The organism is Candidatus Berkiella aquae, from assembly GCF_001431295.2.
GTDB lineage: Bacteria > Pseudomonadota > Gammaproteobacteria > Berkiellales > Berkiellaceae > Berkiella > Berkiella aquae.
This window is the reverse complement of record NZ_LKAJ02000001.1, coordinates 2824525-2882195: the sequence shown is the minus strand read 5'-3', so window position 1 is coordinate 2882195 and position 57671 is coordinate 2824525. Positions and strand designations below refer to the sequence as shown.

Genomic DNA, 57671 nt, shown 5'->3' with positions numbered 1-57671 from the left:
CGTTTTAGCCTCAACATTTTTTAGCGGATTCCCGATAGCAGCTCAAGCGGTACTAACAGCCATCAATGCTGATACAACAACAGCCGCAACTCCAGATACTGGGGGTGGTGCGGGTGGTTTAGGCGGATATGATATTATCGCCGCAAATAAGACACTATCTGTTACAAACGGTTACATTATCGGACGAACACCTGATGCTGCAGGTGGTACCTCTGTGGACAACAATAGTACAGGGGCAGCATTTGCTGGTACGGTATTAGAATTTCTGGGAAGTTCTATCGTTCAAGGAGAAATAGGCTCCACGAATTCACTCAATATCATTAAATTAAATGGCGCAGGAATTGTCCAATTTAATGGGAACGTAACAGCTGCAACAACTAACATTGCAAACAATGGTACAGCGACGTATAGCGATAATGTCATTGTGACAGGTGACATTGATAATACAAGCGGTGTGGTGAATCAAGGAACGGTTAATTTTTTAGGCAGTGGCCAAGTAACTGGTAATATTGGTAATACAAATTCCCTATTGCTGCTTAACTTAAATACAGCTCTGGGTGCTAATGAAACTATTGAATTAAATGGTGCGGTTGTTAATGCGGCAACTATTAACGTGAATGATGATGGTGCAACGCCAACTACATTAACGTTGAATAATGCAGCAATGGTCTTGACGAGTAATATTACGACAACGGCTAATGATCTGACGGTATTAAATGTATTAAATGCTTCACTCATCACTGGTCAAATTGGTGCGGCAGGTAATGAATTTGATTTAATGCAAGTGGGGCAAAATAATGACTTGACAGTTGACGGCGATATTTTTGCCAACAATGTGCAATTTCAAGGCAATAATTCTTTAATACTGCTCGATGGTAGCGATGTTACCGATATCATTGATAGTACAGCTGCAAATCAAGGGATTCTCGAATTACAAGGCAGCCATACGATTACCGGCGATATTGGTGCTGTCAATTCACTCAATACCATTAATGTGACTGGTGCTGGTGGGATTATTAATCTGCAAGGTACAACGATTAATAGCAGCTCAATCAATTATGATGGGCTTGCTAATAGTGCCACAACCATTAATTTAGCCGATGGGGTGGCTGTCACCGGCAACATTACTAATACAACGGGTACTGCCAATGTGGGTACTTTGAATTTTGTTGGAACTGGCACAGTAAATGGAACAATTGGTCAAGCTAACCCGGTTAATTCACTTTATCAAATTAATTTACAAGGTGCGGCAGGTAAAATCGTTACTTTCCAAGATGATGTTCAGGTTGGCACCGGTAATATTAATTTCTTGCAGGATTCACAATTAAATATTGCGGATAATGCCGATGTTACGGGTAACATCGATACGGATGCAGCCAATCAAGGTACTGTAAATTATCTTGGTAATAGCATAGTCAATGGCACATTAGGTGTTAGCAATGACCTTAAATTGGTGCAGTTAAGTGGTGCGTTATCGAATGTTAATTTTAATCAAAATGTAAATACCAATGAATTGCGCTTTGCTAACAATAATACAGCCTCGATTGCTAGTGGAGTTAGCATATCAGGGCCAATTACGACAACGATGAATGATCAAGGTACTTTAAACTTATTAGGTAATTTTACCATTGATCAACCGATTGGTCAGCCAGGGTTTGCACTGAATTCCGTTATTGCCAGCGGTCCTGCGGGCGCAACGGTGACGTTAGTAGAGGATATTTTTGCAACTAATACCTTAGTGAATGGCGGTGGCACATTATTTGCGCTGGAACCGCATACTATTAACGGTAATTTGAGTCTTTCACTTAATAGCACCTTATCAGTCGCATCTGCTGGGGCACCCTTAACGGTGACGGGCGATTTAACGATTAATCCAGGCTCTACCCTACAAATTGATTTAAATAAATTTGATATTCCTACTTATATTCAGGTGAACGATCAAGCTTTTATCGATGCAAATACTACATTAGTTTTAACGAATACACCGCAAGCTTTTGTGGCGGGTGTTTCTGATATTAAATTAGTTGATGCAACCAATTTAGGTAATATCCAAGTGCCTCAGAATGTGGTGGGTGATAGCTTATTACTACAATTTGAAGTGGAAGCACAGAATGCACCTAATAATGATTTATTACTGCATATTGAAGCCTTACCTGTTTCACTCTTTGCCGATCGTCCTAATACTATACCGATTGCAGGTGCATTAGATGCGATGGCAGGCCAAGATTTCCTCGGTTCATTACAGAACTTGCTCGATCAATTGCCCTATTTCACCACCAAAGAACAATTAAACGATGCACTAGCTGCATTAGCACCGATTGTGGATGGCAGTTATACCCAGGAAGTTTTTGCGGCGCAGTTATTAGGTTATGGTGCAGTCTCCGACCGGATCCGTTATTTAAGACAACGTAAAAATGTACCGGTTGTTGGCAAAGGTTTTGAGTCGGGGCTCTCATCCGGTGACGATTGGGATGATAATGGCCATGGTCGTTGGTTTAAACTCTATGGTCAATATTCTGATCAAGGAACACGTGATTCAGTTGCAGGGTATAACAGTGAAACCTGGGGCGTTGCGATTGGTAGTGACGTCAGCTTAAATGATTTGAACTTAATTGGGGTTTCAGCGAATTTATCGCATACCTATGTGGGTCATGATGTTTCTAATTCCAAATCTTCTATTTATAGCTTACAAGCGGCGATTTACGGAGAGCAAGATTTCTGTGATTGGTGGTATTTTAATTGGGTAACATCGGTTGCTTATAATAAATACACCACAGAACGAAACTTTGTATTTGGCTTATTACCTTTAAGTCCGCAAGCCGATTTTGTTGGCTGGCAGTTTGGTACTAAAGGGGAGTTAGGTTACGAGTACCTCTATCGTAATTGGCATATTATCCCTAATACTTCGCTTTACTTCTCGCATCTAGCGTTGAATGGTTATAACGAATCGGGTGCTGGCACGGCTTCCCAAAATGTTGATTCACATAGTTATAACATGTTGAAAGCGGGAGCCGGGGTTAGGGCAGCGTACCGTTGTCCAATGGAAATGCCTTATCGAATACGCCCCATTATTTTCCAACCTGAAGTACGTATGAATGCTTTCTATGATTTTATTAATGACAACATGGAAACAACATCGAACTTTACGGGTGGTGGTCCAAGCTTTACCACGCTAGGCGCAGTTCCTGCAGCATCTAGCTTTAATTTGGGTGCAAGTTTATCAGTGTTCAGTGACTACAATGACTACATTGTAACCATCAGCTATGACTATGAAACCAAGCGAGATTACAACGCTAACGCTGGCTTTGTCCGCCTGCGCTACGAATGGTAACTAAACGGCTAGGACACCCAAATTTGTTCTAGCCCTAGGACATCCCTATTTCCTACATAGGACACCCAAATTTTACGAGTCACTGTCTTAATCGTATTTTTGGATGTCCTTTTATCGCTTTATGTAGCTAGATGAGCGTCTTATGAAACCCATAAAAGTGAAACGAGCTTATGATCCAGTCGCCAGGACAGATGGTTTCAGAGTCTTAGTTGATAGACTTTGGCCTCGTGGTCTTAAAAAAGAAGAAGCTGAAATTCAATTATGGCTAAAGGAAATCGCACCCAGCACTGAGCTACGAAAGTGGTATGATCATGACCCTAAAAAATGGACCGAATTTCAAAAACGATATGTCAAAGAGCTCTCTACAAAAGAAGCATTAATCGATATTATTTTAAAAGAAGCAATGAAAAAGACAGTAACATTACTGTTTAGCTCAAAAGAATTAGAAAGAAATAATGCAGTTGCATTGCAAAAAATCTTGTTAAAAAGAAAATAAGATGCAAGATTCATTTACCATTCGTGCAAAGGCCCCATTTAGATTGGACTATACCGTGTGGGCCCTTCGAAGAAGAAAAACTAATATTATTGATAATTGGGATGGTCAGTTTTATAAACGAGTGATGCTTGTTGGTAAACGTCCCATATTGGTCTGTATAGTACAAAAGAATATTAAAGCTCCCACCCTTACTATCACAACGCATCATGCAGTATCAGATGTAGAAATGAGTCTACTCAAAAAAGAAATCAAAAGATTATTTTCATTGTCCTGTGATTTGAAAAAGTTCTATCAAGTTGCTGCAGGACATCCAAAACTTCATTATTTAGCCAAATCATTTATAGGACTTAAACCACCTCGTTTTCTAACAATCTTTGAGGCATGTTGTAATGCGGTTGCTTGTCAGCAACTTTCCTTAAATGTAGGGATAGAATTGTTGAATCGATTGGCCATACATTATGGAAGAAAAGTAAGATATGAACAGAAAACGTATTATGCTTTTCCTACTGCAACAAGAATTGCAAAATGTGCTCCTAAGGCATTACAAGCATTAGGGTTTAGTTTGCGAAAAGCGAATACACTGATTCAAATTGCAAAAACTTTACAAAATAAAGATGACGAATTACAAGTGCAGATGTCTTTAATGACAAATGATGAGATTGCTGAATATTTAAAAAAGATAAAAGGCATTGGACGTTGGTCTGCGGAATATATTTTATTGCGTGGCTTAGGAAGGATCAATATTTTCCCTGGCGATGATATTGGTGCTCAAAAAAATCTCAAAAGATATTTTAATCTAACAAAAGAGCTTGACTATGATGTTGTGATGAAGGTGCTTCAACCTTGGTCACCTTATGCTGGATTTGTTTATTTTCACTTATTACTTGATAATCTAAATAGATCATTTGATAAAACATCAAACATATTAGCTAATAATCGTACTATCATAAGGCAAAACCATTAGTTGTAATAAATTATTCAAGCTACTTTTAATAATAGTTATCTGTATACAGAAATAGATGTACTGTGCTATTCACTAATTAAATTATAGGATTTTATGAAAAACTTGATTATTGTTTTATGGGATCAACTTACCCATTCGCTTCCTATGCTTGCAGAAGCAACATCAACAGATATCATTTTTATGTGCGAATGCAGAGAACAATTGCATTACATACCTCATCACCCCAAAAAAATAGCATTTATATTATCTTCCATGCGTCATTTTGCGGAAGAATTGATGCAAAAGGGTTTAAAAGTACATTATGTGGATTATACAAATAGAGTTAACAATGGTGAATTACTTCAAGAATTACAAAAGGCCATAAACAAATTGAAGCCAACATTAGTGACTTACACAGAACCAAGTGAATGGCATATTCAAGAAAAGATAAATGCATTTTTCGTTAAGAATAATATCAAATTTAAAGTATTCGAAGACGCCCGATTCTTATGCTCTAAAACTGAATTTGCACAGTGGGCAAATAATAAAAAGCAATTACGTATGGAGTATTTCTATCGGACTATGCGTTTGAAGTATAACATATTGTTGAATGAAGATAAATCTCCTATCGGCGGCAAATGGAACTATGATGTCGAAAACCGAAAAGCTGCACCAAATTCTCTAACATCCCCTAACAGAATTAGTCATAAAAAGGATGATATAACTTTAAAAGTTATTGAGCTCGTTAAGCTATATTTTAACAAAAATTTTGGTGATCTAGAGCCCTTTTACTTTGCTACAAATCGACAACAAGCCCTGAAAGAAGCCCAACATTTCATAGAAATATTGCTATATGATTTTGGAACTTATCAAGATGCTATGATTTCAAACGAAGCTTATCTGTATCATTCACTTTTATCTTCTTATATAAACTTAGGGTTACTGTCACCATTAGAACTATGTGGCTTAGCTGAAGAAGCGTATCAAAAAGGGCTCGTGCCTCTTAATTCAGCAGAAGGATTTATTCGACAAATTTTGGGTTGGCGGGAATATGTTAGAGGTATCTACTGGTTGATGATGCCAAAATACATTTCAAACAATTATTTTGATGCAAAACATCCTTTGCCGTGGTCCTATTGGGGAGGAGAGACAAAGATGAATTGTATAAAAGAAGTCGTTAAGCAAACTCGTGAACATGCATATTCACATCACATACAAAGATTAATGATTACGGGAAATTTTGCGTTATTGACAGGACTTAACCCCCTAGAAGTTCATCGATGGTACTTATCAGTTTATGCAGATGCATTTGAGTGGGTTGAGTTACCGAATACACTTGGTATGGCACTTTTTGGCGATGGTGGATTACTTGCGAGCAAGCCATATTGTGCTAGTGGCAAATACATAAAACGGATGAGTAACTTTTGCAAGTCGTGTGATTATAATCCAGAAGAGCAATTTGGCGAAAATGCATGCCCGTTTAACGCGTTATATTGGAATTTTTTAATAATGAATGAGGAAAAATTAAAAAAAAATCAACGCATGAAAGTAATTTATCAAGCATTAAGCCGATTTTCAGATGAAAAGAAAAATCAACTAGTTAATCACGCACAGCATATTCTTCTTAAATTAGAAGAAGGGAAGATGTGATCAAACTATCTTGTCAAATTATTTGTTTAACATATAAAACGATATATTTAGTATCAATGCAAAACTGACCCATAAAGCATAAGGTATAAGCAATAGTACTGCTGAACATATGCGCCTTGCTTGGTATAAAAAAGTAAAAATCGTAATCCACAATAAGATGAGGACATATAGTGCAAGATCAATTCGATGCATTAAAAAAAACATGGGCGACCAACATACATTTAAAATGAACTGTAAACCGAACAGATAGAGCAATCTTATATGTTTTTTTCGCTGTTCCCATAAAATTCCTAGCGCTATTCCCATCATGATGTACAAAACAATCCAAGTAGGGGCGAAAATCCAACTTGGAGGATTAAATGTAGGTTTTATCAGCGTTCTATACCATAATGAATCCGCGCTTCCACTCAAGAATCCAGATATCAATCCAGTTGATAAACAACATGTTATGCCAACCAAGCAGTAAAGCCATCTGTTCTTTTTAATTACTTTATCTACCATCGGGAGCTCAACCTTTAATATTTATCTAGCCGTTATTTACTAACGAAATAAGATTACTTGGGACAACTAAAAATTATTGTGCTTCATAGTGTTGCTACCCATGAGGCACAATAATTAGCAACATTATATTCTAAAAATGCAATCGTTCCGCCTAGTAAACAAGGGAGTAAAATCAATGAAGCGGTTGGAAGTAATCCAGCAATAGGGATAGTGCCTTCTATTGGAAATAATAGGTTGAATACTCCCATTGAAGCACCAATGCTAGCACCAACAAAAGTGGTGATCCCCATTCCTAGGGAATGATAGCCTGCCCATAAATAAGCTAAATCAAGAAATTCTACACTACCACCTGCCACCATCGGTATTTCATCGATTGATAGAACTCTCATATCGTTGCTTTCCTTAAAAATGAGGGAAATAAAGGACATCCAAATTGTTCAAAAAGCTAAAAGCTATTTAATGATGCTTATGATATTAATAGTATAATTACCATAAAAAGCAATTATTGAGATTAAGTATAATAATAAACTTGAGAAATAATGATTAGATGTGACTGTGATGAATTATGCAACGGTAAAATAGTATTTTTTTGAGTAAAGGATCCCTTTCGGACCATAGTGTCTATTTTCACAATTGAATTTGAGTAACTTAGCACTATGCCCAATGGCATAAGAAAAGCGATTTTGTAAATGTTCAACCATGTTAACCCACTCTTTAGGATTCAAATTTAAACGAGATAATATCGGTAATACTTTTTGAGGGATCACACCTCTTTTCCCTTCACGTATTACACGTCCTGTTGAATCAACTAAATCTAGATAATCCTTTAATGCAAAACCAATCTTTGGCATTTGATGTTGGTGAGGTGTTTTTAATGGCATTAAGTGCTTTGGTTGTTGTGTTTTATTAATAGCATTCTTTTGCTTTAATTGTTTAGCCAACATCTGTAAACGTTCTTGAATGGAAGTAAAATCAGAAGTTTCTAATGCTTCAGCTGTTTTAGCACGAATAGGATTTAAATCGACATAAGCCATGGCACTTAAAACTGCTCCTTCATCTAATAATGCTTGGGATTTAAAGCGTCCTTCCCAAAAGCGACCTTTGGTTTCATCTTCTTTATTTGATGCTCTTGCAATTTTTTCATTTAGACAACGCATAAACCAACTAATATCCATTAAACGATGCCGCCATAAAGAGACTTTATAAGCTGCTTCCTTCTTTGAATAGCTGCTTAATGATTTTGCATCTTGAGGAAAAATCTGGCCCCAGCGTGACTGCACTTCTTCTTCGCTCCATTGCGAAGCCAATGTGTCATTAACAAATAAGACGAGATGATAATGATTACTCATGACGGCATAAGCACAGATATGAATAGCAAAAATATCAGCTAAATATTTAATTCGTGAGACTATCCAATCTTTACGATAGGAATAATCTTTTCCTGTCTCCTTATTATGACCGCATAAGTAAGCACGGCGCACGCAGCGGGTCATGCAATGATAATAAGGCGTAGCGCTTAAATCGATTTGATGGGAGCGAGCAGTTGTCATACATCAACATCCTGTACTGCAATATGTGTAATATAAACCTATTGCAGTACAGATATCAACTATTTTTGGATGTCCCGCGAGAAGGGATTAGGTTGTTAATTTAGGTGATTTTGCTTTATCTACAATCTTATGCACATGGGCTAATCCCACAACAATTCCTTTGCAAGCTTCTTCTTTAATTTTGGCACCAACATCACCTGCCTTTCGCAGCGTTTCTTTTGCGTGTATTAGGTAAGGATGATACAAAACGGCTAATGGATCATGAGCTATCTCTTTCGCATCGCAAAGGGATGTATTAAATATCGTTTCATACTGCTTACCGGCTAATTTTTCACCAGTGCTGCCAAAATTAAGGCAGCTATGCGCTAACCCAATTGGGCGTAATCCTTGAGTAATGGCTGTTGCGGTTCCGACAACGGCGCCAAAAGGTCCTCCCATAAACATCCCGGCTGCTACGCCGGAAATGCACCCTGAAAGGAGGGAGCGTCCTAGGTCTGCATTGGTATCTTTAACTCTCATATAAATGATGTCACCCTGACAAGCAGACAAAATTCTTGCATCGCCTGTTCGAGGAACAATATCAAGAATATTAACGCCAAAACGGCCAATAACGTCCTTGCCATGATTAACTAAAATATCAGCAATTAAGTTACTACAGCCTTCAATGCTTTTACTAACGCCTGTAGAACCCCAAGTATTGATCTTAAAACTTTGCACAGCAGAAAAATGTTGATAATCTGCAAGTGAGAGTTTTAATGGGTCTATTTTAAATTCTTTAAACAAATGTTGATCGACTATATCTTGCGCAGCTGTAATAAGTTCTTGTGTTTCGATATCAACTTGTTCTTTTTCTAAATCTGCTTTTAAATGTAACGCAGACAGTAACATTGATAGATTGAAGCAATGCTGGCTAAGTGCCCCACCTAGGCTATACCCAGAAATAATCAGTTCGACGGGCTTTTGTTTTGGGCCTGAGACGGTACCAATATGAGCATTAATTTGTTTCATTATTTTGGCATAATGACGATGAAACGATTCTTCACCCGCGTTACTCTCTAAATCAAGATGTAACGTTGCGAGTACACTGGGATCAGAACCTCGAAAGTTCACATAGACTCGTCTTCGTTTAGAATCGGAATGAGGGATCAAGATATTTCCATCAATGCCTTGATGATCAGAGCTAAGTTTAATTAATTGATAATGACGGACAGTGTTATCTTCTTCGAGTAATGAAACAACAGTCTGTTGTTGAGTGATATTCCGATAAGCAAAATCATGTGAAAGTCGTTCACCAAAAGCGAATTCGAGTCGTAATTGGGCATCGATAAGAGATTCTTCTCGATTGTCTTCTAAAGGCCCAGCGATAGGTAAGGGCTGCCCTTGAGCAAGCAAATTCAATTGTTGACCAGCGTGAGCCAATTTGCCAATTAAACTATTATCTGCTTCTTGTGGATCAACCAGCTGTGCCACATCACGAACAACACCTCGAGCAACAACTTTACTGGTAAATTTGGTTACACTGTTTACGAGTCCACCTAGCATTAATTATCCCCCAATACTTCCCAGACAAAAATAAAATTATGTTAGTTTACTTATAACGTGGATTTAAGATTCATTTTACTGATTTAGTCTGAATGAAACAATAAAAGCAAAGAAACCTTAAGCTTTTTGGATGTCCTAAAGGTAATTTTGGGTGTCCTGCGCCTTTATTTTGGGTGTCCTTAATTTTAAGAGGGGCGTCTGGCTGGATTAGGTGAGGTTACATTGTTTGCTTCAGTCGAGGTATCTGATGGTTTTTGTTGAGGTTTAAACGCATTTAAGGATGCAGGTTTGCGACGGTCTATTTCAATATTTTGTGAAGATACCTCACTTGAATGCTGGTTAGCAAAAAAGGGTTGAATAGGCGTTTCGGAGAAATCAGCAGTTTTGCGATGTAGCGCAAGCTGATTCACTTCTTTTAAATATTGATTCACAGCTTGTTGCGTCTTGATTGAAAACACCGGGATCTTATCAGGATGTGTTTGCAATAAGCCCTGTAAGGTTGCTAAGGCTGAGACAGGATTAGGATCGTCTATTTCAACTAAATTTCTATCAAGATGATTCACTTTGCTCATGATTGGGGTTGATTGCACTTGATTGTTAAGAAGAACGGCACGTTCTTGTGTTGTTTTCTGTAATGGTTCAATAATGCTTTTGAGTAAACCATATTGTAGTGCTGCAGGAACCGCAAGCACTAGAGCGAAAAGTGCAGCCGGAATAACAGACATTTTTTGATAAATCGATGGGCTTTTCCAGGCATTCGCAATAACGTCGACGCATTGGTGAAAAGCTGTTTGGGGATTCAATAACATCATACAATTTTCCTTTTAACCACTTTACTAAGCCATAGCCCAAGATAACAGGGCTGGCAAATGTTTATAGAGAGGGACGATAAAAGAATGACCTATGACGAAGTTATTTTTTACCAAATCGACCCAGTGCAATCACCGCAATACCGGCAATGACGGATATAACACCAGCTATGGGAGGAATTTGCACACGTTCCTTGGTTTGCGCTGTCACTTTAAGTTCACCAAATTTAATCACATCTTCGGTCTTGGTATAGCTAAAACCTTGATAAGACAAAGCGACAATACCAAATATGATCAATAATATTCCAATAACGTTGGAGGCAATTTTCACTGCGTTTCGCCTTGCAATGAGAGGTCTATTCATTTAATTATATATCGCGCAATGATGATTCTCCAAAAACTGTATAAGCAAACAATGCAACCCATTGTCATGCACGCTTTTATGGGTACTAATCTGTAGTTTGAAACCTTCTATCTTTTTTTAGCTGAGATTTCAACGAATAATAATTATGCTGTAGTATGCATTTTGTAAGGTAATTTTCATGCTTAATCCTTCTTTTGAAATTAAAACCGGATCAACAGAAACAGCAGCTGCAGGCGCAGCAGAACCAATCACCAAAATAGCTTACGATATTGGTTCTGGTGGTATTAAGACGACGGTTATTTCAAAAATTTTACAAAAAGATGGTAACGTAGAAGAAGTTGTATTAGATAAGCGTTTGCCCATACAATTTGCCCGCAATCTTCGGTTAAATAAAGGCCAGTTTTCACCTGACATTGTAAAATTGGCTATCGATTCTCTAAAAGCATTCATAAGCGAAATTTGTAATAGCTCGAGTGATCAGAAAATAGAACATTATGCAGTTGCCACAGCTGCATTTCGTCAAGCTGAAAATGGTAAAGAAGTCGTTCAAGAAATATCAGAAGCCGTCGGTTTTCCCATTGATATTATTAGTTATAAGCAAGAAGGTTTATTAGCATACTATTCTGCAAAAACTAAATTGTCAGAAGATAAGATTATTTTTGATTTAGGTGGTGGCAGTATGCAGTTTGTGTATAAGTCACCAGACGATGCACTGCAAATAGCAGGGATTGATCTGGGGGTTGAAACCTTTACCGGCGAGTTACAAAAATCATTAAATAATTCTACTGTATCATTAAATCCATTTTCAGAAGAAAAATATCAATTGGCACAAAATGTTGCAATGAAGTTAATAGACCAATCTATTGCTGACATGGGAAGTTTAAAATCACTCATTAAAGAGAATCTTCCTGTTATGTGTGTCGGGGCTGTACATAACGTTGCTATTTACCCCATTATTGAAAAAATTGTAGGAGCGGGTGTTAGCTACAGCGCAGATAATCTTGAAAAGACAATCATGGCATTATTAGATAAATCGGATGAAGAGTTACTCGCTGTTGAAGAAAACATCAATTTTGCACAAATTTTACTGCCTACGCTTATTCTGAGTTTGGCGATGATGCAGAGATTAGGCATTTCCCAAATGCAACCATTAAATGTGAGTAACACATTAGGATTGCTCCAAGATATACCGGTGCCATTTTTGTCACCGGCTAGAGACCTAAAGAAATACTGCTAATGAACTAATTCTTTAGGTTTTTCAGTTTTCTTGGTTTCATCCTGTTTTCGTTGTTTTGCTTTCATATATTCTAAAAACATCGTTAATTCTTTTCGAAGATCTTCTACGCTAAGTTTGGGCGCATTTTTTGTAATATCTTCACCCGTTTCTTCTCGCATTAAAAGATAAGGATCTGCCTCTTTGATAGGAGGAGCTGTCACAACCATTGTTACGGTAATATCGTTAGGATTAGAAATCAAACGATGTGCTAATTGATAACGTTCCACATAGATGGTGCCATCGGCAATGTTGTATAAGATGGGTGGATTAAGCATTTCTAAACCAATTTTCTTCAAGTGATATTCACCGGTTACATTGGGTTCGGTGATATAACGCTGATAAGCAGATAAGATAATTTGAACTTCATCTTTCGTCAAATTAAATTTTTTCATTAAATCTTTTAAAGTATAATACTCCTCCTGTTTTAAAGAGCATAAGTATTGCTTATTATGAAACATGGATTTTTTATATAATGCCATTTCTATCATGTTTAAACTTTCAAAAACTTTCTTTTGTTCGTCTTTCGGTAATTTTTCAACTTGAGTGATAAAGTTATCATGTATTTGCTTTTCTTTTTCACTCGCGTTACGGGTAGTGAAAATTTGATTTTCAAATTTGCCAGCAAACATGCGTGAAGAAAAATCCCATTTGTGAACATGTTTATCTTCTACCGCTAATTTTTTTGCAACACTATCCTTTTGCGGCCACCATAGATGCAAACGTACTTTATAATTATTGGATTTATCACCTTGAACTAAAACAATTTTAGTAAAATCAGTTACATGGCGATAAGAATCTTTGGCAATTTCTTTAAGGGCGTCTTCGTCTTTTAAAGTAGATTCAACGATAGCAATAATGGCATCGGGTGTGAACTGATTCATTAAGTTGAAATATTCATCTGACTTGGGACGTTTACCATTAGCATAAAAGTCATCCACCAGTTTCTTTAATTCTTGACGGTTTTTAGGATAACCGCTACGCAGAGGCTGACTTTTAAATACAGCCATGTCAAAATTATTCAGTGTTTTGGGTGCTTGGTATTTAAGAGCAGAATCGCTGCCTAAGATATGTTCTGTTGAAAAACACTCTCTATTGACATCTAATAAAAAAAAGGTATCTGCGCCTTCATCAGCAGTTGCGATCACAGGCGCTGTTGTTACTAGTAAGGCGATTAAAATGCTATTGAATAATTTCATAAACGTTCACCTTAAATCTACAGATATATACTAATTTAGCCGTTCCATCTTTTTGACCACTATAAAATTAACTATAACCTGCACCAACGCTAAGCCCAAGACCAGCTCCCGGTATAAATGTCCTGCTAATCTTTTCCTGTATTTTGTTATTTAATTGTTCTTGGTCTTTCTGATGCTGGTTAATGGTTTGTGCGTGTTGGCTGCGTGGTGAAACAAGGCCCATCAGAGCACCGCAACTTGCTCCTGTCGCCATGATTTCATTTGCTCTTTTGCCTAAGGCATGCATTTGTAATTTGCAGTCTTTAGCTTGCTCTGCAAATTTTTTATCATCCGTTCTGTCAAGTTCAGCTTCTTTTTCTACGGTTTGTTGGATCTGTTCTAATTTTTCAAGTGCTTCAATTTCAGCTGATTTATCAGAATCTGTTTTAGGAGAAGATTTTTTCGAAAATAAACCGTGAGCCCAGTTCTTTGCTTTATCAAAAGTTTTATCGATAGAATCAATAACACCGTGCAATGCAACCGATAAATTTTCACGTTTTCCTTCTAGCTTTGTCAGCCTGGTTTCATTTCTTTGAATTCTAACTTCTAGTTTTTTTTCTTCTTCTTTTAATTGTTTGATGCGAGCCGCTTTGATGGAAGCAGTGATTATATTTTTAGATCCTAAACCATCCATGAATTTGTCGTACTTTTCTTGGCGCTGGGCAGCTATTTCTGCTTGTTGTGATTTTAATTCTGCTATTTTATCTTGCAAACGTGTTTCTTCACCTGAGATTTTATCGATCTTCTTCATCAGCTTTCTTTTTTCTTCTTGGTTTTCTTCTTGATCCTCATCGTTGGAATGTGATTCAAGTTCTTCTTTTTCAACTTGTAAAGCTTGCAAATTTTGATAACAGATAAATTCTTCCATTTGTGATTGAGCATCTTCTTCGCATAATTTAAATTCTTCAGCTAAATAGGCTTTTTCTTCTGCAGAAGGATTGTCAGTATTGATTATTTCTTTTTTTTCTAGATCTGAAATTTCAGCACGTATTTGCGAAAGCGCCACCTTGTCTTTTTTTATAGCTTCGCTTACATGTTCGATTTTTTGTTCGCATTTCTCTATTTGATTGATGAGTTGATTTTTCTCCGCCAATAAGCGTTTTATCGTTTGCTTATCATCTGGTGTGAAAATTTTATGTCCTTCAATTTGAAAATCACTGAGCGCATTATCAATATTGGAAATGTGTTTTTCATGACATTGTTCACGCATTTTTTGAATTTCATCGTATTGATGGGCAATGCGTTCTACTTGATCAAAAATGCTATTTAGTTGCTTCATCGATTCATCATGTATTTGGTTTAGCATGACAAGTAGTGCGGCTTCCATTTCCATTCTTTGCGCAATTGCAGCATTGCCATTGCGTTGCATCGCTTCGCGCTTTTCCTGAGCCAATAGCTCAGGTAATCTTCTTCGAAACTCTTTCATTTTTTCTTCAAAAAGAAATATTTCTAGGGCTTCTTTTTCAAGCAGTCTGGCAATTTCACGATTGATTTTGATAGCAAGCGCTAAGTCAAGCCAATTTTTTTGCTCGTTAAATGCAGCCAGAGCTGTTTTATCATTTGCAGGATTTATCGACTTGAATTCGTAAATAATATTATCAATTTTAAGTTCTTGGCAGGCTTTGGCTAAAAGGGCTTCTTTGTTTTTAGTGGTGGTGGCATTGGGGTTATTCAGCTTTTCTTGAGGTGTAGGTTCACTGTCGCGATAATCTTTGCGCAGCAAAAGTCTATCCAATGTTTCTTGGGTACGGTGAAATCCTTGTAAATCGAAAATGCTAAATTGAGTTTTTTGCAACATAAGTAAATCTTTTCATATCGATTTACCTTTTTTGACAGAACCCATAGGACAAAGTTCCAGTAATAGGTGAGGCTGCAAGCGTTACAAAACAGGATAATTAAGCGCAGTGCCCACCATTGTTGAGATACCACATTGCTCCATCATAATAAGCATCAGCATTGTTGGTATCGGTTGTTGGAGTAGGGGTTGAATTTTTCAAGGCATCCCATGCTTTATATGTCGCACCAGCTAAGAAAATAGCGACAGAGGTCAATAATAGTTCATTGTAAATGCCACCATTGACTTGAACGATTTCCGCAACATTAAGAGTTTGCATAAAACACCAATGAGTTACTTTGATTTATTGAGTGGCGATATTATGTCGTCAGTGTGGTTAATAGTCAATGAAATAGATTGCCCTCTTACGCTATGGTGAAGAGGGCACAACAGAGATTAGAAAAATGTGTATTTCGCGCCTATCATTGCCGAGGTTGCAGCGGGAAAGAAGTAAGCGTTGCTACGTTTAAATTCATGACTCAATGCAAGATTGACATTGACATTATTGATAATGTCATAACCTGCGCCGATAACGGCTTTAGGTACAACAGCCCCTTTTCTCGCGGATGCATCAAAATGATCAAGATGAATCGTCGCTTTTTCACGAATATACGCAGCGCCTGCTTTAGCAAAAAGATCAAAACCATGAACAGTTGGGTAATAATCAACAACGCCTAACACATCAATGCTATAACGACGAAGGCTTGCTTCCACGTTATTGTAACTTTCTCTTAATTTTTGGTAGCCTTGTACGCCGCCTTCAAGGCCTAATTCAGTGCAAGGATTGACATCCCATAAGTAGCCTGCACCGATGCGTCCCGTTGCGCGTGCTTTGTGGCTATGAAAAAGATTATCATACACATTGTTACTATCGCGGGTGCCGTATACGCCAAATTGACCGCTAACATAAGGATTAGCAATAGCATCTATCGCGCAAAGTGAAAGTGTTGAAAGTAAAACGAGGGAAATTTTATTGGTTTTCATACTACATCCAATTTTTTTATAGGAGATTTTTATTTCATGTGAGACATGAATGAGTTCGCGATTCTAAAATAAAGAAATAACGCATGCAATATGTAATATTTTTTCTTATGGTAAAAAATGAACGTGAAATGAGGCGATTATGTAACCCTGTTTTTATAAATGCTGAAAAAAACAGGGAGTGATAATTAAAATAGTATTCAGCAATTAAAAAGAAAGTACACTAAGAAAAGATATTTCACTCACATTGTTTAATAAGCTTACTATCTTAATATATATTATTAGTTTATTTACCAACAAATAGAATATTTGCTATCGTTGATAGCAAGAGAAAAGATGCAGGAATTGCTTCATAAGGATCATTGTGGAAAAGATTTGGTTAAAAAGCTATGACTCTGGTGTTCCAGAGTTTATTAATCCCGATCAGTATCCCTCGCTGGTTGCTTTGGCTGAGGAAAGTTTTCAGAAATTTAAAGATAGGGCATGTTACTCCAATATGGGAGTCGCGCTGACCTACGAAGAGATTGATCATAAAAGTCAGGCCTTCGCTGGTTTTTTACAAAAAACATGTCATCTTGCTAAAGGTGAGCGTGTTGCGATTATGATGCCTAATGTTATGCAGTACCCGGTGGCATTATTTGGGACGCTGCGTGCAGGATTAACCGTCGTTAACGTCAATCCACTTTATACACCCCGTGAACTACGACGTGTGCTACAAGATTCTGGCGCAAAATGTATTGTTGTTTTGGCGAATTTTGCGCATGTACTAGAGCAAGCGCTAGAAGATTCTCAGGTGGAACATGTTGTTGTTACTGAGCTTGGTGACTTGCTTGGGTGTATTAAAGGTTGTATTGTTAATGCGGTCGTTAAACACGTCAAAAAAATGGTGCCAGCTTGGCATATTCCCCATGCGTACTCTTTCAAAGATGTGATAAGTCATAAGAATAAAAATGCATTCCAACCCGTTACGATGACAGGAGATGATTTAGCATTTTTACAATATACCGGTGGAACCACAGGTGGTGTTAAAGGCGCGATGTTAACTCACCGTAATATGGTGTCAAACGTTCTACAAGCATCTGCTTGGATTGAACCTTTTATCGAAAATAAAAAAATTGAAGGTGGCATTATTACGGCGTTGCCGCTTTATCATATTTTTTCACTCACGGCGAATTGCTTGGTTTTCTTAAGGGCAGGAATCACCAATATTCTCATCACCAATCCGCGTGATATTCCTGGGTTTGTTAAAGAATTAAAACGCCAAACGTTTGCGATTATGACGGGCGTCAATACGTTATTTAATGCGCTGTTACACAATGAAGAATTCTTAAAATTAGATTTTTCAAAATTTATGTTTACCCTTGGGGGAGGCATGGCAGTGCAAAGGGCCGTCGCAGAGCATTGGAAGGAAGTAACAGGGGTTGCTTTAATTGAAGCTTATGGTTTAACGGAAACTTGTCCTGCAGTTACCATCAACCCAATGAGCTTAAAAAATTATAATGGCTCTATTGGATTACCTATTTCTTCAACGAACATCAAAATTGTCGACGATAACAATCAAGAACTCCCATTGGGTGATCCAGGCGAGCTTTGTGTGCAAGGGCCTCAAGTGATGAAGGGGTATTGGAATCAACCTGATAAAACAGCGGAAGTCATTAGCAGTGATGGCTGGCTCCATACAGGGGACGTTGCTACAGTCGATGAGCATGGTTTTGTACGAATCGTCGATCGTAAAAAAGATATCATCATTGTGTCAGGATTTAATGTTTATCCTAATGAAGTTGAAGACGTTATCGCTGGGATAAAAGGCGTGAAAGAAGTTGCGGTTATCGGTGTTAAAAATGATGAACACGGAGAAATTGTTAAAGCTTTTATTGTCTCAACCGATCCTGCATTAACGGCTGAACAAGTGATTGCCTATTGCCGTAAAGATTTAACCGGTTATAAAGTTCCAAGAGAAATTGAATTTAGAACGGAACTGCCTAAAACCAATGTGGGTAAAATTTTGCGTCGAGCATTACGAGAAGAAGAGAACAAAAAACATTCGAAGTAGCCAAAAAAAGGCCGGTACAGATGCCGGCCTTTTGAGTAAATCAGGCTTAAAAGGCGGTTTTTTCTTCCTCGTGTGCAAGTGCTGCACCTTCAGGCAAGGTCACATTCAATTCAAGCACAGAATAATCTCCACTTCGTTCTAACTGTACTTTAATTTGTTCTTGATCAACCTTAATATATTTGCTGATCACTTCAATCAGCTCTTTTTGTAACTGCTTAATAATATCTGTGCCAGTTTTACGGTTACTCTCATGTGAAACAATGATTTGTAAACGTTCTTTAGCGACAGATGCAGGCGTCCTTTTTTGCGTTAAAAAGCGTAGAAAATTGATAATCTTCATGCCGGGCTCCGAAACAGCGCAAGTTTATCCCATATTTTCTGTGTCCAATTTTTTGCTGAGGAATCAAAGGGAATTTTTTCGCCCAGCAAACGTTTTACTGCCTGTTCATATGCTAATCGTGCGTCACTTTCTGTATCTAAAGTAACAGGTACACCACGGTTAGAAGAGGTAAGAACTGCGGGTGACTCAGGAATAACCCCCAGTAAAGGTACGGAAAGAATTTCCAACACATCATCAACCGATAACATCTCTCCTCGTTTTACACGAGGTTCTGAATATCGGGTGATTAAGAGATGTTCTCTAATGGGTGATTCCTTGTCTTCGGCTCTTTTAGATTTACTTGCTAAAACGCCGAGGATGCGATCAGAATCGCGTACTGAGGAAACTTCTGGGTTTGTAACAACAATCGCTTCATCGGCAAAGTAAAGGGCCATGAGCGCACCTTTTTCGATACCGGCAGGAGAATCGCAAACGATGAAATCAAATTCTTTTTTGAGTTCTTCGATAACTTTAGCGACCCCTTCCTTGGAAAGCGCATCTTTGTCACGTGTTTGTGATGCTGGCAGAATGTATAAATTTTCAATACGTTTGTCTTTGATGAGCGCTTGGGTCAAGTTAGCATCACCATTGATAACGTTAACAAAATCATATACAACGCGACGTTCACAGCCCATGATGAGATCAAGATTACGCAAGCCAATATCAAAATCGATAACGGCGGTTTTATAACCCATATTGGCAAGACCTGCACTGATAGCTGCGCTAGTGGTTGTTTTGCCGACCCCACCTTTCCCTGAGGTAATTACAATGACTTTGGAGGTTGAATTTTTCAAGGCTTGAGTTCCTCTGAAGAAAAACATTACTGCAATAGTTACAGTGTTTAACCTAAATAGAGCGAATGTTCAAGCGGCCTTGATCCAGCTGGATGCAGGTCGCTTGTTTCCAACAAGTGTCTTTTAGGTCGTCACAAATCCGGTATTGTCCTGCGATAGAAACAAGTTCAGCTTCTAAACTTTTGCAATAGATCATGGCTTCTTGATCGCCCATCACGCCAGCGAGCGCCCGACCGCGTAGCGGTCCATGAACATGAATATTTCCATCAGCAAGTACTTCTGCGCCGTGACTGACTGCGGCAAGAATAATTAAATCACCACCTGGAACATACAGTTGCTGACCAGAGCGGATAGGTTGCGTGATAACACGAGTCGGAGAATTACCTAAAGGCTCAGCACGTATCGTAACGGGAGCGGTGGTAAGTGTCTCTTGTGGTTTATTTTCGACAACAGGCTGCTTTTTAGCCACAACTTTTTCTTCAGGGAAGAGAGCAAGCCCGGCAGCAATAGCGGCTTCCTTAATCGATTTAGCGGCCCCTCTAACGCCTATCGGTATCAGCTTCTTTGCGCGCATCATTGCGATGAGAGCTGGGAAACTCAGCACTTCACCTTGTTGTCGCAAGCGACTCACATCAATAATGATTGGTGCATGCAAGAAAAAATTGGGTGCTTGATTAATTTTATCGTCTAACTGCTCGGATAAATTTTCAAGATCCGTATCTAACAAAAGGATAGAAGTGAGCGTAAACATGCCACCTTTTAATGCGATGCTGGTTAGGGGTCTGCTTAAGGTAGCTTCGGTATTCATTGTTGGCAGCACTGTATCGGTAAATGACATCATTATAAGCATATCTTGTCTCTAAAGGCACGTAAGAGAAGAGGAGCAAAAAGAGGGTGTCCTATAGTTAAATCCTGTTGTTTAAATCAGTTACCTCAACATCTTGGTCTTTAAGTGCGCTATTCTATATTGTTAGGTAACACAATAGGATTTAGAGGGCGAAGGGAGCCATGAAGAGCTTGGGAAAACAGTTAACGATGATGCTGTTAATAAGCTCATTATGGATAATATCAATGATGGCTTTTGCCGACACAGACAATGCATCAAACCCCCTAGTCGCCTCTTTGGATCAGGAAACGAGTTTACCCGTTTACGATAATCGTTTTGTTGTCGATCAAAAAATTCAATCGCTGCAAATTATGATTAGCACAAAGAACATTCAATCAGTGAAAATCCTCGGCCCTGCAGGCATGGAAGTGCTCCCTTTACAAAACGGGGCCGGGGTTAGCTGGCAGCAAATAGATAACCTTTATGGCATCACGATTCAACATCCTGCGATTGGCCAGTGGGAAATCAAAGGCAGTATGTTGGCGCCTCCTAAAGTCATTATTGATTCAACCTTGAAAATGATTACGCCGGATTTTCCCAATAATTTGTTCCGTGGTGAAACTTTATCAATTAGCGCCTATTTAACAGATGATAATCAACGCGTTACTTCCAAACAAATATTAGATGAAATACAATTTACAGCCACATTACATAATGTGGCCACGTTGGAAAAGTATAAGATTTTTCTGGAAGGTACCAAGTCATCAAGCGTTTTTCGTTATGATTATACCTTACAAACCTTACCGGGGGTTTATCGCTTGGTTATTCAAGCGTCAGGATTATTATTTCAACGCCAACTAGAACAACAGTTCTATCTCTATGATTATCCAGCAACGATTAGCACAACTATCGTACCTGATTCAGATGAGTTGTTGATCTCCGTTACTTTGCAAAGTAACGTAATAGATGAAGGCACTTGCCGCTTTCATGCCTTGTTTACTGGCAGAGATGGCGAGCTGACCAGTACTATTTTACGAAAAATTGATGATAAAAAATGGCAACTTTATGCGCCGATATCGGATGCTTCCCACAAAGTTAATTTATTATTAAATGCTTACACGATTGATAAACGATTAGTGAATATTACTTTCCCTGAAGTTGATATTTTTGAAATGTTTCAAAAAAACATCATGGATGCCAAAACCTCTTGGGAAGAAAAATGGAAAATGTTTTGGCAAGAGAATCAGGATGCGCAATTAGGCAGTTTATTTTTCTTTTCACCAGAAAGAATGCGAGAAAACTTATTATTTGTGGTAAATCAAGATTTGCCGAAAGAAGTCATGCCATTGCGCAATTATCCTAGTGATGCCCAATTTTTATTGAAAGCTTGGGAACCAATAATGAATACCAAGCCACAAACCTTTGCTGATAAAATAAGGGCGCAAGAATTAAAAGATAAAGCGGCAGAGCAAGCGCTTGAGGCGAAAAAGGCAAGAATTGAAAAATTGAAGAAAGCAGTGCCTCCACCCAAACCATCACCATTACGTCAATGGGTATTAGGTATTTTAATTGTTTTTATTGTGCTATTCATTGCGTTAGTTGGGGCCTTACTGTGGGTTTTCCAAAAAAGGAAATTCGTCAGTGCTTATCAAGCCATGCAAAATATGATGCAAGTCATAAAGAACCAAGCGAAAGCGCTAAAAGCGCGGATACCCGTGAAAACAAAAGCAATGCCCGAAGAAGCAACGCAGGATGTACAAGAATCGGCGCAAGCTGCGACACTATCACCTGCCTCATCTGAGCAAGTGGTACTTGCTGAAAGTACACAAGAGACGGTGGCTGAGAAAGTGGAACCTCCTGACCCTCCTGCAGAGTCTGTAGAGGAAGCTACATCGCAAGCGGCGCCATTGCCGGCAGAAATATCGAAAGAGGCATCGGCGCAGGCGCCTCTTTCAGAAGCGCCCAATCAGGGACAACAACCTAACGTTTAGTTCAAGCGATGAGGTGTCGTATCCTGATGTTCTTTAAAGGAGGGAGGTGTTGTGCTACTTGCTTCCTTTGAAGAATGAATCGATGTTTTTGCGCCTAATTCTTCTGGAGAAAAATCATCAACATTGATAACCAATTGATACAGTTCATCAACACGATACAACGTTTGTGCTTCTTCTTCCGTGATGATTTTCGATGCTAATGCAAATTCGATGCTTTGCGCTAAGGTGCCATGCGCATCATGATTTTTGCTGGCATCAAATACCTGTTTAATTAACGTTGCGTTAGCAATGATTGCTTCAAATGCGGAAGATAATACTCGAATCGGATCTTTGGGATTGTTTGAAATAAACACACCTTCTAGTAAACGAGCACGAGTCTCGCTTTGGGTTGTCAACAATTCTGTAATTTCACGATTCAATTTATCTTTAGGATAATGGCAAGGAACTCCAAATGGCATAACCAGTACGCGTAAACCCAAAGCAACAGCGCGATTAGGAAAATTACGCAGTAGTTCATTCATGGCTTGCCAGTATTGGGCTAGACAGTAATCTAATGACCAACGCACAAGCGGTAGATCAGCGGCTTGAGAGCCTTGATCTTGATATCGCTTTAAAACTGCAGATATCAAATACATCATCGATAGCAGATCACCTAAACGGCTAGAAATGGATTCTTTGAATTTTAATTTTCCGCCTAATAATGCCATGGCACTATCAGCAACCAGTGCGAATGCGCTGCTTGCACGCCCAAGTTGTTGGTAGTAACGTTTCATGCCATTGGTGGTTGGGCTATTAGCAAAATGCGCAAAGGTTAAACCGTGAAATAACGCATGTGCGGCGTTTGATAAGGTAAAACTAATGTGTTGCCCCATATAATGTTCAAATTCTTGCACATTGTGATGTTGCATGGCATGCATCTCTTTTAAAACATAAGGATGGCAGCGGATAGCACCTTGCCCGAAAATGATCATGTTACGAGTGAGAATGTTGGCACCTTCAACCGTTATGCCAATAGGAACCCCTTGATATGCGCGGCATAGGTAGTTATTGGGGCCCATCATGATCCCTTTGCCACCGTGTAGATCCATTGCATCATTCGCAATTTTTCGGCCCAATTCGGTTACATGGTATTTTGAGATAGCGCCAGGGACTGATGGTTTTTCACCAGCATCCACCATGGCAACGGTTAAATGACGGACAGCTTCTGAAAGATACGTAAATCCCCCAATTCTGGCGAGCACTTCCTGTATCCCTTCGAAATTGGAAATACTGGTATGGAATTGACGGCGAATTCGACTATAGGCGCCACAAGTTAAAACCGCGCCTCTTGCACCACCTGAGCTAGAAGAGGGCAGTGAGATAGCGCGGCCCGTTGATAAACATTCAACCAACATGCGCCAACCTTGTCCGGCCATGTTAGGGCCACCAATGATCCAATCTAAAGGAATAAAAACGTCTTTTCCTTGAGTGGGACCATTTTGAAATGGGATATTGCTCGGTAAATGACGTCGACCTGTGGTGACTCCTTTGGTATTGGTTGGGATGAGGGCACAGGTAATGCCAAGTTCTTTTTTATGTCCTAAAAGCTCATCTGGATCGTAGAGTTTGAAGGCCAGCCCTAACAAGGTTGCAATAGGTGCCAGCGTGATATAACGCTTATTCCAGTTAAGTTTAATACCGATGATTTCTTTGCCTTCAAATTGTCCTTTGCAAATGATACCCGTATCAGGGATCGCACCGGCATCAGAGCCTGCTTCTGGCGCAGTTAAAGCAAAACAGGGGATTTCTTTACCGCTAGCCAGACGAGGTAAATAATAGTCTGCTTGTACTTTTGTACCATAACGTAACAACAATTCTGCGGGGCCTAAAGAATTGGGGACAGCAACAGTAGAAGCTAAGGTGAGGCTTCGTCCTGCCAGCATCGTTAAAATTTCTGAATGCGCGAATTCGGAAAAACCTTTACCGCCATATTTTTTAGGGATAACTAAGGCAAAGAAGCCATTATCGATTAAGAATTGCCAAATTTTTTCAGGCAAATCATTTAAGGTATGCGTGATTTCCCAGTCATTGGCCATTTCGCAAAGCTGTTTCGCAGGGCCATTTAAAAAAGCTTCTTCTTCTTCGCTCAATCTAGGGGTTGGGATGGTTAATAATTTTTCCCATTGTGGTCGACCGCTGAATAATTCTCCTTCCCAACCGACGGTGCCCGCTTCTAAAGCAACGCGCTCAGTTTCTGAAAGGGCGGGGAGTGTTTTACTTAAGCTATCGAAAACGGGATTGGTAATAAACCGTTTACGTTGCTCATCGCTATTTAGTATGAAAGCTAAACCGCCAAAAAGTACCCACAACAGGCAGAGGGAAAACCATCCTAATGAAGAGAAGATCGTTGTCACTAACAAGCCTGCGCCAATAGCGCCCGTTGCCACGATCAGCGATGCTCGGCTATATGCCAATCCGATTAAGCCACCTAACCATAAAATAGCCCAAAGCAAAGTGCTCATTTTTTCCCCCAAAACGATGCTGTATATAAGTAAACTATCCCTCGAAGTATAGTAAGCGTCAAGCTAAGTAAAAACTGGGTGCATATACTCTGCCCAAATTGAATTGATGCTGTGTTGGCTGCTTTCATTCATCCCAGTCATGCACTAAATGTGCACTCCTGGGACTTCTCTCATTTGCCGCCTTGCCTCAATTCAATTTGGTTTGAGTACATACTCTTCGCATTTGAAGCTTGACGACCTCCATTACATACAGCAACGGTGCGTAGTTTAGCTTTTTGCGCCATAATGTTTAAGTTTGGCGCAAGTAAATGTGCTAAGTCGCCGTTAAGTTTTAAACATCACTAAATGTGAGAATCTTCATGAAACGTAAAATTGGTATCTACATTCTTCTGATTGCAATTATTCTCGGGGCCGCTCCCTATTTGGCAGGCTTTATCGTCGAAAATAAATTTAAAGATATCGTGCAGGCAACTTCGGAATTAGATTCCATGACGATTTCAGTAGTGGAATACGACCGAGGCTGGCGCAAATCTCACGCAAAAACCCGCGTGACATTTCAGGGAGATGTCGTTGAGAAGCTAAATTTACAAGCCCAACAACATAAAGTCAGTGGCGATATTGCAAGCAAAGATATCAGCATCATGATTGTTCACGACATTCGACATGGACCATTTGTACAATTAAAAGACGGTAATTATGCAGATTGGACCTTTGCTTTAGCGACCATTCATTCTGTTTTGGCACCCACCGAAGAAGCTAAGAAACAACTCATGGCGGTTGTGGGCGAAACCGAACTGGTTACAATGGATAGCGAAATCAAAATTGATGGCGCAACCAAAGCCAAAATTGTTGGCAAAGAATTAAAAATCCAAGAAGCGGATCAAGAACATTTTCTATGGAAAGGCGTAACAGGTGACTGGGAGCTAAGTCGTGATTTGAAGCGCTTTCAAGGTAATTTGTTAATGCCAGGGTTTGATGCCTATCTGACAGATAGTCGCTTCATCGGAGAAGATTTAGTCATAAAAACAGACCGCTTTAAAACGCCAGAAGGATTGTGGTTAGGAAACTTAAAGCTGGATTTACAAAAATTCCAAGGCGACAAAGCGAAAAAAACAAAATTTGTTATAACAGGATTAGCAGCAAGCGGTGTCAATGATCTTGAAAATAATATGATTGAATCTTCGGGTACTATCCGTATCGAACATATTGATTTTGACGATCAAAAATATGGTCCCGTTAATTACAGCGGTTCAGTCAAAAATATTTCACCTGTAGTGATGAAGCGATTTATTGAAATTTCAAAAGATCTGCAAAAAGCACCGGAAGCAGAGCAGGTTAAATATGCTCAGCAACTTTTTGAGCTAGTGCCTGATTTCCTCAAAGCACGGCCCGTGTTAGTGATAGATGATTTCAGCATTGGAACACCAGAGGGACAATTTAAATCGGCATTAAGCGTGGAAGTAGGAGGACCTGAAGCCTATGACATGCAAAATACTCAAAAAATTGTTCAATCGATTGTTGCGAAAGGGAATATATTCCTTCCCAGAGCGTTACTGCATAGGTTATTAGCAGTTGCTCGGAATCAGGAAACAACGGAGCAAGTGAATACGCAAGCAGATGAATTGATTAATAAACAAATCCAAGAAGGATTATGGGTTACTAAGAATGAGTTATTGACCATGGATTTTGAATTCAAAGATAGTCAATTGAAGGTCAATGGTAAATCGTTGGATCTTTTCAAGATTTTATTTGAAGCAAAAACCCAAGCAACACAGGCACATGAGCATGCGGCTCCCGCGCCTCAAGCGCCACAAGGCGGCAGCGACACCGGAACCTCTTCCATGTCAGCGCCGCACTAAGGCATCCCCAAGGCGGGTAATACCCGCCTTTTCTCTTCCCAGTTTGAATTTATACTGTGTTGGCTGCATTCATTCAGTCCAGTCATGCACTATGTGTGCACTCCTGGAGCTTCATTCATTTGCCGCCTTGCCTAAATTCAAACTGGTTCGAGAATCTCTTCCCTGTTTGAATTTCTAAGCATCCACTTCCTCAACTAAAGCTTTTAACTCATATAATTTCTGTAACGCTTCTTTAGGTGAATACTCATCGGGCGTTAAATCAGCCAAAGCTTGGTGTAACACATTGGGGGTTTTCAAAGGTTTAGATTTTTTTACCGGGGCTTTAACCAAAGATTGTTTTTGTTCTAATTGGCTTAATATTTTTGCTGCAGTGGTTAAAACACTTTTCGGCAAACCCGCTAATTTTGCCACTTGCAGTCCATAGCTTTTATTGGCCGGACCTTGTTCCACGGCATGTAAAAATACCAATTCATCATCATATTCTTTGGCATCTAAGTGGATATTTTTAACTTGATTCGCGCGTTCGGTTAATTCTGTTAACTCGAAATAATGGGTTGAGAACAGCGTTAAGCTTTTGAGACGTTGGCATAAATCATCTGCACAAGCATAAGCGAGTGCTAATCCATCAAAGGTGCTAGTGCCGCGCCCAATCTCATCGATGATGACAAGACTTTGCGGAGTGGCATAATGCAAAATATTGGCAGTTTCTGTCATTTCAACCATAAAAGTTGACTGGCCTTTAGCGAGATTATCACTGGCTCCGACACGAGTGAATATGCGATCAATGGGGCCAATGATGGCACTTTCTGCCGGAACGAAGCTCCCCATATGAGCCATCAAAACAATTAATGCGGTTTGGCGCATATAGGTCGATTTGCCTCCCATATTGGGACCTGTAATCAAGAGCATGGTTTGCTGTTCATTCAATAGCACATCATTAGCAATAAACGGCTCTTTTATGACTTGTTCAACGACAGGATGTCGCCCTTGTTTGATATCAATACCAGGCTCATCGCTTAAAGTAGGGCATTGGTAATTAAACGTTTTCGCTCTTTCTGCTAAATTCGCCAACACATCCACTTCGGCTAAAATGACAGCTGTTTCTTGCATGGTATTGAGATCAACCAAAAGGGTTTTCAATAAAGCTTCGTACAGTTGTTTTTCGCGAGCGAGGGCTTTTTCTTGGCTGCTTAATACTTTTTCTTCATAGATTTTTAATTCAGGCGTGATATAACGCTCGACATTTTTAAGCGTTTGTCTGCGCACATAATCTTTAGGAGCCGATGCTGCTTGTTGGCGACTAATTTCGATATAAAAACCATGAACGCGATTAAATCCCACTTTCAAGGTACTTAATTTGGTGCGAGCTTGCTCTTTTTTTTCTAGTTTTTGTAAATAACTATCAGCGTTCTCACTTAATCCTCGTAATTCATCAAGAACTTCATCATACCCTTTAGCAATGACGCCACCGTCGCGGATCACTTGAGGAGGGTTTTCAACAATGGCATTTTTGAGCCGTGTACATAAAGCAGGCAATGCTTGTAATCTAGCGAGTTTTTCTTTATTAATGGCCTCTGCTTTTTGTAATAAAGATTTAATTTTTGGCACGGTTGCTAAGGCTTGTTGTAGCTTAACTAAATCTCGAGGCCTTGCCGTTTGTAAAGCAACCCGGGCTAAAATACGCTCCATATCGCCCACATTTTTTAACATGTCCTGAAGCGATTCTAAGGCACTATGATGTAGCGCATGGATAGTTGCTTGACGTTCTTGAAGAGGCGCTCTTGCTTGTAAGGGCCTTGCTATCCATCTTGCCAATAAACGGCTACCCATCGGAGTTGTGGTATTGTCCAAAATAGAGAGTAAAGTATATTCGCGAGAACCTTGTAAATTCGTTAATAATTCAAGATTTGTTAAAGTATGACTATCGAGTTGTACAAAATCATTGGCTTGTTCCACCAAAATACGATGAATATGTGGTAAAGCGGTACGTTGTGTTTCATGGGTGTAACGTAATAAACAGCCCGCTGCAATAATGGCAAGTTTCAGTGATTCACATTGAAAGGCTTGTAAGTTTTTGGTTTTTAATTGTAAGCATAGCTGGCGGTAAGCCGTTGCATGATCAAAATCCCATAAAGGACGTTTGCGAATGAGTATTTTATGATCCCATATTTGCGTATAAGGAAAGTTTTCTGCTAATAATAATTCGGCAGGCTTTAAGCGTTCTAATTCATTTTGTAACGCATTGAGGGTTGCCACTTCTTGTAAAATAAAACGTCCACTACTTAAATCTAAGCTGGCAATGCCAAAATGATTTTTCTCATGTGAAACAGCCACTAAAAGATTATCTTGTTTGGCATCTTGTAAAGCTTCATCCGTTACCGTTCCAGGTGTCAGAATTCGAGTGACTTGTCGCTCGACGGGGCCTTTACTGGTTGCAGGATCGCCAATTTGCTCGCAGATCACAACCGACTCACCAAGACGTAAGAGCCTGGCAAGATAATTTTCTGCTGCGTGAAAAGGAACACCTGCCATGGGAATGCCTTGGCCATTAGATTGGCCACGTGCCGTTAGCGTAATATCTAATAAGGCCGCTGCTTTTTTTGCATCGTCGTAAAAGAGTTCATAAAAATCGCCCATGCGATAAAAAAGCAGTTGGTTGGGGTGCTGTGATTTGATCCCAAGATACTGTTGCATCATCGGAGTGTGTTCATTTTCTTTGTTCTTTGTCATTTGGATTTCTAATTTAAGTTGTTACTCAAAAAATGCTTTCAAGATTAAGGCTTTTTGTTCACTATGATTATGGTAACAAAAATTATCGCTCACGAAAGTTCTGTGCCATAATATCAACATTCACTTTTTCTTTTAGTTATTTTCTTATTCTTATTTCTTAATTGGGGGTGTCTTGTGGACGACAACAAAAAACAAGCCTTGAATGCAGCATTGTCGCAAATTGATCGTCAATTTGGCAAAGGCTCAGTCATGTGGTTGGGTGACAAAGGGGCTATTTCTGATATTGAAGTTGTGTCAAGTGGCTCATTAGGTTTAGACATTGCTCTAGGTGTTGGCGGTCTTCCTTTTGGACGAATTGTTGAAATCTATGGTCCTGAATCTTCTGGTAAAACAACGCTAACATTGCAAGCGATTGCAGAATGCCAGCGTAGTGGTGGTGTCGCTGCATTTATCGATGCTGAGCATGCCCTAGATCCCATTTATGCTGAAAAACTCGGCGTTAAATTAGATGAATTGCTTATTTCTCAACCTGATACGGGAGAACAAGCATTAGAAATCGCTGATATGTTGGTGCGTTCAGGTGCCGTGAACATGATCGTGATTGACTCAGTTGCTGCACTTACGCCAAAAGCAGAAATTGAAGGTGAAATGGGCGATCAACATGTGGGCCTTCAAGCGCGTTTAATGTCACAAGCTTTGCGTAAACTCACCGGTAATTTAAAGCGCTCTAATACACTCGCTATATTTATTAACCAAATTCGAATGAAAATTGGCGTTATGTTTGGTAGTCCTGAAACCACAACCGGCGGTAACGCGTTGAAGTTTTATTCATCTGTTCGACTCGATATTCGTCGTATCGGTTCAGTGAAAAAAGGCGATGAAGTCACCGGCAGTGAAACCCGCGTAAAAGTGGTGAAAAACAAAGTATCTCCTCCTTTCAGACAAGCTGAATTTGAAATTGTTTATGGCGAAGGGATTTCACGATTAGGTGAAGTCGTCGATTTTGGCGTTAAAATTGGTGCAATTGAAAAATCCGGAGCTTGGTATAGCTATGCGGGTAACCGAATTGGTCAAGGTAAAGAAAACGCCAAGCAATATCTGCAAGATAATCCTAAGGTTGCTGAAGAATTAGAAGCAAAAATTCGTGAGCAGTTATTGCCACAAGATGGGCAAAAAGCGCCTATTAACACTTCCGCTTTATTGAAAGAAGAAGCTAAAGTGAAAGTAGCGAAAGCGAAGGGAGTTATAGAATCCGGTGTACTTGAAGAGGAAGAGTTTTAATATCCTAAGTCCCAGCATTAGCCTGGTTTTGTTGCTGGGACGGCACAGGGGCCGTCCCCTACATCTTTTTCGTGCTTTGTAGAGGCGGACCTCTGTGTCCGCCTTACTTCGTACCAGCTGATCGCAGCCAAGACTGTAACAAAATTTCTCTAGAACTCAGTGAAACCCTATGCAAACAATCAAAGATAAGGCAATTTACTTGCTTTCCCGCCGTGAGCATTCTCGTTACGAACTTCAGCGTAAGCTGCAGCAACGTGGTTTTCAAAGCAAAGATATCCGACCTGTTCTCGATGAATTGGAGAAAGAAAACTTACTTAGCGAAGAGCGATTTGTTAGCAGCTATATCCGCTCTAGACGTTCTCGGGGGTTTGGGCCTTTAAAAATTTGTGCCGAACTCAAAGAACGTGGTATTGATCGCGATCGTTGGCAATCTAACGAAGAATGGCAAGAAGAATTGTGGCAAAATAGTGCCATTCTATCGTGCGCTAAACGTTTTGGTCTGGCTGTAGCAAAAACTCGCGAACAAAGAATCGCGCAGTCGCAATATTTGCAACGACGTGGATTTACGTCTTCGCAAATAAAAATGGCCATCGGTGCACAAAAAGATAACATAGAAAATTAATATCCTCCCGATTGCGATTTCAATTTATTAGGTGAAATATGAAAGTTGGTGAACTTAGAAAAAGCTTTTTGCGCTTCTTTGAAAAAAAAGGGCACGCTATTGTGCCAAGCAGTTCGTTAGTACCTCATAACGATGACACCTTGTTATTCACCAACGCGGGGATGGTGCAATTTAAAGAGGTTTTCTTGGGGCTAGAAAAACGTCCCTATCAGACCGCTACCAGCGCGCAGTGCTGTGTTCGAGCAGGCGGTAAACACAATGATTTAGAAAATGTCGGATATACCGCTCGTCACCATACCTTCTTTGAAATGCTAGGCAATTTTAGTTTTGGCGATTATTTTAAACGTGAAGCCATTGCATATGCCTGGGAATATCTCACCCAAGAATTGAAGATTGATCCTAAAAAATTATGGGTCACTGTTTATGAACAAGATCAAGAAGCAGAAGATATTTGGTTAAACGAAATTAAAGTGGATAAAAGTCGCTTTTCTCGATGTGGAGAAAAAGACAATTTTTGGTCAATGGGTGACACTGGCCCTTGTGGACCCTGCACAGAAATTTACTACGATCATGGCCCTTCGATTGCAGGTGGCCCACCGGGTTCTCCTGATGCCGAAGGCGATCGTTATGTGGAGATTTGGAATTTAGTCTTCATGCAATTTAATCGTGATGCAAAGGGGAATATGACGCCTTTGCCCAAACCGTCTGTTGATACGGGGATGGGGATGGAGCGAGTTGCGGCGGTCATGCAGGGCGTAACGAATAACTATGACATTGATTTATTCAAAGCGCTGATTCAATCGGCCATGTCGATTCTTGAACTGCAAAAAACCAATGAGCAACAGCAAAAATCATTGCGAGTATTAGCCGATCATATTCGTTCTTGCACGTTTTTAATTGCGGATGGGGTGATGCCTTCTAACGAAGGGCGAGGATATGTTCTGCGTCGTATTATGCGCCGTGCATTACGTCATGGAAATCTATTAGGTGCACAAACGACTTTCTTCAATAAAATGGTTGCACCGCTTGTGCAACAAATGGGCGATGCCTATCCTCATATTCAAAAGCAACAAGCGCAAATTGAACGAGTCATTTTAAAAGAAGAAGAACAATTTGCTCGAACCTTAGATCAAGGTTTAAAAATTCTTGAACAAGATATCAAGTTACTGAAAGGTCAATTGATTAGTGGTGAAACGGTTTTCAAACTTTATGATACTTATGGTTTCCCAGTTGATTTAACCGCAGATATCGCACGAGAAAGAGGCTTGCAAGTTGATATTGCTGGTTTTGAAATGGAAATGGAAAAGCAACGTGAGCGAGCTCGTGCAGCAAGCCAATTTGATGTTGATTATAACGACGCTATCAAAATGGACGCAAAAAGCCAATTTACGGGTTATCACGCAACAGAAAGTGAATCTAAAATCATTGCTTTGCTTAAAGGTAAAGAAACGGTCACTACTTTAAAGGCCGGTGATAAAGGAAGTATTGTACTCTTAGAAACCCCGTTTTATGCAGAATCCGGTGGGCAAGTAGGTGATACGGGGATTATTCAAAGTGCAAAAGGCACTTTTATTGTCGAAGATACGCAAAAATCGGGCGATGCCATCGTGCATATTGGCCATCTGCAACAAGGTAACTTGTCAATTGATGAGATGGCAAAGGCGGTAGTCAATAGCGAATTACGACAAGCCACTAAATTAAACCATTCTGCGACGCATTTGTTGCATGCCGCATTACGTGAAATAGTGGGTCATCATGTACTACAAAAAGGCTCACTCGTTGCGCCCGATCGATTACGTTTTGATTTTGCGCATTTTGAAGCATTAACGCCTGAACAAATTCAAGCGGTAGAAAATCGCGTAAATGAGAAAATCCTGGAAAATACCCAAGCCACGATTACCGAGACGACCCCAGAAGAAGCAGTCAAATTAGGCGCGATGGCCTTATTTGGTGAGAAATATGGCGATAAGGTTCGTGTGCTTAACATGGGTAATGGCTACTCCGTGGAATTATGCGGTGGCACGCATGCGGGGCGTACAGGCGATATTGGTCTGTTTAAAATTATTGCTGAGACGGGGATTGCCTCAGGAGTGCGCCGAATTGAAGCATTAACAGGGCATGGCGCTATGCAATGGTTGAATCAAGCGGATAAAAGCATTCAACACTTAGCGTCAATGTTAAAAGGCACCCGCCTTCAAGTTGAAGAAAAAGTAACCCAATTACTCGATAAATTAAGAGATCTGGAAAAGGAAACTCAACGCTTAAAAGCTAAATTGGCTAGCGGCGGCAATGGGGGGGATTTAACCAGTGAAGCCATCACATTCGGAGATATTAAGCTCCTAGTGAAGCGCTTATCCGATACTGAGCCCAAAATCATGCGAGAGCTGATGGATGATCTCAAGAATAAGCTAGGAAGGGCGATTATAGTGTTAGCAGCCGTAAATGATGGAAAGGTGCAATTAATCGTAGGTGTTACTAATAATTGCACAGATAAAGTTTCGGCAGGAGAGCTCGTGAATTTTGTGGCTTTGCAAGTTGGAGGCAAAGGGGGCGGTCGCCCAGATCTGGCCCAAGCAGGAGGCACAACACCCGAGCACCTGGATAAAGCACTTGCGTCGGTATCGACATGGGTGCAAGAAAAACTTTAGTGGATTGGGATTTTGATGTATAACGCATCAAAAATGTTAGAATTCTACGTTTTAATGGATTAGCTAATGAGCTTAATAGTTCAAAAATACGGCGGAACCTCAGTCTCAGATATTTCACGTATGATGCATGTGGCTCGAAAGATTAAAGCCACGCAAAATGCAGGGCATTCTGTGGTTGTGGTTGTTTCTGCAATGGGGCATGAAACCGATCGTCTAGATGATTTAGCTCATCAAATCATGGATAATCCAACACCGCGAGAACTCGATGTTTTATTGGCAACGGGCGAACAAGTTTCGATAGCGCTCCTTTGCATGGCATTACACAGTATGGGATGCCCTGCAAGATCGTATACCGGAGCACAAGTTGCCATTCGAACCAATTCTGTTCATACCAAATCTCGAATTGAGCATATCGATGACGAGAAAATTCGCGCTGATTTGGCGCAAGGTATGGTGGTGGTGGTTGCTGGCTTTCAAGGTATTGATGCGGCAGGGAATACCACAACACTTGGGCGAGGCGGTTCTGATACAACGGCCGTTGCGCTGGCCGCAGCCTTAAAAGCGGATGAATGCCAAATTTATACCGATGTCGACGGTGTGTATACCACGGATCCGCGAATGGTAAGTGATGCGCGTCGAATGCCCCGTGTTACTTTTGATGAAATGCTTGAATTATCAAGTTTAGGGGCACAAGTTTTGCAAATTCGTGCAGTGGAATTTGCTGGAAAATACAATGTTCCATTAAGAGTGTTGTCGACGTTTAAAGAGGGCTCAGGCACTTTGATTACATTTGATGAGAAAAGTATGGAACAACCCATCGTTTCCGGGATCGCATTTAGTCGTGAAGAAGCTAAATTGATTATTAGGGGTGTACCCGATAAACCTGGAATTGCTGGACAAATTTTAGGCCCGATTAGTGACGCTAATATTGAAGTCGATATGATCGTACAAATATTAGGTGACGATGGTAATACGGATTTTGCGTTTACGGTTCATCGTCGGGACTATGAGCAAGCGTTTGCCATTTTGCGCGAAGTCAATGATGAACTAGGCGCAGGTGGCGTATTAGGTGATGCTAAAATTGCTAAGGTGTCGTTAGTAGGTGTTGGTATGCGTTCCCATGCTGGAATTGCTAGCACTATGTTTAAAGTATTAGGCGCAGAAGGAATTAATATCCAACTCGTGGCCACCTCCGAAATTAAAGTATCGGTGTTGGTGGACGAAAAATATTTAGAGTTGGGAGTGCGGGCACTGCATGAAGCGTTTCGCCTGCATGAGGACCCCTACGAAGAGGAAGCTGAACGTCGTAGGCTCCGTGCTTAGTGCGAATTAAAATAACAAAATCAGGATGTCAATCAACGCGAGGGCTGATGCAGTACATCGGCAGGAGTGAAGAGGATAACGTCTTGTGTATTAAAGGAGATTGACCACTATGCTCATTTTAACTCGACGAGTGGGTGAGACGTTGATGATAGGTGATGATGTCACCGTGACTGTGCTTGGTGTGAAAGGTAACCAGGTGCGTATTGGCGTGAATGCCCCTAAAGAAATTTCGGTGCATCGCGAAGAGATCTATCAACGGATCCAGCAAGAAAAAGCCACAGGTCATAAAGAACCTTCTAAAGACGATTCTTCTAATTCCTAATGGGGTCATAACCCATTGCCATTTCAAGAAGGCGGATGTCATCAGCATCCGCCTTTTTTGTTATCTCCTTGAATAACTTTGTTTGTTTTGCAAGAGGCTTAACCTTCTCGCCTGACAATGTTATGATGTGCCCCTCATTGACGGAGAGATGGCCGAGTGGCCGAAGGCGCTCCCCTGCTAAGGGAGTATGGGGCTTAAACCCCATCGAGGGTTCGAATCCCTCTCTCTCCGCCAGTCTTCGTCACACTTCGTGTGACTACGCCCGGCACGCCAATTAAAATATTAAATTCTCAATCTTTGATTTTTCTGTTAAGAAGACTGTCCGGCGAAGTAGGCTGTGGGCCTTCGTAGACGGACAATTAGCCCGCGCAGCGGGTTTTTTTATATCTGGTGATCCCGCTCTGCCTAAGGGCTACGCCGGACAAGAAAGTGATGCAGCCCAGAGAAGGCGCGCTTGCCCGCCGAAGCATGCAATGCGAAGGGGGGGAATCAATCCCTCTCTCATAAACAAAAGCCCGCGTAGCCTACTCAACGCCCTCTAAAGGACATCCAAACCTCAGTCTGCGACACAGGTCGCGTGACTAACTGCTATGCCAAGGAAAAAGAAGGACATCCATAAAATGATTTGGGTGTCCTATTTATCACTATTTATAAATTTGGGTGTCCTATGTTTAGTTACATTCTTGAAGTAACTTGGTGATGAGTTGGGCAGCCGGGAGCTCGCGAGCAAGCGGGGCGCCTTGTCCAGCCCAATGCACAGCAAAATCATGGTTCCCTTGAACGCTCGCGGCGGCATGTAAAGATTTTGCGGCATCGTAAGCAATGGGATAAGCCGGGATAGCCAAATTTTCTAAGTGATGAGCAAGCATCAAACGATTCACTAAACCACGTGCAGGGCGACCAGAAATTAGAGAAGTAAGTTGTGTGTCATATGCCTGCTCGCTTTTTAACGCCGCACGATAAGTCGCATTAGCAGCCGATTCTGGACAAAGAATAAAAGCCGTGCCCATCTGAACACCAATGGCACCGAGTGCCAAAGCTGCTTTAATACCCTGTCCATCCATGATGCCTCCAGCAGCAATCACCGGGATCTGACTTTGCTTAATAAGCAAACTCACCAGAACTGCGGTGCTTAGCGCCGTGTCATGCTGATTCACTGCAAATTGACCGCGATGTCCGCCGGCTTCAATTCCTTGGGCAACGATGGCATCATTGCCTGCGGCTTCAATGCGCTTTGCTTCATCGACATTGGTTGCCGTTGCCATCGTTTTAATACCCGCAGCTTGCAGAGCACTCAGAGATTCACGTGAGGGCAGACCAAAATGAAAACTCACAATAGGAGGCTTTAAAGCAAGCAGCAATGCTAGGATTTGTTCATCATCTCTGAAACTCCGGTAGGGCGTTTTTAACTCAGTAGGCACTGTCGTGTGACATTCAGCAAAGAAAGGCGCAAGAGCAGCAAGCCAGGCAGCCTCACGCACAACATCATGTGAAGGCGTCGGATGACAGAATACGTTCACATTAAAGGGATGCGAGGTTAGCTGCTTTGTTTCTTCAATTAATTGTCGAGCTTGTTCTTGAGTGCTCGCTCCAATACTAATAGAACCCAGTCCACCGGCGTTGGAAACCGCGGCAGCAAGCTTAGGCGTTGAGACACCAGCCATCGGTGCCTGAATGATAGGATGATGTACGCCAAATAGATTAAGCATGGTCTCCTCTCACGCCAATATCTTCATTCCATAATGTCGGATTTGCAGCGATAAATTGCTGCATCAGCTGATAGCATTCATCATCTTGCAAGACAATCACTTGTACACCGCGAGAACGCAGCAGATTTTCTTCTCCCATGAAGGTTTTGTTCTCGCCAATCACAACGACTGGGATCTTATATAATAGAATAGCGCCGCTACACATAGGGCAAGGTGACAGCGTGGTATAGAGCACACTCTCTTGATAGACGATCGCAGGCTGTCGTTTCGCATTTTCTAGTGCATCCATTTCTCCGTGCAGAACAGGACTTCCTTTTTGAACACGCTGGTTATGGCCGCGTCCCAAAATTTGGTTGCGATGAACGATGACAGATCCAATGGGGAGACCGCCGGTTTGCATGCCGATTTTTGCTTCCTCAATTGCTGCGCGCATAAAAATTTCATGTGACATTGCCAAGCTCCTTCTGGGGTGAAAATAATTTAGACGGATGGTCGCTTTAGTATTGCAATTGAGTTCATTATGCCTACAATCAAGATGTAAATGAATGTGTCCCATGCAATCTATTAAGGGCTTGCACATGAGCGGAAGCAGCGTCTTCCCCTTATCCTCCAACAATTCGAACGTTACCGTTTTGCCGGGAAAATTTCAGGCAAAAAGTGACGACGATATGCCGTTTTGCGCCTTCTTTATTCTATGTCAGGTTTTTTGGTATAGCATTGCTCTGTCATTGATTTATGACGTTGCTGAGCGGATGTGGCACTGGCCCCATATTGTTGTGGCAGGTTTATATGGTGGCATGCTGGTTTCCAGTGCTTGGCTTAACCGAGCGACAGTCAAACTCGGTTCGGCTTTCACCGCATTACTGTTGCTCGTCATTGTCTACTATGCAAATACCGGAGTAACGAGTCAGCTAGGATTCATGCAAGGGCTAGTGCAGATCATGCAAAGCCGCTGCATCGATTACACGAGTTGGATGTTTGTGATGGGTAGCAGTTTTGTCGGCTGCTTAAGTTTAGTCTGGGTAGTCAATAATAAGCAGATTAACCTCGCACTTTGGTTGGCGCTAGCGAGCTTTTTGTTAGGATGCAGCATTGCTATCTTACCTGAGGCCACCTTGATGCATGCCAAGGGAGCCGATATGGAAAGCATTTTTGCTAGCCAAGGACTCAATTTGCTTTGGCTTGCCTATTGGGGAATACCGATGAAATCGGCTTACCGAGGTAATGCAGGTCCCGTGAGTAAGACTATTGCAAAATGCATCAAGCTTCCATTGCGTACAATTGTGCTAATCATGGGGGCGATTTCCTATATTTTTTATGATTGGGCTTGTCAGTATCTTGCCACGTGGTTACAAATCATTTGGTTTTTTTCGCCAATTGTTATTTATTTTTATATGCAAAAACGTCAGATGATCCAGATCTAATCTCTTCTTTTGTTACTTCCCAACCTCAAATATGAGCATTTAAAATCAAATAGTTATGATTGCTGAACTATTCTCTTTTTAGCGACGTCTTAATTTAATATGGGGCTCAAAATAACGGGGAACTACCATGGTTACGCGAAAAGAATTAGAGCAAGAAAAAAGACGTTATGAAGCATTTTTGGTGAATGTGCAAAAAGAAATAGACAGTGTTAGAGATGCAGAATTGGCACCCTTCGACAAAAAGAGAACCAAACTCATTGCACAAAGAGATAGAATTGTCCAAAAAGCGCAAAAGGGAAAGGCAGCGTTTACAGAAGATCAACAAGTCTTTAATGCTTTGAGTGTCTTTCAAAAAAAAGAACTAAAAAAAATCCTGAGTAAAATTAAAAAAAATGATGATCGCATTACGCAGATAACAGACAAGCACGACTCAATAAAAGAAAATACAACTACACCAATTTATAAAGCTCAACAAGAGCTTGATTTGCTGATTGCTGAAAAAGATCTAAGTGAAAATCCTCAAGAATTAAGTAAATATTTGCAAGGATTGTCAACCGGTCTTACCAATGTTGAACGAGATCCAACCTATGCAGAAGCGTTTGAACGCAAGTTGAATACCTTCAAAACAATAATAACTGAATTAGTTCAAGAAGGTGATTATGATTTATCAACAATTAGGCTTGAAATGGATTCCATTCTTAAACAAAACCGATACCAAGAATTGAATGATCGAGATGATATAAGCTTTTTTAAAGACGCAGGTATGATGAGCGCAAAGGAAATAGAAGCTAAAGAGAAAAAATTAGAAATTAGCATAAAGTTTAGCGCGATATTAGAGGGTTTATTAGCTAAAATCCCAGAGCAGAAAAAAGCCGTATTGCTGAAAGATGATAAGGGTAAAGGAAAAGAAAAAAGCAAAAAAGACGAAGTTCAAGCACCGCCTAGGCAACAACCCATCGCAGCAGCGTCATCAACCGCAACGGCGTCAACATCGGTTGTTCGGTCATCAACCATGGATTCAAAGCCTCATGCAATTATTAATGCCGCGACCATCGCACAACAAAAATCAAAACCCAAAACGGTTGCTGATAAGATTGCCCATTTTGAACAGCTAGCCAAAGACAATCAACAAGAAACCAGGCCGAAATCAAAGAAGCCATAACATCCAGCGTTATTGCGTTAGCCTGATGAGCTAGTATAATGTGTTAAAATGGATGTCAGAGGATCAGGGATATGAAGCGAAATATGACAAGGATAGTTACCTGGAGTTTGGCTTTGTTACTAATAAGCCAAACTAGTTTTGCTGATGATGCCGATCTTGCCAAACAGTTAACCAATCCTGTTGCCGACTTAATTAATTTTCCATTGCAATATAATTTTAACGATCACATGAACCCACTAAGTAGTGGGCAGCAAAGTTACGTTAATATTCAACCCGTTATCCCAATTTCGATTTCTTGTGATTGGATGATGATCTCTCGAACCATTTTGCCGGTCATTGATGCAACCAATCCTATTCCCTATAGTGGGGAGCGCTTTGGCTTAAGTGATACATTACAAAGTTTGTTCTTTTCACCCAAGAAACCAACCAATGGCATTATTTGGGGGGTAGGGCCGGCACTTCAGATCCCGACGGGAACACAAGAATTATTAGGTACGGGAAAATGGGCAGCAGGACCCACCTTAGTCATTTTGAAAATGACAGAAAGTGGTTGGACCATAGGTGCATTAACGAATCATTTATGGTCACTGGGAGGAAGTAGTGGTAGAGATTCTATGAATCAAACGTTTATGCAACCCTTTATTGCTTATACTACCAAAACCGCATGGACTTATACCTTGAACTCTGAGTCAACTTATTACTGGAATCAAGGGGATATTTCACTACCCCTTAATGCGATGATATCGAAAACGACCAAGATAGGTAAGCAAGCAATGAGTTTTGGTGGTGGGATCCGCTATTGGGTCGATCATCCCGATAGCGGACCTCGCGATATAGGTTATCGTTTTGTCGTCACTTTCCTTTTCCCTGAAGGAAAATCATCTAAAGCTTAATTTGAATATGAGGTGGATATTTTTTGAGAACCTCATTGTAGCGTTGCATCTCTGTTTGTAATGGAACACCGATGGGGATATGTCGAATGCCAATACCATCATTTTCTTGGGGGTTGGTATAAAGATTATACATGTTAGAACCTGCTGTTTCCGAGATGGTCCCGCTAAAGCCACCTTTGTGACCATCTGGATTAATGGCATTGGGTAATTGCACTAATGTCATCAATTTAAATTCATCAAGGCGCACACCTGCAAATTTGTCATTCCAGAAATAGAGAATGCTACGACGATTGGATTCTCCGCTATCTGCTAATAAAAAGGAGACTTGATCAATTCCATCGACATAGCGATCGTGCGGCACTAATTTGCTTAATTCAGCTCCTGGTTTTCCTGCAAGGGAAAGTGCGGTATTAAAAATATCGGATAAATCAAATAACCCTTCCGATTTGCGAGGTGTTATCATTCCTTTCCAATAGGCAAAAGTCGGGACGCGCACGCCACCTTCCCAAGTAGAGCCTTTAGCGCCTCGAAAAGCCGTACGACCATGGGGAGCTACTTCTGCTTCGGGGCCATTATCGGAAGTAAAAATAATTAAAGTGTTATCAAGTTGATTGGTCTCTTCTAGCTCTTTTACTAAAGATGCAAAAACATCATTCATCTCGACAATGCAATCACTGTAAGTGGTACGAGCCGGTGAGCGACCTTGATAATAAGCATTAGGATAACTATCGAAGTGGCATCCTCGCGTACCATAATAAAGGAAAAAGGGCTTTTTGCTGTTGGCTGATTTTTTAATAAAGTCTTTGCCATATTCAAGCCAGCGCTGATCTAAATCTTTAATATAATCGGTAGTAATGGTTGCAACAGATTCAATTTTGCCACCTTTGACAGCATGAACATCATCTTTATTAAATGGTAATTTGTTCATATATTCGGTACGAGCAGGGCTTAAAGCTATTTCCGGATTAAACTGTGGATCGCGCCACTCGGTATACATATCCGATACAGAGAGAAAACCACGAAAATCATCAAAACCCACATTTTGTGGCTGAGAGCCGACATTTTCTCCTATATGCCATTTACCAATAGCTTGGGTAGTATAACCTTGATCCGATAGTAATTTGGCAACGGTAATAAGACCTTCAAGGCCACCAGGTTGACCATACATCGGTGGTACTAAAATGCCATGATGAATAGGATATTGCCCTGTCATGATCGTAGCTCGTGTTGGTGAGCAACTGGGCTGGGAATAGGCAGAGGTTAGAATCAATCCTTCTGAGGCAATTCTATCGATATCTGGTGTAGGATTACCCACACTAATACCACCACCATTAAATCCCATGTCCATCCAACCCACATCATCTAACAGAAAAACAATAATATTGGGTTTTTTACCCGTTTTCTTTTCTAGGGCTGCTAATTTATCTTGAGCTTGTTTTAATTGTTCTGGATGAGAAATAACAGGTTCCATATTGTCGGCAATGCTTACCGTTGGTACGGTGAGATATTGATTAGGATGATTATATCCAGGTAAATTACCTTCTTTGATGAGGCCTGATGTTGTGCTTGATAGGATTTCTTTAGCTGTTTCTTCAGTTACTTTTTTAGCAGCATAAGAAAAAGGGCTAAAAGCCATGCCTACAACACTGAAAAATGCGAATACCCATAATTTTTTACGCACGTCCAACATACAGACCTCAGGTGAAAGAATTATTGATTTTATTCGGATAAAAATTAATAAAAGCCAAGATGATAAATAGACAGTAGTCAGTCTATCAAGAGGCTACTTAATCGCGTGAAGGCGCGTGAGTTCTTGTTTGAAAGAGCTCATCATTTTCCGATATTTTTAAGACGCTAATTGGTACATCAAGCTCTGCGCCATGTTCATGAATAATTTTCAGCACTTGCAGAATAATATTTTGTTTTATGCCAAGAAAGGTAATCCAATCAACCATTTTGACAAAACATACCAAAGAAATGTTTAATGAAGAAGACTTATTAATACCAGTTAAATTGACACTGCAATTCATTGAAGCATCAACGTCATCATGATGCGCTAACATCTCTTTAATATCATTCATGATAGATTCTACCTGATCGATATCTTTGAAACTGATAGCAATACTTTCTTTGATGCGTTGATATGAGGTTTGAGAAACGTTTTCAATACAAATAGTGGCAAATAATGAATTGGGAATATAAAGTGGTCGTTTATCAAAAGTGCGTATTTTGGTTAAACGCCAGCCAATATATTCAACAATGCCTTCAATTTCTCTATCAGGTGAGCGGATCCAATCTCCGATTGAGAATGGCCTATCAAAATAGATCATGATGGCACCAAAGAAATTAGCTAATAAGTCTTTGGCTGCCCAACCAATCACAAATGACCCAATGCCACCGATGGCCCATAACCCGGTAAATGACAGATTAAAGAAATATTTTAAGATAATTAACCCTGTGGTGACTAAAATAATAATTTGAATCGCTTGGGCTAAGGCTTGACTAGAAGTGAGATCTAGTAAGGCATCATCAAAATCGGTACGTAGATATAATTTAGCGCGAATACAACTGGTTAATTTTAAGAGAAACCATGTGAATATAATAATAGAGCCTAGTGTAAAGAGTGAACTAGCCCAGTCGAAAAAATAGTATGGGATTGAGGTTCGGTATTGAACTATCTGCATCGTAAAATGAAAAGCCCATAACCATATCATGCACCCTAAAGGTTTATGGATTGACCATAAAATAGCATCGTCCCAAAGATATTTGGTTTTTCGAGCATTTTCAATAAAACGATTGTAAAGTCTGATTTCAAGATAATGTGTCAGCAATGCTGCCAAGAGAATCAAGCTGAGGGTTAACATCCATCGTTGGTGATGGAACAGACCCATGTTATCTAAAAAAGAATCTAATGAACTCATTGTTAAATTATTCAGCCATTAATTAGCGTATCTACATAGTTTTATCGAAAGAATCAGCATAAACCTTTAATAGACAGCTGAAAAAATAGTAGGAAGTCTATGTCGGTAAAAATACCCTTGAAAGGGTAAAGCTTCTTTAGTATTTTGAATCCGGATTATTTTTAGATAAATCTGCTAAAGAAGAAGTGAGTGTGATGGAAAACCGCGAAAATTACGCCATGAGTCAAATAGATAACTTTCTAGATATTAAAGATGTTGAATTACATTTTATCTTAAATAACGCTTATCAACATTCAAGTCATATTCAAAATGCTTTTTGGCAAGCGCAACATTATTACGCTAATGTCAGCGAAGAACAGAATACACTATTACAACAAAATAGTATTTTATACAGTAATATTAAAAATCATATTGATATTGCTACACTTCAATCGCAAACGATTACGCGTATTGAACAAGATACGGCTTTTATTCAACAATTAAATAAGGCATTAACATTTTATTCCGAATCAGATGATTTTACCTGGTCATTAAGAACGAATAAGATGGAAAGCATTTTATCCGGTGCTAAACAACTGCTTCTCGATGAAAATGCGTTCACCCAAATCTTGCAAGGGCATATACCTGAAGGTTATGACAATACGCCTCCATCCGTGGTTATCTTAGGTGATGAGAACAGTATTTATGGCAATAGCCAATTAACCTATTTAAGCGGCGCTATTTTAGAAGTTCACTTAAGCTTATTAGACCAAGAGAGCCAAATTCAGGATATTCAACTATCTGATTATAACAATTGGATTGATCAATCAGCGCTTGTGCATCTGACACCCATTCCAGAGTGTGTCGATTTAAACCAGGTTTCAGCTGCATTTACGGATAATTTTAGTTTTTATTTTTCTGATGAAATCACACCTCAAGGTTTGGTTTTTATTCATAGTGGTTATGCCTTTGGTGGTTACCGTGATGAATTAAGATATCAAGATAGTAAAGAGCTAGGTCCAGAAGATTGTTCTTCTTGGATTGCTAAAATAGTGAATTCGGAAATCTCTTTTTCAACGATTGACGAGCTTTATACCTATCGCATGGGGCTTCCCGAAGACGAGCGAGGTTATGTTGATTCAGAATGGTTAATGAGTGATTACGTTAAAACCATGGATGTTTTAGAGCCTCTTTTTATTGACGATCCCTTCGATATTCAACCTGGGCAAATTTTTGCTTTTCGCAAATTTGATTCTCCTGAACATGAAAATTCTGCAGGGTTTTCTGGTCATACCGGCGTCGTACTAGGGGTGCGCGAAAATGGCAATGTTGTGACTTTAAGTTATGCACGAAATATGCCGGATATTGAGGGATTTGGACTCTTAGAGTTTCCTTGGGAATCAACCGCAGAAAGAGAAATGATGTTTTTTGATGTTAAACAAAAAGCGATTTCGCTCAATGATGTATTAAGTGATAATTCAATCCTTGCGCAAGACAGTTTGCACGCAATTGAATCTTACCAAGGATATCTACCCGATATTCTTAACCCGCTGTTACTCTCCAATACGGAAATAGTTGTTTTAGCATAGCGACCTGGTACCTGAGTTGTGTAAGTTTACAGTATAGGTCATTAAATTTGCCTAAGGTATACTCCTTTGTATCACGCATAAAATTTAAGATTGATGATGCAAAGGAGCGCATATGACGGATTATAAATATCTTGCCCTTGAAGGTGGCGGTGCTAAGGGTGAAGCCTATATAGGGATGGCAAGCGCATTAGAAAAGCTTGGAATACTCAAAGATATTAAAGCGGTCTCCGGTGCTTCAGCAGGTGCAATCACCGCACTTGTGCTTGCAACTGGTTGGAATGTTAAGCGCATGAAAGACATTTTGACCGAGCTTGATTTTGAAACTCTCGCAACCGGTGGGTTTTTAGGAAAACTGGAATCACCCCTCACCATGATCAGAGAAAATGGCTTATTCGACGGTGATGGTTTCTATCATCTATTTAAAAAAATCATCAAAGAGATAACTGGTAACGAAAATGCGACTTTTGAAGATTGGCATCAACTGCGAAAAACAAGACCCGATTTAAATTTAAAAGATATTTCAGTACAAGCGTGTAATTTAAATACGCGCATGAATGAAACTTTTGCTTACAATACGCAACATAAAGATGTGCCTATTGCGGATGCGGTTCGTGCTTCAATGGGTTTTCCTTGGTATTTTACGCCTTGGAAGATAAAAGGATGTGAATACGCTGATGGAGGCATTCAAAAGAATTTGCCTTCCGATGTATTTGAAAAACAACCTGGTGTTTATAATCCTAAAGTATTGAGTGTTAAATTAGAATCCTTCGATCAAATAAAATACTTTGATAAAGGGGTTACACCACCACCCAAGCCAGTCGATACACCACTTCAAACGACCATCGCTGTCGTTGAATCCATGATTAATGCCCAAGATAAACTTTTTCAGCAAAGCCCTTATAAACACGCAACGATTTATTGCGATACACTAGATATTGGCACTTTGCAGTTCAAAATGACGCAAGATGAGCATAAAGCGATTAGAGCATCAGGTGAGTATGGTACTATTCGATATTTTTATAACCTTGATCCGACGTTGGTCGAGAAGCATTATGATAGGGAAACTATTGAACAATTAAAAGCCGCTGATTTTCCTCTTTGTTTCTCTGAGTTTCTGAAAAAGCAGCAAATTCCGACGGAAATGCAAGATAAACCCACTGTCGTGGCAAGTTCTTCATCATCACATGGGGAACCTTCTGGCAAAAAGTGGACACCATTATTTCAGAAATGGAGTCGCAATACGGCATTAAATGCACATTGCAAGCATTTACATGAGATAGATGCGTCACATAGAAGATTAGTGGCTACAATGTAATTGCGAATGAAAGGAGCCATTATAGGCTCCTTTCATTTATCGGTACCGTGTATACCCATTATGAGTAAATTGGCATGAGCTATAATCATCATTATTTATGATGTTTTATACTATGCCAGGAAGATTCGCCTTAACTTATCCTAAATCAGAAATCGAAAACTATTTCGATATTGAAGTTCCTGTGGAATTTCATCAGCGCTATAATATTTCTCCTAGTCAAAATTGTTTAGTCTTATGCACTGAAAATAAAATACCCCAATTCATGCATTGGGGATTTTCGCCCTTTTGGAATAAAGATCATCATTTTAAAGAATTAATTAATGCAAGAAGCGAATCGGTTCAAGAAAAGCCAATGTTTCGCAAAGCGTTTAAAGAACACCGCTGTGTGGTTATTGCAAGTGGTTATTATGAATGGAAAGAAGAAACAGTAAGCGATGAGAGTCATAAACAACCTTTTTACATCTCATATAAAAATAATCAGCCGCTGCTGTTAGCTGCAATTTGGGATCGCTGTGAAAAAGAAAATGGTGAGGTGCAAATCGGTTTTGCTTTTATAACGACCTCTCCTAATGCTTTTATTAAAAAATATCATTCCAGAATGCCGGTGATCATCGATGATGCTAAATTGCCACTGTGGCTTGATAGTACAGCAGAGGCTCCGGAACTAACAAAATTATTCAAAGCGCTTCCGGCAAAACTTTTTCAAGCAAGGGCCGTTTCAACGCTTGTTAATAGTCCCAAAAATGATAAACCCGCTTGTCTGGAATAAACGTTTAAAGAGAAATAAGCGTATATTTTTCAGGAAGCTTGGGCTTATATCCTAATACTTTAGCCATTCTTTCTTGCACACTCTGATGAATCAATGCATTATTATCAATTTTTCTTGGTTTCCTGCCAAAGAAGCCCGCATGATAGATACCCGCAAGTCCCCAGAAAAAATTATAGAGATCATACAATTTTCCCGTAGGATTAGGATGGAGTATTTGTTGCCATCCTTCTTTTAATGCTAAGCCTTGTGAAAAGGCTTTTTGTAACATCCATTGCAACGTAATATCGGATAAAGAGGAGTCTTCATGACCAGCGCCAATATTACAATGATCCCCACTAAACCAAACTTGTTCAATCGTTTGTTCCATGGATTTTTTAGATTCATCCCATAAAAAAGGCGCAAAAGGGGCTCGTTTTTCATCGATAGATAAAGCATGGTAACCAAATTTCACATCATGATTTAAAGACGCATCGTAGAAAATTTTGCTTCTATTTAAGTGTCCCATTGCTGCAACGGTGTCAAAAACGCCGATAAAATGAGGTTTGCATTCTTGACTAAACGATTGTTTAAATTCTGTGGCAATCGTGGAATCAATTTTTTTATGTTGCCTAAATCGGTGATACATATCTGAGACATAGGGCATTAAATTGATGCTTCCTTTTCGCAACAGACCAAATCGAAAGATCATGCCTGCCAAGGCGCGCACCGTATAAGCACCCCTGCTAAATCCAAATAAAAACACTTTATCGTCTGGTTGATAGTTTTCCATTAAATATTCATAGGCATCAATAATATTTTGATTGAGTCCATAGCCAAATCCTAAACCACACCACACACTTTTCAATTTGGTATACCAGCTCTCACCGGGTAGGTTAAGTGTCCCAACCCCAGGATCATAATAAACAATTTGTTTTATGAGTGCTGATTCTGAATTGTCGTGAAGGCATGCTTGAGAAATTTTTACAATATTAGTATTGCATTGACCGAATTTATTGCCGGTTCCATCACAGCAGATCACAATATTTTTATTCATGAGAGATCCATAGTTTGGTTGAAAACTTATTTAAAGTTAATATCAAGTTATTAACTAAATTCTATGATCATAGAGTATGAATTTAAACAAGACATTGCCAAATAAACCCTTTAAAATAATTTAGAATTTTTATAATAAGATATTGATTAAGATGTTACATAAGAAATTAGTTGTTTACCTTCTATCCTTTATTCTTCTATTATTTTCGCAAAGTGTTTTCGCTGTTGAAGAGCATGCCAAACTGTGGACTAGTTATGAGATAAGTGGCGGTATTTTCAATGGATCAAAAGTAAGATTTTATCTGCAACCACAATTGCGTTTTATCGATAATGAATATAAGTTTGAACAAGCGGTAGTGCATGCAGGATTAGGCTATAAAATAGCCAAGCCTTTAACATTCTATATTGGCAACAGTGGCGTCATCAGCAAACAAAGTAGTGGCGACTTCGTTGATGAATATCGTATTTGGCAGCAACTTAATTGGGAAATCATTAAAGGGTCGCATTTTAATGTAAAAAGTCGTACCCGATTGGAACAACGCAAACAGGAGGCTACACCTCAGTGGGCAAATCGTTTACGAGAAAAATTAACTTTTGTATTCCCTGTCCACCCCATTTCAATTATTGTTTCAGATGAACTGTTTTTTAATTTAAATCATCCCTTATGGGTCTCTGAGTGTTCTCTTTCGCAAAATCGAGGATTTATCGGTTTTGGCGTTCCTTTAGCAAAACACACTTCTATTGAAATAGGCTACTTGAATCAATATCAATTCAATAAAACAGATTCCATGAGCAACATTGTTAATATTGGTTTGGTTACTCAGTTGCCATAAGTACATACAAAAAAGTAAAGAGAACTAAATGGCAACTAAAAAAAGTACGATAGACTATTTACTTGAGCAGGTAGCGCAAGCTGGTGTCGTCTCTGCGCGTAAAATGTTTGGTGAATATGCAGTTTATTGTGACGGTAAAGTCGTTGCCTTAGTTTGCGATGATGAGTTGTTTGTTAAGCCAACTGCAGTTGGTAAGCAATTTATTGGTAACATTACTGAGGGGGTGCCTTATCCAGGTGCAAAAGCTTATTTTCTTATTTCGGGTGATCAATGGGAAGATGCAGATTGGTTAACAGAGCTTATTAGAATCTCCGCAGCAGAATTACCCTTGCCTAAGCCAAAAAAGAAAAAGTAATTATTAAAAAACGCAGAACCTAACTTCTTATTCTTTGTCTAAGAACTTGTACAGATATAAGCTGTAAAGGGTTCTTTCATGAATAAAAGTATAGCTCTGTTAATTTGCTTACCCTCAATAGCCTCCACTGTTTCAGCCAACGAGTTGCCAGATTTTTGTAAATCGGGAGCTTTTATTTGCGAACAAATTTCTCCCAATTCTGTCGTAGCTTATCCTGTTAGCAATATCCAAACGAACATGAATAAACGTAAGGTATCTGCAGAAAATGATAATAATAGAGATAGTCATAAAAATACCAATACGAACCTGTCAGATACCATCGAAGTCGATTTGAAAAAATTGACATGGGTTGCTTATGATGGAACGGGTGAACTTATTCGCTCAGGGCGTGTTTCAGGTGGAAAAGATTACTGTCCCGATATCGGTAGAGAATGTAAAACAGTGACAGGAACTTTCACCATTTTTAGAAAAGGGGGAGAAGACTGCAAATCAACTATTTATCCTGTGGGACGAGGCGGGGCACCGATGCCTTATTGTATGTTTTTTCATGGGGGGTATGCATTGCATGGTTCCAATGCAGTGCCAAATTATAATGCGAGCCATGGTTGCGTTAGGATGGCGCCAGAAGATGCACAATGGTTAAATGAAGATTTTGTGCAAGAAGGATTAACTCAAGTGGTGGTACATTACTAGTGTTATCATTTTATAATCACACGAGCAAAATCAGTGATGATTTTATCAAATGATTTTTCCGCAAAGGCATTACTTGGTATCATCGAGGTGAAGCCATGAAATAAACCAGGATAATTATAATAATCAACTTGGTTCCCTTCATTTTTCAATCGGGTAGCATATTGCTCCCCTGCATCACGCAAAGGGTCACATTCTGCGGTTACAATCATCGCAGGAGGTAAGCTCTGTAAATTTTTAGCTTTTCCTGGCAAACAATAAGGATTTAATAAATCAGATTCATTGTTTATATAATGATTCATAAAATATTGCATTGATTTTTTCGTTAAAAAATAATTTTCACCATAGAGTTGATATGAATGGGTAGAAAAATCATCGTTGATAACCGGCATCATTAACAATTGATGTTTGATAGTTCCTGTATGTCCTTGATCTCGCATTATTAAGCACGTGACAGTGGCAAGCGTCGCGCCAACGCTCGCCCCGCCGACATAAATGTTGTTTTTATCAACATTGAATAGTTCGGCATTTTGGATGACCTCATGTACCACCATATAAGCATCTTCAATGGCAGCAGGGAATTTATGTTCAGGTGCTAATCGATAATCAACCGAGATGACGGATATATTTGCCGCGTTGGCTATTTTTCGACAAATCAAATCGTAACCTGCAATACTGCCCATGACAAAACCACCACCATGGAACCAGATAAGGCAGGGGGCTTTTTTCTCAGATAAATAATAATGTCTGATTGGAATGGCATGATCATTCGCTTTAATCTCTTTATCTTCTGTTTTAATGCGAGCTAATGCTTCGCTGTAGACCACGTTGGTATTCGCTTTAAAACGTTCACGATTTTGCACAGGCGTAAACTCACTGAGATCAGGTTGCTGCGCGCATGTTTTTAAGAATTCAATAAAGCTGTTATCAATCGCCATAGCGTTCCTACATCATTCTTAAAGGGAAAGATTGTAATGCAACGTATTAAGTGTTCTGGGATTACTTTATATCCTGTTACTGTAATATAGACTTTGTTCATTGCATTTTTGCCACGATGTGACAATCGAAGACTGGATATTTCTTACGGTATTATCAATAATATTAACCCTGTGAGACAAATTATTATTTTTAAGATACAACCGATGAATTTAATGAAAACGTTGCTTTTGTTAGGTGCTTCTAATGTGTTTATGACTTTTGCTTGGTATGCGCACCTTAGAAACCTAAATAACAAAGTATTGTGGGTCGCTATTTTGGCAAGTTGGGGCATTGCCTTTTTTGAGTATATTTTCCAAGTGCCAGCTAATCGTATTGGTTTTAATGAAGCTGGGCTGAGCTTAGCGCAGCTGAAGATCTTGCAAGAGGTGATTACTTTATCTATTTTTATCCCTTTTGCTATTTATTATATGCGTCAGCCAATCTCTTTAAATTTCCTATGGGCAAGTTTTTGTATGGTAGGGGCGGTTTATTTCATTTTTCGCTAATAGTAGGGGAATCATGCAAGATAAATTAACAGCGCTTGTAACAGGAGCGCAAGGTGGAATTGGAAAAGCCATTGTAGAAAAATGATCATTGGTTTAACAAAGTCTTTAGCATTTGCACTAGCGGCAAATATTCGTGTTAATGCAATTGCTCTCGCCATTGTAAAGACAGCGATGATGGATAAAATTCCTGAAACGATTCTGGCACACTACCATAAACAGGAATTACTACCTTCTGGAATTGAGGCCGATGCTATTTCCGATGCCGTACTATTTTTGGCTACGTACTTATCTAAAAATATGACAGGAAGCACTTAAGATGTAAATAATGGAGTATATTTAAGGTAAAATATAGTAACCATGAGGTTTGTAGAAATAATTACGTGCCAAAAGCCCAAAGTTGTTTGTTTCGGTCGATGACATAAATGGTTCCATCACTACTGATAGCAGGAGAAGAAACACCGCCAGACAAGTCACTGTTTAAAGTATGTTGCTTTAAATCAAGAAAAATGTGTATAGACCATCTTGACTGTTGACATAAACTCTATCGGCGGAAATAGCCGGAGCGCTTATCGTATGACCCTGCATTTTAAATTTATTCAACAGTTTGCCATCACTATATAAAGCAAAAACATTCGCACCTGCGACAATCGTCAATGACAATAATAGGTCGTTCAGGCGAGAGAGTCATTTTGCTCAATTCCCCAAATGTGTCTCTTAGAAATAATAGTTACACGTATATACACATGCTCTATTTGTAAAGTTCTCATCAAAAATATCGTCAACCATAGTTGACGATATGGGGTTTGCAGATTATATTGTCATACATGGTTGACAATATGGTTGCTTGCCCATGGAGATAGAAGAATGTTAAGTAAAGAAAAAAAAGAGAAATTAATCTTTGGCCTATTGATGTCGGGAAGCATGGCATTGGTGATGTCGGGTATCATGACCTACCTAAACATAGGCTTCGTTTCAAATTATTTATCGATTTGGATGAATGCTTTCATCATTGCTTATCTTATCGCATTTAGTTTAAGCATCATGTTATCTCCTGCCATCGCAAAAATTGTTCGAAGAATGGTTCGCTGAAGGAATCCAATATGCGCAACGTTGCACTTAAAATATTAACCGGCGACACCGCTAAATATCTTGGACTAATATTTGGCATTATGTTCGCAACGCTGTTGATGTCACAGCAAGTTTCTATCTTTATGGGGCTGCTGGGACGCACTGCAAGCCAAATCACGGATGTGACAGAAGCGGATATTTGGGTCATGGACCCTATGGTTGATTATATCGATCAAATCAAATCACTCCCCGATCGCGATCTCATGCGGGTTCGTAGCGTCAATGGCGTAAAATGGGCTGTTCCTTTCTTTAAAGGTATGGGGATGGCACAAACGGTTGATGGCACTATGCAAAATGTCATTATACTAGGCGTGGATGATAGCACGCTTATTGGCCAGCCGCCTCAAATGCTTTATGGAAAATGGGAAGATCTAAAAGAACCTAATTCAATAATAATCGATCAAGATGGTTTTAAATACTTATGGCCAAATGAAGCATTATCGATTGGCAAAACGTTAGAAATCAATGAACGACGTATTACCATTGTTGGGATTTGCGCAGCATCGCCTCCTTTTGTAACCAATCCTGTCGTTTACACTCGATATTCTATTGCTAAGCAATTAGCAAAAAGTGAAGGCAACCAAATGAGTTTCATTCTGGTAAAAGCTCAAGAGGAAATCAATGATTTGACTTTGGCTAAAGAAATCGAAAATAGAACGCACTTACAAGCATTAACCAAAAAAGATTTTCAACACCGTAGTATCCAATATTATATGGAACATACCGGAATTCCGATAAATTTCGGAATTACCGTCCTGTTAGGATTTATTATTGGTGCTGCAATTACTGGACAAACTTTCTATTTGTTCATTATTGAGAATATTAAGCAGTTCGGTGCGCTAAAGGCAATCGGCGTAACCAATGGGCAAATTTTGCGGATGGTTTTATTACAAGCCTCGGTTGTCGCTTCTATTGGTTTTAGCTTAGGAATAGGCTTGTGTGCGCTCTTTTTTGAATTAACATCCAATGTGCCGGCACTTCGAGGATTTACCTTAGATTGGCAAGTCGTTCTTGGAACCGCATTTGCCGTGTTAGTCATTGTGTTTTTAGCAAGTATTTTTAGTATTAGGCGGGTTTTTACGATTGATCCAGCTATTGTTTTCAGGGGGTAAATGATGAGCATCGCATTAAGTTCATATAATATCGTCAAAGATTTTTCATCGAATGGCAATTTGTTACGTGTTTTAAACGGCGCGAGTTTAAATATTTTCTTTGGTGAATTAACCATGCTTATTGGCCCAAGTGGGTGTGGTAAAACAACCTTACTTTCGATTCTCACTGGCATTTTGCGGCCAACGCAAGGTAAGGTGATTATTAACAACATTGATCTTGATACATTAACAGATAAACAAAATGTGATTTTTCGTCGAACGCATTTAGGACTTGTCTTTCAACAATTTAATCTCTTGTCTCACTTAACGGTGGCAGAAAATGTTGCTCTCCCTTTACTTGCTTCAGGTATTGTTTTTAATGATGCCGTTGTTAAAGCAAAAATAACGTTGTCACGATTTGGAATGAGTTCGCATGCCAATAAAAAACCCAATCAACTTTCAGGAGGCCAGCAGCAGCGGGTCGCATTTGCTAGGGCGCTTGTGCATGATCCTAAAGTGATTTTTTGTGATGAGCCCACCTCAGCCCTTGATGCGCAATCTGGCTATCAAGTGATGGAAGCATTGCAAGAAATTGCGGTTAAACCTGATTGCGCTGTCATTGTTGTGACACATGATAACCGAATTTATTCATTTGCCGATCGTATTATTCATATGAATGATGGCATTATTGTTAAAGAAGAATTAGTGGAGAAAGGTAATGAAAATTAAAAATAAACTATTAACGATAGGTTTACCGATGATTGCTGCTAGTATGCTTATATTGACGGCTAAAGCAGTTTATCATCCAACCAGAGAGGCTGGCGTACCTATGATGGAACCAGCATCTTATGAACAATCACAGCGGATTGCAGGTATTGGCATTGTTGAACCTCAAAGTGAAGTGATTAATATCGGTACGCATATTTCAGGCGTCGTTCAGCAAATCCATGTTAAGGTAGGGCAGCAGGTTAAAGAAGGTGAACCGTTGTTTACCATAGATGAGCGAGGTGTGAAGGCTCAACTTGACAATGCCCATGCAAGGCTTGCCTCCGCGAAGTGTGCATTAGAGGATGTATCAATGGAACTTTCTTTTTATGAAAAAATTTCAAATTCTAATGCGATTTCTGAAGAGGAATTATCAAACAAGCGTTTTGCTGTTAAACGTGCTCGTACTTTTGTTAAAGAAGCTGAAACTTCTATACATGAATTACAGACCTCGCTGTCGCGCTTAACCGTAACAGCGCCGATTTCAGGTGAGATCCTACGCTTAAACATTCGAGTTGGCGAATATGCTAGCGAAGGAAAATTAAATGAAGGATTTATTGTGATAGGTGATACCTCTAAACTTCATGTGCGTGTTGAAATTGATGAAAGCGATGCACAGCGTTTACAGCAGCATGCGAGTGCTAAAGGCGCTTTACGTAGTGATGGCAGTAACATGGTTCCGTTAACCTTTGTGCGTGTTGAGCCGATGATCAAAGCGAAACGAACCTTGACAGGTGAGAGTCATGAACGAATTGACACGCGCATTCTCGAAGTAATTTATGCCTTTGATAAGCAACAGCTTTTGGCATACCCTGGGCAACAAATGGATGTGTATATTGCACCTCCGTCCATTACTTCTTAACATGTCAATAAAGCTCATGTTTTATTCTCTTATTTTAAAGGTAGCTTATTTCTTGCTGGTCTAAATCACAGAAATATTCTCTGAACTTTATATTAGAGAAATAGTCGAATTATTAAAATGAGAGTTAAATAAGAGGATAAAAACATGAGCGCCAAAGGTCCATCTTGGAATGATTTACAAAAGCCATTTATTGATGAATGGGAAGAGAGCATTAGTCAAAAGGGCGAAGAAATTCCTGATATTCAAGCGGTGTATTATGCAAATTCAGAAGCAACTTTTATTAAAGCATTACGCGAACTTGCCATCCAAACCACTGCTAATAAAAAATATCGTGATTTAGCGAATAACGCTCTTTCTCAATTAAACCTCGTTGTTAAAAATACGCTGCCAGAAGATGAAGTTATTATCTTTAATGGATCGCTCAGTGATTTGCTAGATAATCTTAGGAATGAACCAGGATATAAGCAATTGACATCCACACAACAAGAAGCCTTAGACAGACGAGTAGGAGAGCTTAGAATCCTCAATAACGATCTAGAAGCATTAGGCAAAGGGGTAAAATCTATTTCAGATGTTAAAAAGGTTCATCAAATAGCAGTCCAAGATAATCCTTATCAAAAACTGATTTCAGAAGTAGTGAGTTTATATAAAGATGTTCAGATAGATATTACCGACAAAACACTAGATAGAACCTATCGATATCAACTTGATATTGTCGATAATGCAAAAATATTATCGCAAGCCGCCGGGGTTTCGTGGTCAGCACAAGCAATGCCATCACCTGCCGTCGTTGCTAAAACACCCTATGTTAAAAAAGAAATGCCGTCAGGACTAGTGGAATATGAACAAAGTATTTGGCGAGACTTGCAACAATATGAAGAAGAATATGCAAAAGTGCAGAAGTTAAACTTTAAAAGTGAGATAAGTAAGGCTGATATGGCGAGTCAGAAGCAGCAAATATCCCAAATTAAAAGAGAAATGCTGGGGAAATATTTAGCCTATGAAGGACCTAATAAAACGGTTATTCGAGATGAAGCAAAGCGCGTTGCCGAAAATGCGGTTGCAAAAGGGTTATTTAAACGGGAACAAATTCCAACCGTTGTATCATGGTCACATCCAAGTACTCGCCAGACAGAGAAGCAAACCTTGGTTGAATTGGATAAAATACTTAAAATAGCCCAAGACTATCAAAGAGTTCAAGCTGATAAAGTAAAACAGCAAAGTTCACTTAAATCCACCTATAAAGGGATAAAGAAACAGGTCTTATCCACTTTTAATGTTAAACATGATACCAAGTTAGAATTGTCCAATCAGTTAAGTTCTGAATTGGCGGTTTTGAAGGCAAAAGTAGATGCAGGAATTGTCAATTCTAAAGAGGGAATGAAAGAAATAGAGGCCATTCTAGATAAAACCGAAAAAGCCGCTAATCAGAGAGTCTCCGTCAATAAACAAGAGTTTAAAGATTTTATCAAAACCATTCGTAATGCAGTGGCCCCCCAAGAACCAGCCGTGAAACATAAAAAGAGGGATTGAGCTAAAAAAGAGGCGGGTATATCGACGAAAAATACTAATAAATATTAGGGTATTTTTTAAATTCTTTGACATACGGCTAAAACTCGATAAAATGAAGCCTGATATTGTTAACTTGTTTAACTAACACCTTTGTGGCTTTAAATTTAACTGGGTAGTGAGTCATTTATGTCTGTATATCTAAAAAATACCTTTTTTTCTTTCAAAGGAAAAATAAGCAGATTAGAGTTTAATCTGGGCATTCTGGTAAATTTAGTTGTTTTTGTTATTTTACCCATGTGTTTAAATGACTGTCTTTC

The 57671-nt window shown here is 39.6% G+C and carries 51 protein-coding genes and 1 tRNA gene (2 of these 52 only partly in view); 31 read left to right on the top strand and 21 right to left on the bottom strand.

The genetic code is table 11. The features are described 5' to 3' along the window. From HT99x_RS12580 to HT99x_RS12565, 4 genes are all read left to right on the top strand, one after another. Positions 1–3331, top strand: partial view of an autotransporter domain-containing protein gene (locus HT99x_RS12580; protein ID WP_075067215.1) — the 3' portion only. The gene continues 44 nt to the left of window position 1, outside the view; the window shows 3331 of its 3375 coding nt (coding positions 45–3375); its start codon lies beyond the left edge, outside the window; it ends in the stop codon at positions 3329–3331. Between the two features lie 142 nt (positions 3332–3473). Continuing rightward, complete coding sequence (locus HT99x_RS12575; RefSeq protein WP_075067216.1) at positions 3474–3827, top strand: DUF488 domain-containing protein; 354 nt, start codon at positions 3474–3476, stop codon at positions 3825–3827. Position 3828: 1 nt separating this feature from the next. Beyond that, positions 3829–4791: a DNA glycosylase family protein gene (locus HT99x_RS12570; RefSeq protein ID WP_075067217.1), complete on the top strand. Its 963-nt coding sequence runs from the start codon at positions 3829–3831 to the stop codon at positions 4789–4791. Between the two features lie 93 nt (positions 4792–4884). Next, the gene (locus tag HT99x_RS12565) at positions 4885–6420 is read left to right on the top strand and encodes a cryptochrome/photolyase family protein (protein WP_075067218.1); all 1536 of its coding nucleotides are present in this window, start codon (positions 4885–4887) and stop codon (positions 6418–6420) included. An 18-nt stretch (positions 6421–6438) separates the two neighbouring features. Here the strand turns inward: HT99x_RS12565 and HT99x_RS15985 are convergent, their stop codons facing one another. The 6 genes from HT99x_RS15985 to HT99x_RS12540 all read right to left on the bottom strand — a co-directional run bounded on the left by HT99x_RS15985 (position 6439) and on the right by HT99x_RS12540 (position 11153). Then, complete coding sequence (locus HT99x_RS15985; protein WP_075067219.1) at positions 6439–6921, bottom strand: TspO/MBR family protein; 483 nt, start codon at positions 6919–6921, stop codon at positions 6439–6441. 83 nt (positions 6922–7004) lie between these two features. Then, positions 7005–7310: a hypothetical protein gene (locus HT99x_RS12560; protein ID WP_075067220.1), complete on the bottom strand. Its 306-nt coding sequence runs from the start codon at positions 7308–7310 to the stop codon at positions 7005–7007. Positions 7311–7484: 174 nt separating this feature from the next. Further along, positions 7485–8471 (bottom strand): transposase, encoded by a 987-nt coding sequence (locus HT99x_RS12555; RefSeq protein ID WP_259566621.1) that lies wholly within the window; start codon positions 8469–8471, stop codon positions 7485–7487. A gap of 87 nt (positions 8472–8558) precedes the next feature. Continuing rightward, positions 8559–10013, bottom strand: coding sequence for a hypothetical protein (locus HT99x_RS12550; protein WP_075066992.1), 1455 nt, complete (start codon positions 10011–10013; stop codon positions 8559–8561). A gap of 185 nt (positions 10014–10198) precedes the next feature. Next, positions 10199–10825 (bottom strand): hypothetical protein, encoded by a 627-nt coding sequence (locus tag HT99x_RS12545; RefSeq protein WP_075066993.1) that lies wholly within the window; start codon positions 10823–10825, stop codon positions 10199–10201. 100 nt (positions 10826–10925) lie between these two features. Continuing rightward, positions 10926–11153 carry a hypothetical protein gene (locus tag HT99x_RS12540; protein WP_083482939.1) on the bottom strand — a complete coding sequence of 76 codons (228 nt, stop codon included), beginning with the start codon at positions 11151–11153 and terminating at the stop codon, positions 10926–10928. Between the two features lie 211 nt (positions 11154–11364). Here HT99x_RS12540 and HT99x_RS12535 point away from each other — a divergent pair, with 211 nt between their 5' ends. Then, positions 11365–12423, top strand: a complete 1059-nt coding sequence (locus HT99x_RS12535; RefSeq protein WP_075066995.1) for a Ppx/GppA phosphatase family protein — start codon at positions 11365–11367, stop codon at positions 12421–12423. On the opposite strand, the gene HT99x_RS12530 is transcribed toward HT99x_RS12535, so the two are convergent. The 4 genes from HT99x_RS12530 to HT99x_RS12515 form a co-directional block, all read right to left on the bottom strand. Then, complete coding sequence (locus HT99x_RS12530) at positions 12420–13658, bottom strand: hypothetical protein (RefSeq protein WP_075066996.1); 1239 nt, start codon at positions 13656–13658, stop codon at positions 12420–12422. The two genes, HT99x_RS12535 and HT99x_RS12530, sit on opposite strands and share 4 nt — an antisense overlap. Before the next feature lie 67 nt (positions 13659–13725). Further along, positions 13726–15495, bottom strand: coding sequence for a coiled-coil domain-containing protein (locus HT99x_RS12525; RefSeq protein ID WP_075066997.1), 1770 nt, complete (start codon positions 15493–15495; stop codon positions 13726–13728). A 97-nt stretch (positions 15496–15592) separates the two neighbouring features. Beyond that, positions 15593–15811: a hypothetical protein gene (locus tag HT99x_RS12520; RefSeq protein ID WP_075066998.1), complete on the bottom strand. Its 219-nt coding sequence runs from the start codon at positions 15809–15811 to the stop codon at positions 15593–15595. 116 nt (positions 15812–15927) lie between these two features. Continuing rightward, a complete protein-coding gene (locus tag HT99x_RS12515) occupies positions 15928–16515 on the bottom strand; it encodes an outer membrane protein (RefSeq protein ID WP_075066999.1) in 588 nt (195 codons plus the stop codon). A 361-nt stretch (positions 16516–16876) separates the two neighbouring features. Here HT99x_RS12515 and HT99x_RS12510 point away from each other — a divergent pair, with 361 nt between their 5' ends. After that, positions 16877–18565, top strand: a complete 1689-nt coding sequence (locus HT99x_RS12510) for an AMP-binding protein (protein WP_075067000.1) — start codon at positions 16877–16879, stop codon at positions 18563–18565. A gap of 46 nt (positions 18566–18611) precedes the next feature. Here the strand turns inward: HT99x_RS12510 and minE are convergent, their stop codons facing one another. The 3 genes from minE to minC form a co-directional block, all read right to left on the bottom strand. Next, positions 18612–18905, bottom strand: a complete 294-nt coding sequence (gene minE / locus HT99x_RS12505) for a cell division topological specificity factor MinE (protein WP_075067001.1) — start codon at positions 18903–18905, stop codon at positions 18612–18614. Beyond that, positions 18902–19714, bottom strand: a complete 813-nt coding sequence (gene minD / locus HT99x_RS12500; RefSeq protein WP_445971448.1) for a septum site-determining protein MinD — start codon at positions 19712–19714, stop codon at positions 18902–18904. Before minD ends, minE begins: the two co-directional genes overlap by 4 nt. A 76-nt stretch (positions 19715–19790) precedes the next feature. Then, the gene (minC, locus tag HT99x_RS12495) at positions 19791–20588 is read right to left on the bottom strand and encodes a septum site-determining protein MinC (protein ID WP_083482940.1); all 798 of its coding nucleotides are present in this window, start codon (positions 20586–20588) and stop codon (positions 19791–19793) included. A 158-nt stretch (positions 20589–20746) separates the two neighbouring features. Between minC and HT99x_RS12490 the strand changes: the two genes are divergently transcribed. Next, positions 20747–22555: a hypothetical protein gene (locus HT99x_RS12490; RefSeq protein WP_259566613.1), complete on the top strand. Its 1809-nt coding sequence runs from the start codon at positions 20747–20749 to the stop codon at positions 22553–22555. Here the strand turns inward: HT99x_RS12490 and HT99x_RS12485 are convergent. Continuing rightward, positions 22552–25056, bottom strand: a complete 2505-nt coding sequence (locus HT99x_RS12485) for an acyl-CoA dehydrogenase (RefSeq protein ID WP_075067004.1) — start codon at positions 25054–25056, stop codon at positions 22552–22554. The two genes, HT99x_RS12490 and HT99x_RS12485, sit on opposite strands and share 4 nt — an antisense overlap. Positions 25057–25415: 359 nt before the next feature. On the opposite strand from HT99x_RS12485, the gene HT99x_RS12480 reads away from it, so the two are divergent. Further along, complete coding sequence (locus tag HT99x_RS12480) at positions 25416–26915, top strand: DUF945 family protein (protein WP_075067005.1); 1500 nt, start codon at positions 25416–25418, stop codon at positions 26913–26915. Between the two features lie 174 nt (positions 26916–27089). On the opposite strand, the gene mutS is transcribed toward HT99x_RS12480, so the two are convergent. Continuing rightward, positions 27090–29645 carry a DNA mismatch repair protein MutS gene (mutS, locus tag HT99x_RS12475; protein ID WP_075067006.1) on the bottom strand — a complete coding sequence of 852 codons (2556 nt, stop codon included), beginning with the start codon at positions 29643–29645 and terminating at the stop codon, positions 27090–27092. Between the two features lie 174 nt (positions 29646–29819). Between mutS and recA the strand changes: the two genes are divergently transcribed. The 6 genes from recA (at position 29820) to HT99x_RS12445 (ending at position 36075) form a co-directional block, all read left to right on the top strand. Then, a complete protein-coding gene (gene recA, locus HT99x_RS12470) occupies positions 29820–30926 on the top strand; it encodes a recombinase RecA (RefSeq protein WP_083482941.1) in 1107 nt (368 codons plus the stop codon). A 169-nt stretch (positions 30927–31095) separates the two neighbouring features. Then, positions 31096–31548, top strand: coding sequence for a RecX family transcriptional regulator (locus HT99x_RS12465; RefSeq protein WP_075067007.1), 453 nt, complete (start codon positions 31096–31098; stop codon positions 31546–31548). A 38-nt stretch (positions 31549–31586) separates the two neighbouring features. Beyond that, entirely contained in the window at positions 31587–34196 is a 2610-nt protein-coding gene (gene alaS, locus HT99x_RS12460; RefSeq protein WP_075067008.1) for an alanine--tRNA ligase, read from the top strand. Between the two features lie 66 nt (positions 34197–34262). Continuing rightward, entirely contained in the window at positions 34263–35519 is a 1257-nt protein-coding gene (locus HT99x_RS12455) for an aspartate kinase (protein ID WP_075067009.1), read from the top strand. A 109-nt stretch (positions 35520–35628) separates the two neighbouring features. Then, a complete protein-coding gene (gene csrA / locus HT99x_RS12450) occupies positions 35629–35841 on the top strand; it encodes a carbon storage regulator CsrA (protein ID WP_075067010.1) in 213 nt (70 codons plus the stop codon). A 142-nt stretch (positions 35842–35983) separates the two neighbouring features. Next, a tRNA-Ser gene (locus HT99x_RS12445) sits at positions 35984–36075 on the top strand. Positions 36076–36512: 437 nt separating this feature from the next. Here HT99x_RS12445 and HT99x_RS12440 read toward each other — a convergent pair. Next, positions 36513–37550 (bottom strand): nitronate monooxygenase, encoded by a 1038-nt coding sequence (locus HT99x_RS12440; protein ID WP_075067011.1) that lies wholly within the window; start codon positions 37548–37550, stop codon positions 36513–36515. Then, the gene (locus tag HT99x_RS12435; RefSeq protein WP_075067012.1) at positions 37543–38001 is read right to left on the bottom strand and encodes a deaminase; all 459 of its coding nucleotides are present in this window, start codon (positions 37999–38001) and stop codon (positions 37543–37545) included. Before HT99x_RS12435 ends, HT99x_RS12440 begins: the two co-directional genes overlap by 8 nt. 127 nt (positions 38002–38128) lie before the next feature. Here HT99x_RS12435 and HT99x_RS12430 point away from each other — a divergent pair, with 127 nt between their 5' ends. The 3 genes from HT99x_RS12430 to HT99x_RS12420 all read left to right on the top strand — a co-directional run bounded on the left by HT99x_RS12430 (position 38129) and on the right by HT99x_RS12420 (position 41029). Further along, complete coding sequence (locus HT99x_RS12430; protein ID WP_075067013.1) at positions 38129–38974, top strand: hypothetical protein; 846 nt, start codon at positions 38129–38131, stop codon at positions 38972–38974. Between the two features lie 127 nt (positions 38975–39101). Further along, entirely contained in the window at positions 39102–40136 is a 1035-nt protein-coding gene (locus tag HT99x_RS12425; RefSeq protein WP_075067014.1) for a hypothetical protein, read from the top strand. A 71-nt stretch (positions 40137–40207) separates the two neighbouring features. Then, positions 40208–41029, top strand: coding sequence for a transporter family protein (locus HT99x_RS12420; protein ID WP_075067015.1), 822 nt, complete (start codon positions 40208–40210; stop codon positions 41027–41029). On the opposite strand, the gene HT99x_RS12415 is transcribed toward HT99x_RS12420, so the two are convergent. Both HT99x_RS12415 and HT99x_RS12410 read right to left on the bottom strand, forming a co-directional pair. Next, a complete protein-coding gene (locus HT99x_RS12415) occupies positions 41019–42665 on the bottom strand; it encodes a sulfatase-like hydrolase/transferase (protein ID WP_102134659.1) in 1647 nt (548 codons plus the stop codon). The two genes, HT99x_RS12420 and HT99x_RS12415, sit on opposite strands and share 11 nt — an antisense overlap. 151 nt (positions 42666–42816) lie before the next feature. Further along, the gene (locus HT99x_RS12410) at positions 42817–43950 is read right to left on the bottom strand and encodes a mechanosensitive ion channel domain-containing protein (RefSeq protein WP_083482942.1); all 1134 of its coding nucleotides are present in this window, start codon (positions 43948–43950) and stop codon (positions 42817–42819) included. A gap of 191 nt (positions 43951–44141) precedes the next feature. Here HT99x_RS12410 and HT99x_RS12405 point away from each other — a divergent pair, with 191 nt between their 5' ends. From HT99x_RS12405 to HT99x_RS12395, 3 genes are all read left to right on the top strand, one after another. After that, positions 44142–45518: a hypothetical protein gene (locus HT99x_RS12405; protein ID WP_139016626.1), complete on the top strand. Its 1377-nt coding sequence runs from the start codon at positions 44142–44144 to the stop codon at positions 45516–45518. Between the two features lie 112 nt (positions 45519–45630). Next, on the top strand, positions 45631–46833 hold the full coding sequence (locus HT99x_RS12400) for a patatin-like phospholipase family protein (RefSeq protein WP_075067017.1): 1203 nt from the start codon (positions 45631–45633) through the stop codon (positions 46831–46833). Between the two features lie 112 nt (positions 46834–46945). Then, a complete protein-coding gene (locus tag HT99x_RS12395; RefSeq protein ID WP_075067080.1) occupies positions 46946–47602 on the top strand; it encodes an SOS response-associated peptidase family protein in 657 nt (218 codons plus the stop codon). 4 nt (positions 47603–47606) lie between these two features. Here HT99x_RS12395 and HT99x_RS12390 read toward each other — a convergent pair whose 3' ends face one another. Beyond that, positions 47607–48635, bottom strand: coding sequence for a phospholipase effector Tle1 domain-containing protein (locus HT99x_RS12390; protein WP_075067018.1), 1029 nt, complete (start codon positions 48633–48635; stop codon positions 47607–47609). 151 nt (positions 48636–48786) lie between these two features. On the opposite strand from HT99x_RS12390, the gene HT99x_RS12385 reads away from it, so the two are divergent. The 3 genes from HT99x_RS12385 (at position 48787) to HT99x_RS12375 (ending at position 50515) form a co-directional block, all read left to right on the top strand. Further along, complete coding sequence (locus HT99x_RS12385; protein ID WP_075067019.1) at positions 48787–49467, top strand: DUF2490 domain-containing protein; 681 nt, start codon at positions 48787–48789, stop codon at positions 49465–49467. A gap of 28 nt (positions 49468–49495) precedes the next feature. Continuing rightward, positions 49496–49822 (top strand): TfoX/Sxy family protein, encoded by a 327-nt coding sequence (locus HT99x_RS12380; RefSeq protein ID WP_075067020.1) that lies wholly within the window; start codon positions 49496–49498, stop codon positions 49820–49822. Positions 49823–49900: 78 nt separating this feature from the next. After that, positions 49901–50515, top strand: a complete 615-nt coding sequence (locus HT99x_RS12375) for a L,D-transpeptidase family protein (protein WP_075067021.1) — start codon at positions 49901–49903, stop codon at positions 50513–50515. 5 nt (positions 50516–50520) lie between these two features. On the opposite strand, the gene HT99x_RS12370 is transcribed toward HT99x_RS12375, so the two are convergent. Then, positions 50521–51450 (bottom strand): alpha/beta hydrolase fold domain-containing protein, encoded by a 930-nt coding sequence (locus HT99x_RS12370; RefSeq protein ID WP_075067022.1) that lies wholly within the window; start codon positions 51448–51450, stop codon positions 50521–50523. 204 nt (positions 51451–51654) lie between these two features. On the opposite strand from HT99x_RS12370, the gene HT99x_RS12365 reads away from it, so the two are divergent. From HT99x_RS12365 to HT99x_RS15980, 8 genes are all read left to right on the top strand, one after another. Beyond that, entirely contained in the window at positions 51655–51996 is a 342-nt protein-coding gene (locus HT99x_RS12365; RefSeq protein ID WP_075067023.1) for a DMT family protein, read from the top strand. Positions 51997–52020: 24 nt separating this feature from the next. Beyond that, positions 52021–52311 (top strand): SDR family oxidoreductase, encoded by a 291-nt coding sequence (locus HT99x_RS12360; protein ID WP_259567016.1) that lies wholly within the window; start codon positions 52021–52023, stop codon positions 52309–52311. Between the two features lie 549 nt (positions 52312–52860). Further along, on the top strand, positions 52861–53085 hold the full coding sequence (locus tag HT99x_RS12355) for a DUF2798 domain-containing protein (RefSeq protein WP_075067025.1): 225 nt from the start codon (positions 52861–52863) through the stop codon (positions 53083–53085). Between the two features lie 11 nt (positions 53086–53096). Continuing rightward, entirely contained in the window at positions 53097–54236 is a 1140-nt protein-coding gene (locus HT99x_RS12350; protein WP_075067026.1) for an FtsX-like permease family protein, read from the top strand. Beyond that, positions 54237–54944 carry an ATP-binding cassette domain-containing protein gene (locus tag HT99x_RS12345; RefSeq protein WP_075067027.1) on the top strand — a complete coding sequence of 236 codons (708 nt, stop codon included), beginning with the start codon at positions 54237–54239 and terminating at the stop codon, positions 54942–54944. Further along, the gene (locus HT99x_RS12340) at positions 54934–55842 is read left to right on the top strand and encodes an efflux RND transporter periplasmic adaptor subunit (RefSeq protein WP_075067028.1); all 909 of its coding nucleotides are present in this window, start codon (positions 54934–54936) and stop codon (positions 55840–55842) included. Before HT99x_RS12345 ends, HT99x_RS12340 begins: the two co-directional genes overlap by 11 nt. 144 nt (positions 55843–55986) lie before the next feature. Next, complete coding sequence (locus HT99x_RS12335) at positions 55987–57375, top strand: hypothetical protein (protein WP_075067029.1); 1389 nt, start codon at positions 55987–55989, stop codon at positions 57373–57375. 165 nt (positions 57376–57540) lie between these two features. Further along, positions 57541–57671 carry the start of a DUF805 domain-containing protein gene (locus tag HT99x_RS15980; protein WP_075067030.1) on the top strand. The gene runs 277 nt beyond the window's last position, so the window shows 131 of its 408 coding nt (coding positions 1–131); the start codon lies at positions 57541–57543; its stop codon lies beyond the right edge, outside the window.

Coding starts and splice junctions, on each gene's coding strand:
- HT99x_RS12575 (WP_075067216.1), top strand. CDS start 3,474: ATGAAACCCATAAAAGTGAAACGAGCTTATGATCCAGTCGCCAGGACA.
- HT99x_RS12570 (WP_075067217.1), top strand. CDS start 3,829: ATGCAAGATTCATTTACCATTCGTGCAAAGGCCCCATTTAGATTGGAC.
- HT99x_RS12565 (WP_075067218.1), top strand. CDS start 4,885: ATGAAAAACTTGATTATTGTTTTATGGGATCAACTTACCCATTCGCTT.
- HT99x_RS15985 (WP_075067219.1), bottom strand. CDS start 6,921: ATGGTAGATAAAGTAATTAAAAAGAACAGATGGCTTTACTGCTTGGTT.
- HT99x_RS12560 (WP_075067220.1), bottom strand. CDS start 7,310: ATGAGAGTTCTATCAATCGATGAAATACCGATGGTGGCAGGTGGTAGT.
- HT99x_RS12555 (WP_259566621.1), bottom strand. CDS start 8,471: ATGACAACTGCTCGCTCCCATCAAATCGATTTAAGCGCTACGCCTTAT.
- HT99x_RS12550 (WP_075066992.1), bottom strand. CDS start 10,013: ATGCTAGGTGGACTCGTAAACAGTGTAACCAAATTTACCAGTAAAGTT.
- HT99x_RS12545 (WP_075066993.1), bottom strand. CDS start 10,825: ATGATGTTATTGAATCCCCAAACAGCTTTTCACCAATGCGTCGACGTT.
- HT99x_RS12535 (WP_075066995.1), top strand. CDS start 11,365: ATGCTTAATCCTTCTTTTGAAATTAAAACCGGATCAACAGAAACAGCA.
- HT99x_RS12530 (WP_075066996.1), bottom strand. CDS start 13,658: ATGAAATTATTCAATAGCATTTTAATCGCCTTACTAGTAACAACAGCG.
- HT99x_RS12525 (WP_075066997.1), bottom strand. CDS start 15,495: ATGTTGCAAAAAACTCAATTTAGCATTTTCGATTTACAAGGATTTCAC.
- HT99x_RS12520 (WP_075066998.1), bottom strand. CDS start 15,811: ATGCAAACTCTTAATGTTGCGGAAATCGTTCAAGTCAATGGTGGCATT.
- HT99x_RS12515 (WP_075066999.1), bottom strand. CDS start 16,515: ATGAAAACCAATAAAATTTCCCTCGTTTTACTTTCAACACTTTCACTT.
- minE (WP_075067001.1), bottom strand. CDS start 18,905: ATGAAGATTATCAATTTTCTACGCTTTTTAACGCAAAAAAGGACGCCT.
- minC (WP_083482940.1), bottom strand. CDS start 20,588: ATGCTTATAATGATGTCATTTACCGATACAGTGCTGCCAACAATGAAT.
- HT99x_RS12490 (WP_259566613.1), top strand. CDS start 20,747: ATGAAGAGCTTGGGAAAACAGTTAACGATGATGCTGTTAATAAGCTCA.
- HT99x_RS12485 (WP_075067004.1), bottom strand. CDS start 25,056: ATGAGCACTTTGCTTTGGGCTATTTTATGGTTAGGTGGCTTAATCGGA.
- HT99x_RS12480 (WP_075067005.1), top strand. CDS start 25,416: ATGAAACGTAAAATTGGTATCTACATTCTTCTGATTGCAATTATTCTC.
- mutS (WP_075067006.1), bottom strand. CDS start 29,645: ATGACAAAGAACAAAGAAAATGAACACACTCCGATGATGCAACAGTAT.
- HT99x_RS12465 (WP_075067007.1), top strand. CDS start 31,096: ATGCAAACAATCAAAGATAAGGCAATTTACTTGCTTTCCCGCCGTGAG.
- alaS (WP_075067008.1), top strand. CDS start 31,587: ATGAAAGTTGGTGAACTTAGAAAAAGCTTTTTGCGCTTCTTTGAAAAA.
- HT99x_RS12455 (WP_075067009.1), top strand. CDS start 34,263: ATGAGCTTAATAGTTCAAAAATACGGCGGAACCTCAGTCTCAGATATT.
- csrA (WP_075067010.1), top strand. CDS start 35,629: ATGCTCATTTTAACTCGACGAGTGGGTGAGACGTTGATGATAGGTGAT.
- HT99x_RS12440 (WP_075067011.1), bottom strand. CDS start 37,550: ATGCTTAATCTATTTGGCGTACATCATCCTATCATTCAGGCACCGATG.
- HT99x_RS12435 (WP_075067012.1), bottom strand. CDS start 38,001: ATGTCACATGAAATTTTTATGCGCGCAGCAATTGAGGAAGCAAAAATC.
- HT99x_RS12430 (WP_075067013.1), top strand. CDS start 38,129: ATGAGCGGAAGCAGCGTCTTCCCCTTATCCTCCAACAATTCGAACGTT.
- HT99x_RS12425 (WP_075067014.1), top strand. CDS start 39,102: ATGGTTACGCGAAAAGAATTAGAGCAAGAAAAAAGACGTTATGAAGCA.
- HT99x_RS12420 (WP_075067015.1), top strand. CDS start 40,208: ATGAAGCGAAATATGACAAGGATAGTTACCTGGAGTTTGGCTTTGTTA.
- HT99x_RS12415 (WP_102134659.1), bottom strand. CDS start 42,665: ATGGCTTTTAGCCCTTTTTCTTATGCTGCTAAAAAAGTAACTGAAGAA.
- HT99x_RS12410 (WP_083482942.1), bottom strand. CDS start 43,950: ATGAGTTCATTAGATTCTTTTTTAGATAACATGGGTCTGTTCCATCAC.
- HT99x_RS12400 (WP_075067017.1), top strand. CDS start 45,631: ATGACGGATTATAAATATCTTGCCCTTGAAGGTGGCGGTGCTAAGGGT.
- HT99x_RS12395 (WP_075067080.1), top strand. CDS start 46,946: ATGCCAGGAAGATTCGCCTTAACTTATCCTAAATCAGAAATCGAAAAC.
- HT99x_RS12390 (WP_075067018.1), bottom strand. CDS start 48,635: ATGAATAAAAATATTGTGATCTGCTGTGATGGAACCGGCAATAAATTC.
- HT99x_RS12385 (WP_075067019.1), top strand. CDS start 48,787: ATGTTACATAAGAAATTAGTTGTTTACCTTCTATCCTTTATTCTTCTA.
- HT99x_RS12380 (WP_075067020.1), top strand. CDS start 49,496: ATGGCAACTAAAAAAAGTACGATAGACTATTTACTTGAGCAGGTAGCG.
- HT99x_RS12375 (WP_075067021.1), top strand. CDS start 49,901: ATGAATAAAAGTATAGCTCTGTTAATTTGCTTACCCTCAATAGCCTCC.
- HT99x_RS12370 (WP_075067022.1), bottom strand. CDS start 51,450: ATGGCGATTGATAACAGCTTTATTGAATTCTTAAAAACATGCGCGCAG.
- HT99x_RS12365 (WP_075067023.1), top strand. CDS start 51,655: ATGAATTTAATGAAAACGTTGCTTTTGTTAGGTGCTTCTAATGTGTTT.
- HT99x_RS12355 (WP_075067025.1), top strand. CDS start 52,861: ATGTTAAGTAAAGAAAAAAAAGAGAAATTAATCTTTGGCCTATTGATG.
- HT99x_RS12350 (WP_075067026.1), top strand. CDS start 53,097: ATGCGCAACGTTGCACTTAAAATATTAACCGGCGACACCGCTAAATAT.
- HT99x_RS12345 (WP_075067027.1), top strand. CDS start 54,237: ATGATGAGCATCGCATTAAGTTCATATAATATCGTCAAAGATTTTTCA.
- HT99x_RS12340 (WP_075067028.1), top strand. CDS start 54,934: ATGAAAATTAAAAATAAACTATTAACGATAGGTTTACCGATGATTGCT.
- HT99x_RS12335 (WP_075067029.1), top strand. CDS start 55,987: ATGAGCGCCAAAGGTCCATCTTGGAATGATTTACAAAAGCCATTTATT.